Annotated in this window: 48 protein-coding genes and 1 riboswitch (2 of these 49 only partly in view); of the genes, 24 read left to right on the top strand and 24 right to left on the bottom strand. The window is 71.2% G+C overall.

All coding sequences use genetic code 11. From position 1 onward, the window contains the following. Both RWS82_RS01490 and RWS82_RS01485 read left to right on the top strand, forming a co-directional pair. Positions 1-402 carry the end of a PhzF family phenazine biosynthesis protein gene (locus RWS82_RS01490; protein WP_314646147.1) on the top strand. 453 nt of this gene lie to the left of the window's left edge, so only the last 402 of its 855 coding nucleotides appear in the window; its start codon lies beyond the left edge, outside the window; the stop codon is at positions 400-402. A gap of 8 nt (positions 403-410) precedes the next feature. Next, positions 411-806 carry a VOC family protein gene (locus RWS82_RS01485; protein WP_314646144.1) on the top strand — a complete coding sequence of 132 codons (396 nt, stop codon included), beginning with the start codon at positions 411-413 and terminating at the stop codon, positions 804-806. A gap of 15 nt (positions 807-821) precedes the next feature. Here RWS82_RS01485 and RWS82_RS01480 read toward each other — a convergent pair whose 3' ends face one another. The 3 genes from RWS82_RS01480 to RWS82_RS01470 all read right to left on the bottom strand — a co-directional run bounded on the left by RWS82_RS01480 (position 822) and on the right by RWS82_RS01470 (position 4,691). After that, a complete protein-coding gene (locus tag RWS82_RS01480; protein WP_314646143.1) occupies positions 822-1,202 on the bottom strand; it encodes a VOC family protein in 381 nt (126 codons plus the stop codon). Positions 1,203-1,314: 112 nt separating this feature from the next. After that, positions 1,315-3,192, bottom strand: coding sequence for an FAD-dependent monooxygenase (locus RWS82_RS01475; RefSeq protein WP_314646140.1), 1,878 nt, complete (start codon positions 3,190-3,192; stop codon positions 1,315-1,317). Between the two features lie 119 nt (positions 3,193-3,311). Next, positions 3,312-4,691, bottom strand: coding sequence for an MFS transporter (locus tag RWS82_RS01470; RefSeq protein ID WP_314646138.1), 1,380 nt, complete (start codon positions 4,689-4,691; stop codon positions 3,312-3,314). A 148-nt stretch (positions 4,692-4,839) separates the two neighbouring features. Here RWS82_RS01470 and RWS82_RS01465 point away from each other — a divergent pair, with 148 nt between their 5' ends. The 7 genes from RWS82_RS01465 (at position 4,840) to RWS82_RS01435 (ending at position 12,181) form a co-directional block, all read left to right on the top strand. Then, positions 4,840-6,369, top strand: a complete 1,530-nt coding sequence (locus RWS82_RS01465; RefSeq protein WP_314646137.1) for a fumarylacetoacetate hydrolase family protein — start codon at positions 4,840-4,842, stop codon at positions 6,367-6,369. Then, positions 6,366-7,049: a GntR family transcriptional regulator gene (locus RWS82_RS01460; RefSeq protein ID WP_314646135.1), complete on the top strand. Its 684-nt coding sequence runs from the start codon at positions 6,366-6,368 to the stop codon at positions 7,047-7,049. The genes RWS82_RS01465 and RWS82_RS01460 overlap by 4 nt, the downstream gene beginning before the upstream one ends. Continuing rightward, positions 7,046-8,542, top strand: a complete 1,497-nt coding sequence (hpaE, locus tag RWS82_RS01455) for a 5-carboxymethyl-2-hydroxymuconate semialdehyde dehydrogenase (RefSeq protein ID WP_314646133.1) — start codon at positions 7,046-7,048, stop codon at positions 8,540-8,542. The genes RWS82_RS01460 and hpaE overlap by 4 nt, the downstream gene beginning before the upstream one ends. A 114-nt stretch (positions 8,543-8,656) precedes the next feature. After that, positions 8,657-9,823 (top strand): 3,4-dihydroxyphenylacetate 2,3-dioxygenase, encoded by a 1,167-nt coding sequence (gene hpaD / locus RWS82_RS01450; protein WP_314646130.1) that lies wholly within the window; start codon positions 8,657-8,659, stop codon positions 9,821-9,823. Between the two features lie 9 nt (positions 9,824-9,832). Then, positions 9,833-10,618 carry a fumarylacetoacetate hydrolase family protein gene (locus RWS82_RS01445; RefSeq protein ID WP_314646128.1) on the top strand — a complete coding sequence of 262 codons (786 nt, stop codon included), beginning with the start codon at positions 9,833-9,835 and terminating at the stop codon, positions 10,616-10,618. Beyond that, positions 10,603-11,403 (top strand): aldolase/citrate lyase family protein, encoded by an 801-nt coding sequence (locus tag RWS82_RS01440; protein WP_314646126.1) that lies wholly within the window; start codon positions 10,603-10,605, stop codon positions 11,401-11,403. The genes RWS82_RS01445 and RWS82_RS01440 overlap by 16 nt, the downstream gene beginning before the upstream one ends. 61 nt (positions 11,404-11,464) lie before the next feature. After that, positions 11,465-12,181: a DUF6882 domain-containing protein gene (locus RWS82_RS01435; RefSeq protein WP_314646123.1), complete on the top strand. Its 717-nt coding sequence runs from the start codon at positions 11,465-11,467 to the stop codon at positions 12,179-12,181. Between the two features lie 98 nt (positions 12,182-12,279). Here the strand turns inward: RWS82_RS01435 and RWS82_RS01430 are convergent, their stop codons facing one another. Then, complete coding sequence (locus tag RWS82_RS01430) at positions 12,280-13,158, bottom strand: bifunctional methylenetetrahydrofolate dehydrogenase/methenyltetrahydrofolate cyclohydrolase (RefSeq protein WP_314646121.1); 879 nt, start codon at positions 13,156-13,158, stop codon at positions 12,280-12,282. 99 nt (positions 13,159-13,257) lie between these two features. Next, entirely contained in the window at positions 13,258-14,532 is a 1,275-nt protein-coding gene (gene glyA / locus RWS82_RS01425) for a serine hydroxymethyltransferase (protein ID WP_314646118.1), read from the bottom strand. A gap of 39 nt (positions 14,533-14,571) precedes the next feature. After that, a riboswitch (ZMP/ZTP riboswitch) is annotated at positions 14,572-14,656 on the bottom strand. Positions 14,657-14,708: 52 nt separating this feature from the next. Here glyA and RWS82_RS01420 point away from each other — a divergent pair. The 6 genes from RWS82_RS01420 (at position 14,709) to RWS82_RS01395 (ending at position 22,212) form a co-directional block, all read left to right on the top strand. Further along, positions 14,709-16,265, top strand: coding sequence for a family 20 glycosylhydrolase (locus RWS82_RS01420; protein WP_314646116.1), 1,557 nt, complete (start codon positions 14,709-14,711; stop codon positions 16,263-16,265). Continuing rightward, positions 16,262-17,437 carry an N-acetylglucosamine-6-phosphate deacetylase gene (nagA, locus tag RWS82_RS01415; protein ID WP_314646114.1) on the top strand — a complete coding sequence of 392 codons (1,176 nt, stop codon included), beginning with the start codon at positions 16,262-16,264 and terminating at the stop codon, positions 17,435-17,437. The genes RWS82_RS01420 and nagA overlap by 4 nt, the downstream gene beginning before the upstream one ends. 434 nt (positions 17,438-17,871) lie before the next feature. Continuing rightward, the gene (locus RWS82_RS01410) at positions 17,872-20,070 is read left to right on the top strand and encodes a sigma-70 family RNA polymerase sigma factor (RefSeq protein WP_314646112.1); all 2,199 of its coding nucleotides are present in this window, start codon (positions 17,872-17,874) and stop codon (positions 20,068-20,070) included. A gap of 9 nt (positions 20,071-20,079) precedes the next feature. Continuing rightward, positions 20,080-20,451 carry a YrdB family protein gene (locus tag RWS82_RS01405; RefSeq protein WP_314646110.1) on the top strand — a complete coding sequence of 124 codons (372 nt, stop codon included), beginning with the start codon at positions 20,080-20,082 and terminating at the stop codon, positions 20,449-20,451. Further along, complete coding sequence (locus RWS82_RS01400) at positions 20,448-21,812, top strand: FAD-linked oxidase C-terminal domain-containing protein (RefSeq protein WP_314646108.1); 1,365 nt, start codon at positions 20,448-20,450, stop codon at positions 21,810-21,812. The genes RWS82_RS01405 and RWS82_RS01400 overlap by 4 nt, the downstream gene beginning before the upstream one ends. Continuing rightward, on the top strand, positions 21,805-22,212 hold the full coding sequence (locus tag RWS82_RS01395) for an NUDIX domain-containing protein (protein WP_314646106.1): 408 nt from the start codon (positions 21,805-21,807) through the stop codon (positions 22,210-22,212). Before RWS82_RS01400 ends, RWS82_RS01395 begins: the two co-directional genes overlap by 8 nt. A 40-nt stretch (positions 22,213-22,252) precedes the next feature. On the opposite strand, the gene nagB is transcribed toward RWS82_RS01395, so the two are convergent. From nagB to RWS82_RS01375, 4 genes are all read right to left on the bottom strand, one after another. Then, the gene (gene nagB / locus RWS82_RS01390; protein ID WP_314646104.1) at positions 22,253-23,032 is read right to left on the bottom strand and encodes a glucosamine-6-phosphate deaminase; all 780 of its coding nucleotides are present in this window, start codon (positions 23,030-23,032) and stop codon (positions 22,253-22,255) included. After that, positions 23,025-23,951, bottom strand: a complete 927-nt coding sequence (locus tag RWS82_RS01385; protein WP_314648144.1) for an ROK family protein — start codon at positions 23,949-23,951, stop codon at positions 23,025-23,027. Before RWS82_RS01385 ends, nagB begins: the two co-directional genes overlap by 8 nt. An 80-nt stretch (positions 23,952-24,031) precedes the next feature. Then, on the bottom strand, positions 24,032-25,219 hold the full coding sequence (locus RWS82_RS01380; RefSeq protein WP_314646101.1) for an ROK family transcriptional regulator: 1,188 nt from the start codon (positions 25,217-25,219) through the stop codon (positions 24,032-24,034). A gap of 75 nt (positions 25,220-25,294) precedes the next feature. Continuing rightward, positions 25,295-28,627 carry a family 20 glycosylhydrolase gene (locus tag RWS82_RS01375; protein WP_314646098.1) on the bottom strand — a complete coding sequence of 1,111 codons (3,333 nt, stop codon included), beginning with the start codon at positions 28,625-28,627 and terminating at the stop codon, positions 25,295-25,297. A 25-nt stretch (positions 28,628-28,652) separates the two neighbouring features. On the opposite strand from RWS82_RS01375, the gene RWS82_RS01370 reads away from it, so the two are divergent. After that, positions 28,653-29,057 carry a RidA family protein gene (locus tag RWS82_RS01370; protein WP_314646097.1) on the top strand — a complete coding sequence of 135 codons (405 nt, stop codon included), beginning with the start codon at positions 28,653-28,655 and terminating at the stop codon, positions 29,055-29,057. A gap of 90 nt (positions 29,058-29,147) precedes the next feature. Beyond that, complete coding sequence (locus tag RWS82_RS01365) at positions 29,148-30,614, top strand: L,D-transpeptidase family protein (RefSeq protein WP_314646096.1); 1,467 nt, start codon at positions 29,148-29,150, stop codon at positions 30,612-30,614. 79 nt (positions 30,615-30,693) lie between these two features. Here RWS82_RS01365 and RWS82_RS01360 read toward each other — a convergent pair whose 3' ends face one another. Then, on the bottom strand, positions 30,694-32,913 hold the full coding sequence (locus RWS82_RS01360; RefSeq protein ID WP_314646095.1) for an NADP-dependent isocitrate dehydrogenase: 2,220 nt from the start codon (positions 32,911-32,913) through the stop codon (positions 30,694-30,696). A 119-nt stretch (positions 32,914-33,032) separates the two neighbouring features. On the opposite strand from RWS82_RS01360, the gene RWS82_RS01355 reads away from it, so the two are divergent. Together RWS82_RS01355 and RWS82_RS01350 are read left to right on the top strand one after the other, a co-directional pair. After that, positions 33,033-33,491: a GNAT family N-acetyltransferase gene (locus RWS82_RS01355; RefSeq protein WP_314646094.1), complete on the top strand. Its 459-nt coding sequence runs from the start codon at positions 33,033-33,035 to the stop codon at positions 33,489-33,491. Positions 33,492-33,619: 128 nt separating this feature from the next. Continuing rightward, positions 33,620-35,059: a GH1 family beta-glucosidase gene (locus tag RWS82_RS01350; protein ID WP_314646091.1), complete on the top strand. Its 1,440-nt coding sequence runs from the start codon at positions 33,620-33,622 to the stop codon at positions 35,057-35,059. Between the two features lie 3 nt (positions 35,060-35,062). On the opposite strand, the gene RWS82_RS01345 is transcribed toward RWS82_RS01350, so the two are convergent. The 8 genes from RWS82_RS01345 to RWS82_RS01310 form a co-directional block, all read right to left on the bottom strand. Then, positions 35,063-35,887, bottom strand: coding sequence for a hypothetical protein (locus RWS82_RS01345; RefSeq protein WP_314646089.1), 825 nt, complete (start codon positions 35,885-35,887; stop codon positions 35,063-35,065). Positions 35,888-35,926: 39 nt separating this feature from the next. After that, positions 35,927-37,741, bottom strand: coding sequence for an ABC transporter ATP-binding protein (locus RWS82_RS01340; protein WP_314646087.1), 1,815 nt, complete (start codon positions 37,739-37,741; stop codon positions 35,927-35,929). After that, on the bottom strand, positions 37,738-39,702 hold the full coding sequence (locus RWS82_RS01335; RefSeq protein ID WP_314646084.1) for an ABC transporter ATP-binding protein: 1,965 nt from the start codon (positions 39,700-39,702) through the stop codon (positions 37,738-37,740). The genes RWS82_RS01340 and RWS82_RS01335 overlap by 4 nt, the downstream gene beginning before the upstream one ends. A 294-nt stretch (positions 39,703-39,996) precedes the next feature. Next, a complete protein-coding gene (locus RWS82_RS01330) occupies positions 39,997-40,494 on the bottom strand; it encodes a methylated-DNA--[protein]-cysteine S-methyltransferase (RefSeq protein ID WP_314646082.1) in 498 nt (165 codons plus the stop codon). Beyond that, positions 40,491-42,029, bottom strand: a complete 1,539-nt coding sequence (locus RWS82_RS01325; RefSeq protein ID WP_314646080.1) for an AlkA N-terminal domain-containing protein — start codon at positions 42,027-42,029, stop codon at positions 40,491-40,493. Before RWS82_RS01325 ends, RWS82_RS01330 begins: the two co-directional genes overlap by 4 nt. Positions 42,030-42,195: 166 nt before the next feature. Then, on the bottom strand, positions 42,196-43,803 hold the full coding sequence (gene purH / locus RWS82_RS01320) for a bifunctional phosphoribosylaminoimidazolecarboxamide formyltransferase/IMP cyclohydrolase (RefSeq protein ID WP_314646077.1): 1,608 nt from the start codon (positions 43,801-43,803) through the stop codon (positions 42,196-42,198). A gap of 41 nt (positions 43,804-43,844) precedes the next feature. Next, complete coding sequence (gene purN, locus RWS82_RS01315) at positions 43,845-44,432, bottom strand: phosphoribosylglycinamide formyltransferase (RefSeq protein WP_314646074.1); 588 nt, start codon at positions 44,430-44,432, stop codon at positions 43,845-43,847. Between the two features lie 9 nt (positions 44,433-44,441). Further along, positions 44,442-45,887: a DUF6350 family protein gene (locus RWS82_RS01310; protein ID WP_314646071.1), complete on the bottom strand. Its 1,446-nt coding sequence runs from the start codon at positions 45,885-45,887 to the stop codon at positions 44,442-44,444. 94 nt (positions 45,888-45,981) lie between these two features. Here RWS82_RS01310 and RWS82_RS01305 point away from each other — a divergent pair, with 94 nt between their 5' ends. Then, positions 45,982-47,403, top strand: coding sequence for an NCS2 family permease (locus tag RWS82_RS01305; RefSeq protein ID WP_314646069.1), 1,422 nt, complete (start codon positions 45,982-45,984; stop codon positions 47,401-47,403). Positions 47,404-47,602: 199 nt separating this feature from the next. On the opposite strand, the gene sucD is transcribed toward RWS82_RS01305, so the two are convergent. After that, positions 47,603-48,505, bottom strand: a complete 903-nt coding sequence (gene sucD, locus RWS82_RS01300) for a succinate--CoA ligase subunit alpha (RefSeq protein WP_314646066.1) — start codon at positions 48,503-48,505, stop codon at positions 47,603-47,605. Between the two features lie 26 nt (positions 48,506-48,531). Next, positions 48,532-49,698: an ADP-forming succinate--CoA ligase subunit beta gene (gene sucC, locus RWS82_RS01295; protein ID WP_314646065.1), complete on the bottom strand. Its 1,167-nt coding sequence runs from the start codon at positions 49,696-49,698 to the stop codon at positions 48,532-48,534. A gap of 137 nt (positions 49,699-49,835) precedes the next feature. On the opposite strand from sucC, the gene RWS82_RS01290 reads away from it, so the two are divergent. Beyond that, entirely contained in the window at positions 49,836-50,498 is a 663-nt protein-coding gene (locus RWS82_RS01290; protein WP_314646063.1) for a TetR family transcriptional regulator, read from the top strand. Between the two features lie 110 nt (positions 50,499-50,608). Continuing rightward, a complete protein-coding gene (locus tag RWS82_RS01285) occupies positions 50,609-51,844 on the top strand; it encodes an acyl-CoA dehydrogenase family protein (RefSeq protein ID WP_314646060.1) in 1,236 nt (411 codons plus the stop codon). A gap of 18 nt (positions 51,845-51,862) precedes the next feature. Here the strand turns inward: RWS82_RS01285 and RWS82_RS01280 are convergent, their stop codons facing one another. Next, complete coding sequence (locus RWS82_RS01280; protein ID WP_314646058.1) at positions 51,863-52,354, bottom strand: hypothetical protein; 492 nt, start codon at positions 52,352-52,354, stop codon at positions 51,863-51,865. 84 nt (positions 52,355-52,438) lie between these two features. Here RWS82_RS01280 and RWS82_RS01275 point away from each other — a divergent pair, with 84 nt between their 5' ends. Together RWS82_RS01275 and RWS82_RS01270 are read left to right on the top strand one after the other, a co-directional pair. Next, entirely contained in the window at positions 52,439-53,890 is a 1,452-nt protein-coding gene (locus RWS82_RS01275; protein WP_314646055.1) for an NAD(P)/FAD-dependent oxidoreductase, read from the top strand. A 69-nt stretch (positions 53,891-53,959) separates the two neighbouring features. Beyond that, positions 53,960-55,003, top strand: coding sequence for an ATP-dependent DNA ligase (locus tag RWS82_RS01270; protein WP_314646053.1), 1,044 nt, complete (start codon positions 53,960-53,962; stop codon positions 55,001-55,003). 3 nt (positions 55,004-55,006) lie between these two features. Here RWS82_RS01270 and ligD read toward each other — a convergent pair whose 3' ends face one another. The 3 genes in view from ligD to RWS82_RS01255 are tightly spaced (at most 46 nt apart) and all read right to left on the bottom strand, a layout consistent with a single transcriptional unit that may run on beyond the window. Continuing rightward, positions 55,007-56,062: a non-homologous end-joining DNA ligase gene (ligD, locus tag RWS82_RS01265; RefSeq protein ID WP_314646051.1), complete on the bottom strand. Its 1,056-nt coding sequence runs from the start codon at positions 56,060-56,062 to the stop codon at positions 55,007-55,009. Positions 56,063-56,108: 46 nt separating this feature from the next. Beyond that, positions 56,109-57,305, bottom strand: a complete 1,197-nt coding sequence (locus RWS82_RS01260; RefSeq protein ID WP_314646048.1) for an SseB family protein — start codon at positions 57,303-57,305, stop codon at positions 56,109-56,111. Positions 57,306-57,344: 39 nt separating this feature from the next. Next, positions 57,345-57,503, bottom strand: the end of a protein-coding gene (locus RWS82_RS01255; protein WP_314646045.1) for a UvrD-helicase domain-containing protein. Its footprint extends 2,298 nt past the window's final position; 159 of the gene's 2,457 nt are visible here — the last part of the coding sequence; its start codon lies beyond the right edge, outside the window; the stop codon is at positions 57,345-57,347.

Below are 57,503 nucleotides of genomic sequence, written 5' to 3'. Positions count from 1 at the left end.
CTCGATCCGCGATTTCCGGCGAAGGAGTCGTTCGCCGGCAACCGGCATCCGATCCTGGTGATCGCCGACCGTGAGATCTTCCACCAGTTCCGCTTCGCCCCGGCCGAGCTCGCCGCGCTCATGCGCGAGCAGGGGTGGCCCGGCACGGTGACGGTGCTGTTCGCCCACGACGCGGCGCTCTTCGAGGCACGCAACCTCTTCCCGGTCGGACGCATCACCGAGGACCCGGCGACGGGGTCGGCGGCGGCCGCGACGGGCGCGTACCTGCGCGCGATCGACTGGCCGGCGTCGCAGCTCGTGATCCGCCAGGGCGCGCACGTAGGCCGGCCGAGCGAGCTGCACGTGGATATCCCCGAGACGGGCGGCATCGTCGTGTCCGGCGGCGCGACGGCGATCGGCTGACACGACGCATGGCCGGATTGCATCACGTCGAGCTCTGGGTGTCCGACCAGGGCAGCGCACGAGAGGACTGGGCCTGGCTGCTGGCGCGCGTGGGCTTCGAGCGGGCCGACCAGTGGGACCGCGGTGAGTCGTGGCACGCGAACGGCGCGTACCTCACCGTGACCACCTCTCCGACCCTCGCGCACGACGTGCACGACCGCCGCCGCCCGGGCATCAACCATCTCGCCTTCGAGGTGCCCACCGCGGGCGACGTCGATGCGATCATGGCCGAGGCGCCGTCGCACGGCTGGTCGCCCCTCTACCACGACCGGTACCCGAACGCCGGCGGCCCCGACCATTACGCGGGGTGGCTCGAGAACGCAGCCGGCTTCAAAGCCGAGGTCGTCGCGACCCACCGCCCCTGAGACGGGCAGGAACTCTCAGCCCTGCGCGCCGTAGTCCGGCAGCTGCTGCAGCGTCCAGGTGTTACCGTCCGGATCGGAGAATCGCACGAAGCGTCCCCAGTCCTGATCGTCGACCCCGTCGGCCTCGACACCGAGCCCCCGCAGGTGCGCGAGCGCCTCGTCGGCATCGGGCACCACCACCTGGATGGTGTTCTGCTGCCCCGGTTCGAGATCCAGCCCCAGGCCGGTGCCGAAGGCGATCGAGCAGGCCGAACCGGGCGGCGTCATCTGCACGAAGCGCAGTCCCTCGGTCACCGTGTGGTCGTGGTCGGCGTGGAATCCGACCCTCTCGTAGAACTCCTTGGCCCGGTCGACATCCGACACGGGCACGAAGTTGAGTTCGATCTTCCAATCCATGACGTGCTCCTCCTGACGAGTGCGCGACGGGCGTCGTCGCGCGTCCGCGTCCACGGTAGGACCGGCCACCGACATCCGCCAGACCGTGATCGGGCGGAACTCTCCGTCGACCTCAGGATGCCGGCAGGAACGCTCCCGTCAGGAACTCCTCGAGCTCCCCGACCCCGTCCGCATCCAACGGCAGCACCGCAGCCACGTACTGGTCCGGCCGCACCAGCACCACCGCACCGTCGTGCGAGATCTCCTGCGCCGCGAAGATGTCGACGTCCGTCCACTTGCTCGGCCCGGCGGCGTAGACCTTCTCCCAGTCGACCAGTCCCAGCGGTCCGCTCCGCGGCCGGAAGAGGGCGGGGGCCGTCGTCACCTCGAGCTCTTCGAACGGCTGACGGAAGACGACCTTCGCGTCGAACACCGCGTCCTGCGCGGCATCCGCCGGCGTGAATCGCGCGAGCACCGGCATCACCGCATCCGCCCATGCCCGCAGCCGCGAGCCGTCCACGTCGCCGAACGCGTACACCCGCCACCGGCCGTCCGCCCGCGCATGGTGCCCGAGATGCACGACGTTCCCGTCGCTCACCCGCACCACCTCGGCCGACTTGAAGCGCTTGCCCACCGGGAAGCCGGCGGCGAGCGCCTGGTGCTGCTCCGACCCGATGATCATCGAGGGCGTGTAGCGGGTCATGAACCCCGACGGGAACTCGGCGGTAGCGAGGTAGTAGGTCGCGAGGTCGTTCGGGTCGGAGATCTCCTCGGGCTTGCGCGCCATGAGGCTCGACCATTCGCGGTCGAAGTCGATGAGCTGCTGCGCGACCGGCTGCCGTTCGGCGCCGTAGGTGGCGAGCAGGGTCTCGGGCGCACGGCCGGTGAGCACCGACCCCAGCTTCCACCCGAGGTTGAAACCGTCCTGCATCGACACGTTCATGCCCTGTCCGGCCTTGGCGCTGTGGGTGTGGCAGGCGTCGCCGGTGAGGAACACGCGCGGCGAGCGCTGGGCATCGTGCGAGGCATCGTCGAAGCCGTCGGTCACCCGGTGCCCGACTTCGTACACGCTGTGCCAGGCCACCTCGCGCACGTCGAGCGTGTAGGGGTGGAGGATCTCGTTCGCCCGGCGGATGATCTCCTCGATCGGCGTCTGCCGCACGCGATGGTCGTCGTCCTGCGCGACCTCGCCCAGGTCGATGTACATGCGACTCAGATAACCGCCCTCGCGGGGGATGTGCAGGATGTTCCCCGCGCGGGAGTTGATCGCGCACTTGGTGCGCCAGTCCGGGAAGTCGGTGTCGACCAGCACGTCCATCACGCCCCAGGCGTGGGCGGCGCTCGCGCCCACGTGCGTGCGGCCGATGGCCTGCCGAACGCCGCTGCGCGCACCGTCGCACCCGGCGACGTACTTCGCGTGGACGGTGCGCTCCTCCCCCGCCCGCGGCCCGGCGACGTGCCGCAACCGCACCTCGACGGGGTACTCGCCGTCGTCGTGCACGGTGAGCCCCACGAACTCGACGCCGTAGTCCGGCACGATGCGCGCGGGGCCGTCGACCGCCGCTTCGGCGAAGTAGTCGAGCACGCGGGCCTGGTTGACGATCAGGTGCGGGAACTCGCAGATGTCGTACGCGTAGTCGGCGGTGCGGGTCGTGCGCACGATGCCGGCGGGGTCGGCGGGGTCCGGGCCCCAGAAGTTCATCCACCCGATGTTGTAGGCCTCGGCCGTGATGCGCTCGGCGAACCCGAACGCCTGGAAGGTCTCGACGCTGCGCGGCTGGATGCCGTCGGCCTGCCCGAGCGCCAGCCGCCCCTCGCGCTTCTCCACGAGGCGCGTGACGACGTCGGGGTACTGCGACATCTGGGCCGCGAGCAGCATGCCGGCGGGCCCGGACCCGACGATGAGCACATCGATCTCGTCGGGGAGGTCGGCGGGCCGGTCGAGGCCGGTGCCCGCGGCGTCCTGCACCCGCGGGTCGCCCGACACGTAGCCGTGGTGGTGGAACTGCATCGTCGTCGATTCCTTCCGAGACTCTCATTCTGCGCTCCCGTCGCACTTTCTGTCGCCGCGCCGGGGCGGGAGCGACAGAATGTGCGACGGGAGCGGGGCGGCCCGAGGGGCCGGGAGGACTAGGCCTTGGCGAGGCCGTAGATGGGACTCACCGACTGCTCGTCCTCGTGGTCCGGTCCGAGGGGGATGCCGGAGCGGTCGCGCAGCAGCAGCGTCGCGATCAGGCCGAGCACGGTCATGCCCGCGAGATACCAGGTCACGGCGCCGGTGGAGCCGGTCGCCTTCACGATCGCCGTGGCGATGGTGGGGGCGAAAGCCCCGCCCGCGATCGCACCGATCGCGTAGGAGATCGAGACCCCCGAGAAGCGGATGCTCGCCGGGAACAGCTCGGTGTAGAGCGCCGCCTGCGGCCCGTAGGTGAAGCCGAGGCCGATCGTGAGGATCGCGAGGCCCGCGAACACGAGTCCGATCTCTCCGGTGTTGACGAGCGGGAACAGGGCGAACACACCGCCGAGCTGCAGCACCCAGCCGATGAGGTAGGTGGTGCGTCGGCCGATGCGGTCGCACACCCATCCCGCGAGGAGCGTGGTGAGCAGCCAGGTGACCGCCGAGCCGGCCACGGCCCAGAGCACCGGACCGCGCTCGAGGCCGATCGGCCCCTCGGGGTCGGTCGTGTAGTTCTGGATGTACCCGCCGGTCGTCATGTAGCCGACGGCGTTGTTGCCGGCGAACACGAAGGCCGCGATGATCACGAGCAGCAGGTGCTTGCGGAACAGCTGCAGGATGGGCATCTTGGCCCGCTCCTTGCGCTCGGCCAGTTCGGCGAACACGGGGCTCTCCTCGACCTTGCGGCGCACGTAGTAGCCCACGAGGATCAGCACGACGCTGAGCAGGAACGGCACGCGCCACCCCCAGGCGAGGAACTGGTCGCCGGGTGCGAGTGCGGTCATGAGGGCCATCACTCCCGAGGCGAGCAGCAGGCCGAGGGGCACACCGATCTGCGGCGATGCGCCGAAGATCCCGCGCCGGGTGCGGGGGGCGTGCTCGACGGCCATGAGCACCGCGCCGCCCCATTCGCCGCCGGCCGAGATGCCCTGCAGGATGCGCAGCAGCACGAGCAGGATGGGCGCCGCGACGCCGATCGTCTCGTAGGTCGGCAGCACGCCGATGAGGGCGGTGGCGAGCCCCATGAGGATCAGCGTCCACATGAGCACGGTCTTGCGTCCGAACTTGTCGCCGAAGTGGCCGGCGAGGAAGGCGCCCAGGGGGCGGAAGAGGAAGCTGACGCCGACGGTGGCGAAGGCGATGATGGCGCTGTCGGCGCCGAGCGGCGCGAAGAACAGCTGGCCGAACACGAGTCCGACCGCGGTGGCGTAGATGAAGAAGTCGTACCACTCGACGGTGGTGCCGACCACCGTGGCGAAGACGACGCGACGGCGGTCGGCCGCGGTCGCGATGGTTCCCGTGGGTGTGAACCCTGTCTGTGACTGACCGCTCATGCGGTGTCTCCTTTGTTCGTGACTGCGTTGTCACGGCGTGCGTCCGAGCGTCGGGTCGGGCTGCTTGCCGGGGGTAGTCAGGATGATATATGATTTCGGATACGACGCACAAGACGTCGTGACGACGACGAGCGCGAGGAGGCGCCCCGTGACGGACACGATCCCCCGCCCCGGCAAGATCATCGCCATCCACCTCAGCTACGCCTCGCGCGCAGACCAGCGCGGCCGGCGCCCCGCCGCTCCCTCCTACTTCTTCAAGCCCGCGAGTTCCGTCGCGGCATCCGGCGGCACGGTCGAGCGGCCGGCGGGTACGGAGCTGCTCGCGTTCGAGGGCGAGATCGCCCTCGTCATCGGCACCGCTGCGCGACGGGTCGGACTCGCGGATGCCTGGTCGCACGTCGCGGCGGTGACCGCGTCGAACGACCTCGGCCTCTACGACCTCCGCGCGAACGACAAGGGATCGAACGTCCGCTCCAAGGGCGGCGACGGGTTCACTCCCCTCGGACCGCAGCTCATCGACGCGCGCACCGTCAACCCGACCGACCTGCGCGTGCGGGCGTGGGTCAACGGCGAACTCCGCCAGGACGACACGTCGGCCGGCATGATCTTCCCGCTCGCGCAGCTGGTGGCCGACCTGTCGCAGCACTTCACGCTCGAGCCCGGCGACGTCATCCTGACCGGCACCCCGGCAGGGTCGTCGGTGATCGTGCCGGGCGACGTGGTCGAGATCGAAGTCGACGCCCCGAACGCCCCCGGCTCTCCGACCTCCGGACGACTGGTGACGACCGTCACGCAGGGCGAGGTCCCGTTCGACGAGACGCTGGGCTCGCTCCCCGCCGTCGACGACCTCCAGCGCACCGAGGCGTGGGGGTCCCCCGAGGCCGCCGGACTCCCGGCCGCACCGGCGACGGCATCCGCCACCGCACCCGCCACCGCACCCGCCACTCCCCCCGCCTCAGCCGTCCTCTCCCCCGAGCTCCGCGCTCTCCTCGTCGAGGCGCCCACCGCCGGCCTCTCCGCGCAACTGCGCAAGCGCGGCCACCTCGCCTGCTTCATCGACGGCGTCTCGATCAACATCCCCGGAACGAAACTCGTCGGCACCGCGCGCACCCTCCGATTCGTCCCCTTCCGTGAAGACCTGTTCGCGAGCCACGGCGGCGGGTTCAACGCGCAGAAACGCCTGTTCGACGCCGTCGACGAGGGCGAGGTCATCGTGATCGAGGCCCGCGGCGATGCGACCAGCGGCACGCTCGGCGACATCCTCGCACTCCGCGCCCGCACCCGCGGCGCGGCCGGCGTCGTCACCGACGGCGGTGTGCGCGACTTCGCGGCCGTCGCCGAGATCGGACTCCCCGTGTTCTCGCAGGGCGCCCACCCCTCCGTGCTCGGCCGCCGCCACGTGCCGTGGGAGGTCGACACGACCATCGCGTGCGGTGGCGCGACCGTGCAGCCGGGAGACATCATCGTCGGCGACGACGACGGCGTGCTCGTCATCCCGCCCGCTCTCGCGGCCGAGGTGGCCGAGGCGGCCCTCGCCCAGGAGCGCGAAGACGCCTGGATCGCGACGCAGGTCGCGGCCGGGCACCCCGTCGACGGGCTGTTCCCGATGAACGCCGAATGGCGCGCACGCTACGAGGCCGCGACCGGCGACGGCGAGCACCGGAGCGACGGACGATGACCACGACCGCCGCGAGCAAGTCCGAGGTCGCGTACGAGTGGATCCGCTCGCGCATCACGGGGCACATCTTCAGCCCCGGCTACCGCCTCGTGCTCGGCTCGATCGCCGACGACCTGCGCATGAGCGTCGTGCCCGTGCGAGAGGCCATCCGCCGCCTCGAAGCCGAGGGTCTGGTGACGTTCGAGCGCAACGTCGGGGCGCGGGTGACCCTCGTCGACGAGAGCGAGTACGCCCACACCATGCAGACGCTGGGCATCGTCGAAGGCTCGGCGACCGCGCTCTCCGCCCCTCTCCTCGACGACGCGGCTCTCGAGGAGGCCGCGCGCATCAACGACCGCATGGCACGGATGCTCGATCACTTCGACGCCCATGCCTTCACCGAGCTGAACCGACAGTTCCACTCGGTGCTGTTCGAACCGTGCCCGAACCCCCATCTGCTCGACCTCGTGCATCGCGGGTGGTCACGTCTCGCCGGCATCCGCGACTCCACGTTCGCGTCGGTGCCCGGCCGCGCGCAGCACTCCGTCGAGGAGCACGCCGAGATCCTGGCCCTGATCCGCGCGGGCGCCGATCCCCTCGAGATCGAGCTCGCCGCCCGCAACCACCGCTGGCGCACGATGGACGCGTTCCTCGACGCCCTGCACGCCCGTTCCGCACCCACGACCGGAGACCCGTCATGACCGATTCGCGCATCCCCGCAGACCTGCCCGACCACATCCAGCACTACATCGACGGCGCGTTCGTCGATTCCGTCGACGGCGGCACGTTCGACGTGCTCGACCCCGTCACGAACGAGACCTACACCACCGCGGCCGCCGGCACGAAGGCCGACATCGACCGGGCCGTCGCCGCGGCACGGAAGGCGTTCACCGAGGGGCCGTGGCCGCGCATGCTCCCCCGCGAGCGCTCGCGCATCCTGCACCGCATCGCCGACATCGTCGAGTCGCGCGATCAGCGCCTCGCCGAACTCGAGTCGTTCGACTCGGGCCTCCCGATCACGCAGGCGCTCGGCCAGGCCCGCCGGGCGGCCGAGAACTTCCGGTTCTTCGCCGACCTGATCGTGGCGCAGTCCGACGACGCCTTCCAGGTTCCCGGTCGCCAGATGAACTACGTCAACCGCAAGCCCATCGGCGTCGCGGGGCTCATCACACCCTGGAACACGCCCTTCATGCTCGAGTCGTGGAAGCTCGGCCCGGCGCTCGCGACCGGCAACACGGTCGTGCTCAAGCCCGCCGAGTTCACCCCGCTCTCGGCGTCGCTGTGGGCCGGGATCTTCGAGGAGGCCGGCCTCCCGCAGGGCGTGTTCAACCTCGTCAACGGCCTCGGCGAGCAGGCCGGCGACGCGCTGGTGAAGCATCCGGACGTCCCCCTCATTTCGTTCACCGGCGAGAGCCGCACGGGGCAGATCATCTTCGGCAACGCCGCGCCCTTCCTGAAGGGACTCTCGATGGAGCTGGGCGGCAAGTCGCCCGCCGTCGTGTTCGCCGACGCCGACCTCGACACCGCGATCGACGCCACGATCTTCGGCGTCTTCTCGCTCAACGGCGAGCGCTGCACCGCCGGATCGCGCATCCTCGTCGAGCGCTCCGTGTACGACGAGTTCGTCGAGCGGTACGCCGCGCAGGCGAAGCGCGTGAAGGTCGGATACCCGCACGACCCCTCCACCGAGGTGGGGGCGCTCGTGCACCCCGAGCACTACGACAAGGTGATGAGCTACATCGAGATCGGCAAAGAAGAGGCGCGTCTGGTCGCGGGCGGCGGTCGCGCCGAGGGCTTCGACGAGGGCAACTTCGTCGCGCCGACCGTGTTCGCCGACGTGCCGCACGACGCGCGCATCTTCCAGGAGGAGATCTTCGGTCCCGTCGTCGCGATCACCCCGTTCGACACGGAGGAGGAGGCCCTCGCCCTCGCGAACGACACGAAGTACGGGTTGGCCGCCTACATCTGGACCAACGACCTGCGCCGGGCCCATACCTTCGCGCAGTCGGTGGAGGCGGGCATGGTGTGGCTCAACAGCAACAACGTGCGCGACCTGCGCACCCCGTTCGGCGGGGTGAAGGCCTCGGGCCTCGGCCACGAGGGCGGGTACCGGTCGATCGACTTCTACACCGACCAGCAGAGCGTGCACATCACCCTCGGCGCCCCGCACAACCCGACCTTCGGCAAGCACTGACCCCCTCCCCCGACTTCGCTCCCGTCGCATTTTCTGTCGCTTCTGCCGGCTTCAGCCGACAGAAAATGCGACGGGAGCGGCAGAGCAGAGAACACCCACAGCAAGGACGCTGACATGACCGACAAGACCCAGAAGACCCTCACCTCCTCCGGCTACTACGTGTCGCAGGAGGCGCCGATCCACTCCGACAACCCGGTCGCGACGCCGTCGAGCACGCCGCCCGACATCCTGCGCTGCGCGTACATGGAGCTCGTCGTCACCGATCTCGCCGCCTCGCGGCAGTTCTACGTCGACGTGCTGGGCCTCTACGTCACCGAGGAGGACGACGAGGCGATCTACCTGCGCTCGACCGAGGAGTTCATCCACCACAACCTCGTGCTGCGCCGGGGGCCCATCGCCGCCGTCGCCGCGTTCTCGTACCGGGTGCGCTCGGCCGACGACCTCGACAGGGCTGTCGCCTTCTACACCGAGCTGGGCTGCGACGTGCGCCGCGCACCCGAGGGCTTCGTGAAGGGCATCGGCGACTCGGTGCGCGTCGTCGACCCGCTCGGGTTCCCGTACGAGTTCTTCTTCGAGACCACGCACGTCGAGCGGCTGTCGTGGCGCTACGACCTGCACACCCCCGGCGAGCTCGTGCGCCTCGACCACTTCAACCAGGTCACGCCCGACGTGCCGCGCGCGGTACGCCACTATCAGGACCTCGGCTTCCGCGTCACGGAGGACATCCAAGACGACGAGGGCACCGTGTACGCCGCGTGGATGCGCCGCAAGCCCACCGTGCACGACACCGCTGCGACGGGCGGTGACGGTCCGCGCATGCACCACGTCGCCTTCGCAACGCACGAGAAGCACAACATCCTCGCGATCTGCGACAAGCTGGGCGCTCTTCGCCGCTCCGACGCGATCGAGCGCGGCCCCGGTCGGCATGGCGTCTCCAACGCCTTCTACCTGTACCTGCGCGACCCCGACGGCCACCGGGTCGAGATCTACACGCAGGACTACTACACCGGCGACCCCGACAACCCGGTCATCACCTGGGACGTGCACGACAACCAGCGCCGCGACTGGTGGGGCAACCCCGTCGTGCCGTCGTGGTACACGGAGGCGTCGCTCGTGCTCGACCTCGACGGCACCCCGCAGCCGGTCGTCGCCCGCACCGACAGCTCCGAGATGGCGGTGACGATCGGTGCAGACGGATTCTCGTACACGCGTCCCGACGAGGGCGAGGCCTCGATGCCCGAGTACAAGCAGGGCGAGTACAAGCTCGGCCACCAGCTCTAGGAGGAGCGGATGCTCTCGCACGACGTCATCGCGCAGATCGCGGCCGAACTGGCCGAGGCCGACCGCACCCACGGCGTCATCCCCCGCATCACCGCACGGTGGCCGGAGGCCACGGTCGAGGACTCGTACGCCATCCAAGGGGTGTGGCGTGACGCGCAGATCGCGGCCGGTCGACGGCTCGTCGGCCGCAAGATCGGTCTGACGTCGAAGGCCATGCAGCAGGCGACGGGCATCACCGAGCCCGACTACGGGGTGATGTTCGACGACACCGTGTTCGACTCGGGCGCCGAGATCCCGACCGCCCACTTCTCGAACGTGCGTATCGAGGTCGAACTCGCGTTCGTGCTGAAGCATCCGCTCTCAGGCCCCGACTGCACGCTCGACGACGCCCTCGCGGCCATCGAGTACGCCGTCCCCGCGCTCGAGGTGCTGAACTCGCACATCGAGCTCGAGGGGCGGACGATCGTCGACACCATCAGCGACAACGCCGCCTACGGCGCGATGGTGCTGGGCACCGAGCGTCGCCGCCCCGACGAGATCGACCTGCGCTGGGTGCCCGGGGTGCTGTCGCGCAACGGCGAGATCGAGGAGACCGGCGTCGCGGCCGGTGTGCTCGGACACCCCGCGACGGGCGTGGCCTGGTTGGCGAACAAGTTCCATCAGCACGGCGCGCGGCTCGAGGCGGGCGAGATCATCCTGGCAGGATCGTTCACGCGCCCGATGTGGGTGTCGCGCGGCGACGAGGTGCTGTGCGACTACGGACCGATGGGAACCATCTCATGCCGCTTCGTCTAGACCCCTCCTTCCGTGAAGCGCTCTCCGGCGCCGACCGCGGGCTCGTCGGCATGTGGGTGTGCTCGGGCAGCCCGCTCCTCGCCGAGGTCGCCGCGGGCTCCGGGCTCGACTGGCTGCTCATCGACATGGAGCACTCCGCCAACACCCTCGAGAGCGTGCTCGTGCAGCTGCAGGCCGTCGCGGCCTACCCGATCACCCCGCTGGTGCGGGTGCCGTCGAACGATGTCGTCGCGATCAAGCAGGTGCTCGATCTCGGGGCGCAGAACCTGATCGTGCCGATGGTGTCGTCCGCCGACGAGGCGCGCGCCGCCGTCGCGGCCACGCGCTATCCGCCCGCGGGCGTGCGCGGGGTGGGCAGCGCGCTGGCGCGCAGCGCCCGCTGGAACCGCGTCGACGGGTACCTGAACGACGCGGACGCCCACGTCTCGCTGACCGTGCAGATCGAGACGGCCGCCGGAGTCGAGGCCGCCGCCGAGATCGCCGCGGTCGACGGCGTGGATGCCGTGTTCGTCGGGCCGTCCGACCTCGCCGCCTCGATCGGACTGCTCGGACAGCAGACGCATCGGGACGTCGTCGCCGCCGTCGAGCGGGTGTTCGCCGCCGTGCGAGCGGCCGGCACACCGGTGGGCGTCAACGCCTTCGACCCGGCGGCCGCCGACGCCTATCTCGCCGCGGGCGCGGACTTCGTCGCGGTGGGCGCAGACGTCGCCCTGCTCGCACGCGCCTCGGAGGCCCTGGCGGCGCGATTCATCGCCCCCGCGGCATCCGAACGCGACAGCTACTGACGGGCGACGAGATCGCCGCCGCGACTGGCGGATTCATAGCCGGGCGCACCACACTGGATCCATGACCTTCGCTGCCCTCCAGCCCCTCGCCGACCGCGCCGCCCTGTTCACCGCGCTCCGTCAGGACGCCCTCTCCGCCGCCGCCGACGGACTCGGCGAGCACCGGTGGGACGTCGACATGACCGCCGGCACCCTGACCTTCAGCGCGAGCGCCGACCCGTCGCGCCGCCTGGTCACCCGCGCGCACCTCGTCGCCACGATCGCCCCCGGCCCGCGGTCGCTGCTGTGGGCCTGGGCGCACCCCCAGGGCGACCCGCAGGGCGTCGCGACGCAGCTGCGCGCCTATGGGCAGGAGCACGGCCTGACCGACCTCGCGAACGCCGAGGTCCCCTTCCCCGCCGATGCCCCCGGCGACGAGGCGTGGATCGCTCAGGCCGCGCACACCGTCGGCGGTGTCGCGGTCGAGATCACCGGCCGTGCGCCGTACTACTCGGCACCGATCGGCGGCGGCACGCGCGCCGTGTTCCTCCTCGACGCGCCCCTTCCGCCGGTCACCGTGCGCGACGCATCGATCGCGCTGCCCCGTCTCCTCGCCGGGCTCACGCTCTCCGACGCCCGCAGCGCGGTGTGGGATCTCGCCCGCCTCGCCGGCTGGACGCTCACCTGGACCGACCAGGCGTTCTCGGGTGCGAACCTCAGCGACGGCACGGGCGCGATGACCTTCTCGTTCGACGAGCACGCGCGCATCACGAACCTGCAGGCGCACATCGGCGGCTGAGTCCGCAGCATCCGGCAGCCCCGGATACGGGAAACCCCGCCCGATCATCCGATCCGGGCGGGGTTTCGCGTATGCCCCTGAGGCACGAGCGGATGCCGTCAGACGAGCCGCTCGGCCGCCTCGACGACGTTGGTCATGAGCAGGGCGACGGTCATCGGGCCCACGCCGCCCGGGTTGGGCGAGACGAAGCCGGCGACGTCGGCCACGTCGGGATGCACGTCGCCGAAGACGAGGTTCTTTCCCGTCTCGGGGTCGGTCTCGCGCGTCACGCCGACGTCGAGCACCGCGGCGCCGGGCTTCACGTCCTCGGCACGGATGAGGTGCTTCACTCCGGCCGCGGCGACGATGACGTCGGCCTCGCGCAGGTAGCGGGGCATGTCGACCGTGCCGGTGTGCGTGAGGGTCACCGTCGCGTTGAGGTCGCGGCGGGTGAGCAGCAGTCCGATCGAACGGCCGATCGTGACCCCGCGGCCGACCACGACGACGTGCTTGCCGTTCAGGTCGTAGCCGTTGCGCACGAGCAGCTCGATGACCCCGCGCGGGGTGCAGGGCAGCGGCGTGTGGATCGGGCTGTTGACGTTCAGCACGAGACGACCGAGGTTCGTCGGGTGCAGACCGTCGGCGTCCTTAGCCGGGTCGATGCGCTCGAGGATCGCGTCGGTGTCGAGGTGCTTCGGCAGCGGGAGCTGCACGATGTATCCGTGGCACTCGGGATCGGCGTTGAGTTCGTCGATCAGCGCTTCGACGTCTTCCTGCGAGGCGTCGGCGGGCAGCTCGCGCTGGATCGAGTTCATCCCGATCGCCTCCGACTGCCGGTGCTTCATGCCCACGTACAGCTGCGAGGCGGGGTCGGCGCCGACGAGCACGGTCGCGATGCCCGGGGTGATGCCGCGTGCGCGCAGGGCGGCGACGCGCTCGGTGAGCTCGGCCTTGATCGCCGCCGATGCCGCCTTGCCGTCGAGAATGGTCGCCGTCATGTCGTCTCCTATCGAACGGACGCCGAGACACCACCTCGCGGGTGAGACATCACGGATGCCGTGGTGTCTCGTCGCCGATGTGGTGTCTCGGCGATCGAATTACTGCTGCAGGTCGGGGTAGAGCGGGAACGCGGCGGCGAGAGTGTCGACCCGGGCGCGCAGCGTCTCGACGTCGGCACCGGGCTGCAGGGCGAGCGCGATGATGTCGGCGACCTCGGTGAACTCCGCGTCGCCGAAGCCGCGCGTGGCCAGGGCGGGCGTGCCGATGCGCAGGCCCGAGGTCACCATCGGCGGCCGCGGGTCGTTCGGCACCGCGTTGCGGTTCACCGTGATGTGGATGTCGTGCAGCAGGTCTTCGGCCTGCTTGCCGTCGATCTCGGCGTCGCGCAGGTCGACGAGCACGAGGTGCACATCGGTGCCGCCCGAGCGCACGGCGATGCCGGCGTCGGCGACGTCCTGCTGCGAGAGGCGCTCGGCGATGAGCGAGGCGCCGCGCAGCACGCGCTCCTGGCGCTCGGCGAACTCGGGCGTCGCGGCGAGCTTGAACGCGGTCGCCTTGGCGGCGATCACGTGCATGAGCGGGCCGCCCTGCTGGCCGGGGAAGACGGCCGTGTTGATCTTCTTGGCGATGTCGGCGTCGTTGGTGAGGATGAAGCCCGAGCGCGGGCCGCCGATCGTCTTGTGCACGGTCGACGAGACGACGTGGGCGTGGGGCACCGGGTTCGGGTGCAGGCCGGCGGCCACCAGGCCGGCGAAGTGGGCCATGTCGACCCAGAGCAGCGCACCCACCTCGTCGGCGATCGCGCGGAACGCCGCGAAGTCGAGCGTGCGGGGGTACGCCGACCAGCCGGCGATGATCACCTTCGGCTTGTGCTCGAGGGCGAGGCGGCGCACCTCGTCCATGTCGATGGTGGAGGTCTCGGGGTTCACGCCGTAGGCGACGATGTCGTAGAGGCGGCCCGAGAAGTTGATCTTCATGCCGTGCGTGAGGTGTCCGCCCTGGTCGAGCGAGAGGCCGAGCAGCGTGTCGCCGGGGCGGGCGATCGCGTGCAGCACTGCGGCGTTGGCCGAGGCGCCGGAGTGCGGCTGCACGTTGGCGAACTCCGCACCGAACAGGCTCTTCGCGCGCGAGATGGCGAGCTCCTCGGCGACGTCGACCTCTTCGCAGCCGCCGTAGTAGCGACGCCCGGGGTAACCCTCGGCGTACTTGTTGGTGAGGACCGAGCCCTGCGACTGCAGCACCGAGACGGGAACGAAGTTCTCGCTCGCGATCATTTCGAGGAAGGTCTGCTGACGCTTCAGCTCGCGGTCGAGCACTTCGGCGATCTCGGGGTCGACCTCGGCGAGCGGGGCGTTGAAATAACGGTCGGTCATGATGACGGGCTCCTCTGACGACGGATTCGAAGGGGTGTTCTCATCGGCCCAGGCGCGCGGTCGAATTCCGTGGTCGGTCGCTCCCCGGTGGTAACCCACCCAGACGCCAGTCGCGACAGAACGAGCATAGCGGATGCGCCCTGGCCTGTTCGCCACGCGCGCGCTAGGTTTTGTTCATGGTCTTTCCAGATGCGCTCCCCCTGGTTCCGCTGCCCACCGAGACCGTAGTGGGCGACGGCCGGATGCCCGTGACCGCGGCGTCTCGCATCATCGGCGACACCCCGGCCACCGAGATCCTCCGCGCCGCATGGGGCCGCCGCGGTGCATCCGCGCCCGACGTCGCCGACGACGGCACGGCGCCGGTGGCGGGAGACATCGTCCTGCGCCTCGAGCCCGGCACCGCCGCCGATCTCCCCGCGCCCGCGCCCCGCGCGGGAGAGGGCTATCAGCTCCGCATCGACGATCACGTCGAACTCACCGCTCCCACCGAGGCGGGCCTGTTCTACGGCGTGCAGACACTGCTGCAGCTGCTCCGCCCGGACGCGCACGACGGTGGCTGGAGCATCCCCCGCGTCGTCATCCGCGACGCGCCGCGTTTCGCGCATCGCGGCGTCATGCTCGACGTCGTCCGGCACTTCTTCGACGTCGACGAGGTGCGCCGGTTCATCGACGCCACCAGCGCGCTGAAGTTCAACCGCCTGCACCTGCACCTCACCGACGATCAGGGGTGGCGCGTGCACATCGACGCGTGGCCCCTCCTCACCGAGCGGGCCTCGGCGACCGCGGTGGACGGCGACCGCGGCGGCTTCTACACGAAGGACGACTACCGGGCGATCGTCGCGCACGCCGCCTCGCGGCACATGGTCGTCATTCCCGAGATCGATCTGCCCGGCCACACGCACGCCATCGGCGTCGCCTATCCCGACCTCGTCGAAGAGCCGGTACTCAACGACGGCCTCGTGGCGCAGGCCGCCGAGCTCGGACAGGATCTGCCGGTGAAGGGCGAGCCGTACCGCGGGTGGGGCGTCGGCCACTCCAGCGTCCGCATCCGCGACGAACGCACGTACGGCTTCGTGACCGACGTCGTCCGCGAGATCGCGGAGATGACGCCCGGGCCGTACATCCATCTCGGCGGCGACGAATCACTGGGCACCACCCAGGACGACTTCGACCACTTCGCCGAGCGCGCGACGCGCATCGTCGTCGAGGCGGGCAAGATCCCGATGGGCTGGCACGAGATGGGCGCTGCGGAGGGGATCGCCGAGGGCACGGTGGGTCAGTACTGGGGCATGACCGCTCCGTCGGCGTCGCACGCCGCCCACGCCGCGCACTTCGTGGAGCGCGGCGGTGCGCTCGTCATGTCGGCCGCCGACGCGACCTACCTCGATATGAAGTACGACGCGGACTTCCCTCTGGGCCTGTCATGGGCGGGACTCACCGATGTCCGCACGGCGTACGAGTGGGAGCCGACGGCGGTCCTCGACCTGCCGGACGACGCGATCCTCGGGACCGAGGCGCCGCTGTGGTCCGAGACGACGCGCACCCTGTCCGACGTGGAACGACTTGTGTTCCCCCGCGCCGCCGCCGCGGCCGAGGTCGCGTGGTCGCCCCGTCACGCCGATGGCCGCACCTGGGAGTCGTTCCGCACCCGGGTCGGCGGCATGGCACCGCTGTGGAAGGCTGAGCGGATCGACTTCCACCCCGCCGCCGAGATCGCCTGGAGCGACCGATGACCTCGCAGACGTCCCCTCACCCCACTTCGGTCATCCACTCGGTGCGCATCGTCGACCGCGGCGCCGTCGACGACGACGCGTGGGTGCGGTTCGAGCACGGTCGGGTCGCCGCCCGCGGCACCGGTGACACCTGGTCACCCGCCGACGACGTCATCGACGCGTTCGCCGTGGCGGGCCCCGGCGCTCTGCTCACCCCGGGATTCATCGACATCCACGGACACGGCGGCGCGGGCGCCTCGTTCGACGACGGGGTGGATGCCATCCGCACCGCGCGCGCCCTGCATCGCGCCCACGGCACCACCCGGGCCGTCGTGTCGCTCGTGACGGCACCCCTCGACGAGCTGGCGCGCAGCGTCGCGGCGATCGCCGACCTCATGCAGAAGGATGCCGACATCCTCGGCTCGCACCTGGAAGGTCCGTTCCTCGATCCCGGCCATCACGGTGCCCATGAACCGTCACTCCTGCGCGAGCCGCACGCCGACGACGTCGATCGGCTGCTCCGCGCCGGGCGCGGCACCATCCGCCAGGTGACGATCGCCCCGGAGCTGCCGGGCGGCATCGAGGCGATCCGACGGGTCGTCGCCTCCGGTGCCGCGGCAGCGGTGGGGCACACCGATGCCGATGCCGCCATCGCGGCCGAGGCCTTCGCCGCCGGCGCCTCCCTCCTCACGCACGCGTTCAACGCGATGCCCGGCATCCACCATCGCGCTCCGGGTCCGGTGCTCGCGGCCGCGGCGGACCACCGGGTGACCCTCGAGGCGATCGCCGACGACGTGCACCTCGATCCGCGCATCGTGAAGCTGGTGTTCGACGCCGCGCCGGGCCGCGTGGCCCTCATCACCGATGCCATGGCGGCGGCGGGCAGCGCCGACGGCCGCTACGACCTCGGCGCGGTGCGCGTGGTCGTCGAAGACGGCATCGCCCGCACCGTCGACACCGGGGCGATCGCGGGTTCGACCCTCATGCAGGACGAGGCGCTGCGCCGCACGGTGGCCGCCGGAGTGCCGCTCGCCGACGCGGTGCGCGCCCTCACCGAGACCCCGGCGGCCGCGGTCGGCGTCGCCGACGAAGTCGGAGCCCTGCAGCCGGGGATGCTGGCCGACGCGGTGCTGCTCGACGGCGATCTGCGCGTCGCGCGCGTGTGGACGGGTACCGCGCTGCGGCGCGGTTGACGCCCCTCCCCTCAACGAGGCGGGGCCGCCGATCCCCCCGGATCGGCGGCCCCGTTTCCCGCACGAGAGAAGGGGGCCGGGAACTCCTCCCCCGAGGCTCCCGAACCGCCCGACCAATGCGTGATACCCCCGCGCATCGGCGCCGGAACCCCGCCCCCCGGTGGAGTTCGTCATGGCTTTCTCACTGAAGAGACGCACGAGGGGGCGATTCATTACGCGGATGCCGAGAAAATTCTTAAACCTGCCTCGGTGTCCCGCTCGATTGCCCGTCTGATCAGCGTTTCCTCGTCGGCGGGCGAACGTCCCGGAAGTTATCCACACCCCTGGTCAACCTGAGAGATCCGGGAGAGAATGGATGATCCGCGTGATGAAACCAGCCATCGCGCGTCTCACCGTGTGGATGCGTATCCGCGCTCCACGACCGAGGGACGACTGTGCACGAAGACAACACCGCTGCGGGCATCGACGACACGATCGCCGACGCCGACCTCATCCTCCGCACCCGTTCGGGTGACACGGGGGCGTTCGGCGAACTCTGGCGTCGGCACTACCCCGCGGGCGTCACGGTCGCGCGATCGGTCACCAGCTCGATCGACGCCGACGACCTCGTGCAAGAGGCCTACACGCGCATCTACCAGGCCATCGTCAAGGGTGGCGGCCCCAACGGCTCCTTCCGCGCGTACCTCTTCACCAGCATCCGCAACACCGCAGCGGCCTGGGGTCGCTCCCGCCGCGAAGACGCCATGGACGAGCTCGACACCGTGGCCCACCCCGACAGCACCGAGCAGGCCTCGAACGAGGCCCTCGACCGCAGCCTCACCGCGCAGGCGTTCCGTAGCCTTCCGACGCGATGGCAGGAGGTGCTCTGGTACACCGAGATCGAGCAGATGCGCCCGAACGAGGTCGCCCCGCTCCTCGGCATGAAGGCCGGCGCCGTCTCACAGCTCGCCTTCCGAGCGCGCGAAGGTCTGCGCGAGGCCTGGATCCAGGCGCACCTCCGCAGCGCGGCGCCCGGCTCCGAGTGCCAGTGGACCATCGAGCACCTCGGCGCGTACTCGCGTGGCAACCTCGGCACCCGCGACCACCGCCGCATCGAGGCGCACCTCGACGAGTGCGCGCGTTGCATGATCGTCGCGGCCGAGGCCAAAGACGTCTCGAAGCGCCTGGCGCTCGTGCTGCTCCCTCTGGTGCTCGGCGTCACCGGGGCCTCCGGGTACCTCGCCGCCCTGCAGGGCGGTGCCGCCCCGATCGCCGCCCTCGCCGCCATGCCGTCGAGCATCGCGAACGGTGTGGTCGTCGGTGACGGCGGCACGGGTTCCGTGGGGGCGGCCGCGACCGGCAGCGCAGGTTCCGCCGGCGGTGCGGGCGCGACGGGCGCCGGAAACGGAGCAGGTGCTGGCGGTGCCGGTGGCGCCGGTGGCGCGGGCGGCTCCGCCGGGGCGTCCGGGGGCATCCTCTCGGGGATGGGAGCGCTCGTCGGCGCCGGCTCCGCGGCCCTCGTCGTCGCCGGTGTGGTCGCCGCCGCCACGATCCTCCCGGGACTGGGTGCGGGCGACGCGGCCACCTCGCTTCCCAGCGCCGGCGACTCCGATTCGTCGATCTCCTCGAACGTCGAGCCCGATGACGCCATGAACGCCGACGCTGATGCCGACGAGATCGACAAGACCGACGAGACCGAGAAAGATGCCGACGAGGTCGAGGTCGCCCCGGAGCAGACGCCCGACGAGAACGCGGAGCAGAGCGGCCCCGAGTCCACGATCGAGGCACCCGACATCGCGCCGGTCGGAGCGGCTCCCGCGGCGCCCGGTTCTGCCACACCGACCGTCCCGACGACGCCCACGACGCCCGGCGAGGGTGAGGGCGGCCCCGGCACCGACGAGCCCGGTACGGGAGAGCCCGGCACGGGAGAACCCGGCACCGATGAGCCCGGCACCGGAGAGCCCGGTACGGGAGAGCCCGGTACGGGAGAGCCCGGCACCGAAGAGCCCGGCACCGGCGAACCCGGTACGGGAGAGCCCGGTACGGGAGAGCCCGGCGTCCCGCAGGGCACGCCCCGCATCGTCTCGGTCTCCGGATGCACCTACCCCGGCGACGTCCTCGACATCACGCTGACCCGGTACACCGTGCAGATGCAGGGGGTGGCGGGCGCCACCGTCACCGCGTACATCGGCGGATTCCTCGACTTCACGATGGGAGACCTGCTCGACGCACAGGGCTTCGGCACGGTCGAGCTGCTCCCCCAGCACTGGCAGCTCGTGAGCAACCTGCCGATCACCTTCTCGTACACCGTCGACGGTCAGCCGGTGGAGGGCACCTTCTCGGAGCCGGTCGTGCTGAGCGCTCTGCCCGTGCAGATGCTCGGCGAGTGCGACCCGGGCACCGTCGATGCCGCCGGGGAGACCACGACGCCGGCCGAGCAGGCACCCGTCGAGACCCCCGTCGACCCGGCCGCCGACCCGTCGCCCGTGGCACGCCTCGAAGGCGATGACGAGGTGGCCGATGTCGAGGCGCAGCAGGCGCCGCAGACCACGGCACCGGTCACGACGTCCGAGCCGCTCGTTCCGGCCACCGCTCCGGTCGACGAGACCGTGCCCGCCGAGGCTCCGGCCGGAGAGACCGTCCCCGCCGAATAGACTGGGACCATGCCGCAGGATCCCGCTCCCGTCCCCGGCGTCGAACGGCCGGTCATCACCGTGCTCGACGTCATCCGTGCCGTCGTGCTGGTCGTGGCCGTGGCCTCGCTGGCCCTGTGGGGCTTCGCCACCTGGGACCTGCCGTGGAACGTCGTGTTCGGCATCGGTGCCCCGGTGCTGGTCATCCTCGTGTGGGCGCTGTTCCTGTCGCCGCGACCGGTCCTGCGCGTGCACCCGTTCCTCCGCGCCGCGGTCGAACTCCTCATCTACGTCGGCGTGACCATCGCATGGTGGTCGATGGACCAGGCGCTCATCGGATCGGCCTTCGCCCTGGTCGCCGTCGCCGCCGGCGTGATCAGCGGGCGGCGCGCACTCGGATGACCGTCGTCGAGCAGCTGACGGACGTGCTCGGCGATCTCGTCGACACCGATGCCGCATCGCTCGAAGCCGCCCGAGCCGACCGCTCCGGGCACGCGGCGGACGGCCGGCCGCTCGCCATCGTGCACGCCGAGACCGTCGGACACGTGCAGCAGACTCTGCGCATCGCGACCGCCACCCGCACTCCCGTCGTCGTTCGAGGTGCCGGCACGGGCCTCGCCGGTGCGGCGAACGCGGGCGACGGCACCATCGTCCTGTCCACCGCGCGCATGACCGCGATCCTCGAGGTGCGTGCCGACGATCTGCTCGCCGTCGTCGAACCCGGCATCCTGAACGCCGACCTCGACCGCGCGCTCGCCCCGCACGGCGTGTGGTGGGCGCCCGACCCCGCGAGCCGTGAGATCTCGACGGTGGGCGGCAACATCGCGACCGGCGCCGGCGGCCTGCTGTGCGCGAAGTACGGGGTCGTGCGCGACGCGGTCCTCGGCGTCGACATCGTGCTCGCCGACGGGCGCCTGCTGCACCTCGGCCACCGCAGCGTGAAAGGCGTGACGGGTCTCGATCTCACGGCCCTCGTCATCGGCTCCGAGGGCACGCTCGGCGTCATCGTCGGGGCCACGCTCAAGCTGCGGCGGCGGACGCCCGGCACCGTGTGCACCCTCGCCGCCACCTTCCCCGACGTGCGCACCGCCGCCGCCGCATCCGCCGCGGTCACCGCCGCCGGCATCCAGCCCGCCATCATGGAGCTGATGGATGCGGCGAGCCTCCGCGCGGTGCACGCCCTGCTCCACCTTCCGGCACCCTCCGCCCAGGCCGCTCAGCTGACGATCCAGACCGACGGGCCCGCGGCAGCCGCCGATGCCGACGCGATCGCCGTCGTGCTCCGCGCGCACGGCGGGACGACGACCGTCACCCACGACGCAGACGAGGGCGAACGCCTGCTGGCGATCCGCCGTTCCATGCACGCCGCGATGGCGTCGCTCGGCACGACGCTGATCGAAGACGTCTCGGTGCCGCGCAGCGCGATGCCCGCCATGTTCGACGAGATCGCGAGGATCGAACGCCGCTACGGACTGTCGATCCCCACCGTGGCCCACGCCGGCGACGGCAACCTGCACCCGAACTTCATCTTCGAGGGGCCAGACACCCCCGAGGTCGTGTGGCGCGCGGCCGACGAGCTGTTCCGCGCCGCGATCGCCCTCGGCGGCACGCTGACCGGCGAGCACGGCATCGGCACCCTGAAGAGCCGGTGGCTCGCCGACGAGCTGGGCGACGACCAGTGGGAACTGCAACGGCAGATCACCCGGGTCTTCGATCCGCTCGGCCTGATGAATCCGGGGAAGGTGTTCGCCGACCGTGCCTGACATCATCGTGAGCGCCGCGATCCTGACGGATGCCGACGGCCGGGTGCTCGTCGTCCGCAAGCAGGGCACGACCCGGTTCATGCAGCCCGGCGGCAAGCCGGAGAGCGGCGAGACCGCATCCGAGACGCTGCGCCGCGAGCTGCACGAGGAACTGGGCCTGGTGCTGGGGGAGGACGACCTCCGACCGCTGGGCCGCTTCATCTCGGCCGCGGCGAACGAACCGGGCCACCGGGTGGTCGCCGACGGCTTCTCGGCCACCATCGACCCGCGCACCGTGCGCGTGCAGGCCGAACTCGCCGAGCTGCGGTGGATCACGCCGTCGGACGTCGACGCTCTGCCGCTCGCCCCCTTGAGCGTGGAGCACCTGCTGCCCCTCGCCTGGCCCGCAGCATCCGCCTGATCCGACTCCGCTCAGCGGGCGGCCGAACGACGGGGTGTCGTCAGATGCCCTGCCAGGACGGCTTGTTCGCGAACGTGTACCGGTAGTAGTCGGCCTGCGCGAGCCGCGATGCCGCGGCCTCGTCGACGACGACCGTCGCATGGGGGTGCAGCTGGATCGCCGAACCCGGGAGGGATGCCGAGAGCGGCCCCTCGACCGCCGCGGCGACCGCAGCCGCCTTACTCTCGCCGAAGGCGAGCAGCACGAGATGCCGCGCCGCCAGGATCGTCCCCAGCCCCTGCGTGATGCAGTGCATGGGCACGTCGTCGATCGAGTCGAAGAACCGTGCGTTGTCGATGCGGGTCTGCTCGGTGAGCGTCTTGACGCGGGTGCGCGATGCGAACGACGAGCCGGGCTCGTTGAAACCGATGTGACCGTCGGTGCCGATGCCGAGGATCTGCAGGTCGACGCCGCCGGCCGCCGCAATGGCCCGCTCGTAGTCCTCGCCGGCGTGCGGAATGGTCTCCTCCGCGCCGTTGGGCACGTGGATGCGCTGCGGGTCGAGACCCAGGGGCTCCACGACCTCGCGGGTGATCACCGATCGGTAGCTCTCGGGGTGAGCGGGGTCGATGCCCACGTACTCGTCGAGCGCGAAGCCGCGCACCTGCGAGACGTCCCGGTCGGCGAGGAGCGGGCGCAGGGCCTCGTACACCGGGAGCGGGGTCGATCCCGTGGCGAGTCCGAGCACGGCGTCGCGCCGCTCGTCGAGCAGCGCGACGATCTCGGCGGCCACCAGGGCGCCGGCGGCTTCCTTGTTCTCGACGATGATGACCTCAGCCATGGAACACGATCTCCTTCTCGGGAACGGCGGCGCCGACGAGTGCGGCACCGAATGCGGCGGCGGGCGAACCCGTCGCCAAGATCTCGATGCGCTCGTCGAGGTGCAGCGACCGCATGAACGGGGATGCCTCCGCCTCGGTGCGCAGTGCGGCGCGGATGCCATCGTCGAGTCGTGCGCCGAGCGCGGTCAGCCCGCCGCCGATGACGACGGTCTCGACATCGGCCGAGAGCACCAGCACGCGCACGGCGGCGGCGGCTCCGTGATGGAGGTCGGCGCGCAGGGCGATCGCCGTCTCGTCGCCGGCATCGGCGGCGTCGAGGATGTCGGCCACCGGCAGCGCCCCGGGGCGGCCCCACGCCTTGGCGAGCGCTCCCCCGCCGCACAGCGTCTCGATGCATCCGCGCTGCCCGCAGCCGCACAGGCGTCCGTTCGGGTCGACCGAGATGTGCCCCACTTCGCCGGCCGTTCCCCGGGCTCCGCGGCGGATGCGGCCGTCGAGCACGATGCCCGCGGCGACGCCGGTTCCGAGGTTGAGGTAGGCCATCGACCCCGTGGCGCCGCGCAGCACGGCGGCGCCGAGAGCGGCGGCCTTGACGTCGTTCTCGATGCGGAAGGGGATGCCGAGGGCGGCGGAGGCGCGGCCCGCGAGGTCGAGCGATGCGACGCCCAGGTTGACGGCGTGCAGCACGCGACCGGTCTCGACGTCGACGACCCCGGGGATGCCGACGCCCACCGAGCCGATGGAGGCGAGGGAGAGACCGTTCTCGTCGGCGAGCGCGGCGACCGCCTGGGCGATGCTGTCGACGACGGCGTCATCCCCCCACCCGGTCGGGCGGCGGTGGCGGCCCACGATCTCGCCGGCGCGGTCGACGGCGACCGCGTCGATCTTGGTTCCCCCGACGTCGAGGCCGACGCGGATCGCGCGACCGGCGGGCTCGTCGACAGCGATCGTCTGCTGCGAGCGGAGCTCCGCGCCGTCAGGGCTCGGGGCGGTGAAGGTCACGAGACTCCCAGCTGGGCGGAGAGCACCATCACCGCGGCACCGCGGAGGACGATGTCCTCCTGCCGGGTGAGTCGGATCAGCGCGTCTTCGAACACACCCTCCAGCGTGCGGGCGTGCAGTGTCTCGACGGCGGCGTCGATGAGCACGCCGTCGAGCAGGTCGGCCGGGCCGGAGAGCACGACCTCGGACAGGTCGAGGGCGGCGACGATCGGCGCGATCGCGATGGCCATACGGGTGCCCGCGTCGCGTAGGAGCGTCTCCCGCCGGTCGGGCTGGGCGGCCAGGGCCTCGGTGAGCCGAGTCTCGCTGAGCCAGGCTTCGAGGCATCCGTCCTTGCCGCAGGCGCAGCGCGGGCCGCCGTCGGTCCCGACGGTCACGTGGCCGATCTCGCCCGCCGCGAACCGGCTGCCGAGAAGGGGCTGGCTGCCGGTGATCACACCGGCTCCGACGCCTCGGCCGATCTTCACGAGCATGAAGTCGGCACGTGCGTCGCCGAAGGTGTATTCCGCCAGGACGGCGGCGTTGGCGTCGTTGCGCACCAGCACCGGGAGGTCGAGGTCGGCGCCGAGCTTCGCCTCGAGGGCGAAGTCGCTCCAGCCGAGGTTCGGCGAGCTCAGCACGACACCGTCGGGGCGGACCACACCGGGGGTGCCGATACCCACACCGAGGAGGGGACGCGTCGAGGCCTCGACGAGCGCGCGGGCGAGCTCGAGCGTGGCGGCGTAGGCCGCGTCGCCATCGGGGGTCTGCGGGCGGGCGACCTCGCGGCGCTCGATCACATCTCCGTCGAGGGTGAGAACCGCTCCCCCGAACGAGGTCGGCGCCGAGAGGTCGAGGCCGATGATCTGGTGCCCGGCGCGGTCGATGTCGATGAGGATCGGGGGCTTGCCGGGGCCGGCGGTCTCGCGGATGCCCATCTCGACGACGATGCCGTCGGCGATGAACTCCGCCACCAGGTCGGAGATGGTCACGCGGGTGAGGCCCGTCTCACGCGAGAGATCGGCGCGGGACATCGCGCCGGCGTGGTACAGCGTCTGCAGCACGAGAGCGCGGTTGTGGCCCCGCGCGTGCTCGGGGAGGACCTTAGAGCGCGAGCGCAGATTCCTGCCCGGGCCGAATGCGTGCGCGTTCGCGTCGACCAACGAGGATGTCGACGCGGGGCGCGATTCATCGGACACAGGCATGTTTGTTAGTGAACCTTACGAACATGATTTACGCAACCCCGCACGCGGAGCCGCCGGAGGCCGGTTACCGAAATGTTACCTGCGTGCATCCGCCTCGCCCACCCCCTCCGATCGCTCTCGCAGACGGGCCACCAGCCCGTGCACGATCTGCTCCCGCGTCTCGCGCGTCATGGGCTTTCCCGGCACCCCCGGACGCCGCTGATCGGGAGTCGGGCCGTCCGGGGAACGGTAGCGCACACCCGCAGCCTGCAGGCGGCGCAGATGCGTCGGCAGGCGCCGGGCGAAGTCCGCGAACGACCCAGGGTCTCCCCCGTCCCACAGGCGCTCGGCCACCGCCGCGAGGCGCGGGAACAGCGCGAAGTCGACGCGGTCGCGCGTCGGCAGATGCTCGGTCCACACGTTGGCCTGCCCACCCACCGCTCCCTCTTCGACGCGCAGCTCGTAGACGCGCTGCAGGTCGAGCGGCGGCCCCACGCGGATCGGCTCCTCCGCCGACTCGGACTGCGGGTAGTCGAGGTACACGTGCAGGTCGGGGCACGCCACCACGGGGATGCCCCGCCGCACGGCCTCCCGCATCGCCACCGGTCCTCGCCACGCGAGGATCCGCACCCCGTCGGGGACGTCGCCCTCGAGCACCTCGTCCCAGGCCAGAGCCGTGCGCCCGCGGGAGCGCACATGCGCGACGAAGTGCCGCGTGAACCAGGGCTGCACGTCATGCGGGGTCGCCAGTCCGAGCTCGCGCATCCGCTCCGCCGCGGCAGGGCTCTCCGCCCATTCCGTGACCGGCACCTCGTCGCCGCCGATGCCGATCCACGGCGAGTCGAACACGTCGCACAACGCGTCGATCGCGGCGCGCCCGAAGGCGAGCGAGGCCTCGGTCGGGGCGAGCGTGCGGGGGTTCACGCCGAAGCGCTCCCACGGGCCCGTGACGGGTTCACCGACATCGACGTTGCCGAGCTCGGGGTAGGCGGCGAGCGCGGCCTGAATGTGCCCCGGCAGCTCCACCTCGGGCACCAGCGTGACGAATCGCTCCGACGCGTAGGCCACGAGGTCGCGCAGCTCATCGGTGGTGTAGAAGCCCTCGTGCACGCCGGATTCGACGGTCGCCTCGGGGCCGTGACCGCGCTGCGTCGCCGAGCGGCGAGCGCCGACCTCGGTCAGACGGGGGTACCCGGGCACCTCGAACCGCCACCCCTGGTCGTCGGTGAGATGCAGGTGCGCGACGTTCAGGTGATGGTCGGCGGCCAGGTCGATCAGCCGGCGCACGTCCGCGGCGGGGCGGAAGTGACGGGCCACGTCGAGCATCACGCCGCGCCAGGCATGGGCGGGCGACCCGCTCCAGGTGCCGGCGGGGACGAGGGCGTCGGTGGCCCCCGGCTCACGGAGCTGACGCAGCACGGTCGCGCCGCGGAAGACACCCGCGGCCCCGCCGCCGCGGATCTCCACCCCCCGCGCGTCGACGGTGAGGCGGAAGGACTCCTCGCCGATGCGCCCGCGCGCGTCGGCGTCGGCCGCGAGGTCGCCGTCGACCACGAGGCGGATCGCCGGGACCTCGGCGCCGAAGGCATCCGTCGACGAGATGCCGTTCGCATCGAGACGCTGCGCGGACGCGGCGAGCGCCTCGTCTCCCACGACGGGCGTCGCGGGCGCCCAGCGGAACCCCGGCGCGTCGACGTCGACGGCGACCCGCGTGCCGGGAAGCGTCGCCCGATGCGGGGGCGGCGGCATGCGCAGGGCTCCCCCGGGCGTCGCACCGGTCACGACACCGTCGTGCACGACGACGGCACCCGAGACCAGCACCTCGCGGATGCCGGTGGGCGGCGTGCGGGGCGCGTCGAACGTGGCCCCGGCGGCGACCGTGCGGGGGTCGAAGAGCACGAGGTCGGCCACGGCGCCCGTGCGCAGCACGCCGCGCGGCGCATCGCCGCGGTCGAGACCCAGCCGTGCGGCCGGTGTGCCGGCGAGGTGCTGCACCGCCTGTTCGAGGGTGAGCACCCCCTCGTCGCGGACGTAGTGGCCGAGGTAGCGGGCGAAGGTGCCGTGACCGCGCGGATGCGGGCGCGCACCGATGAGGATGCCGTCGCTGCCTCCCGTATGGCGCGGGTGCCGCATGATCTCGCGCACGTTCGCCTCGTCGCCGATATGCATGAGGATGCCCGTGGCCCCGCCGTCGGCGACGATGGTGTCGACGACGACATCGACCGGCCGCCGCGCCTCGGTGGCGGCGATCTCGGCGATCGTGCGGCCCACGAGGTGCGCCAGCCCGGGGTTCGCCGTGCCGGAGATCTGGATCTGGCCCCAGTCGGCGCGCTCCCCGTGGAAGCCGTCGCAGCCGATGTCCTCGAGCTCCGCCCGCAGCGCCTCTCGACCCGCGGCGTCGAGCCCGGCGAGGGTGGCGACGAGGTCTCCCCCCTCGGCCAGCCGACTGGGCAGGAGCGCCGCGAGCGTCGTGGCGCCGGGGAGGTAGGGGTAGGTGTCGAGCGTCACGTCGACGCCGTCGGCAACGGCCTCGTCGACGAGCGCGAGGAGCTCGGAGGCGCGCCCCCGGTTGGGCGCGAAGTTCATGGTGGCGTGCGTGAGGTGGATGGGGCATCCCGTTCGGCGGCCGATGTCGAGAGCCTCCCGATACGCGTCGAGCGCCGCCGCTCCGTAGCTGCGCGTGTGCGGAGCCCAATACCCGCCCCGCTCGGCCACCACCCGGCAGAGCGCCTCGAGTTCGGCGGTGTCGGCGTACATGCCCGGCGTGTACGTGAGCCCGCTCGACATGCCGAAGGCACCGTCGTCGAGCGCATCCGCCAGGAGTTCCCGCATGCGGGCGATCTCGGCCGTCGAGGCCGGCCGATTCTCGTGCCCGACGACCATCATCCGCAGGTTCCCCTGCGGCACGAGCACAGCGGCGTGGGCGACGGCGATCGCGTCGATCGCCGTCAGCATGTCGCCCACGCTCCGCCAGGGCGCGCTCGTCGGACCGTTCCACCCGGCGATCTGCGCGGCGACGACCGGGGCCGTCGCATCGTCGAGCGGGGCGTAGCCGAGACCGTCCTGTCCGAGCACCTCGGTCGTGACCCCCTGCAGGATCTTGGCGTCGTGGCCCGCCCCGGCGAGCACGGCGAGGTCGCTGTGGGCGTGCATGTCGATGAACCCGGGCGCGAGCACGAAGCCGCGGGCGTCGACCTCGACCCCGCCCTCGGGGAGCACGATGTCCGGCTTCGGCCGCCCGTCGGGCAGCACCGCGACGATGCGGGATCCCTCGATCACCACATCGGCGACATAGCGGTCCGCGCCCGTGCCGTCGACCACGGTGGCGCCGCGATACACGCGTACGCGCCCCCCGGCGGCCCAATCGGCACTGAGGACGAGGGGCTCCCGCACACTTCCGTCGACGGCATCCGGAATTTGTTGAGGCATCTAACAAGGCTACTAGTCTGGGTGCATGACCGCGAAGACCCGTATCTCCACCGACCTCGCCCCCGCTCCCGCCCACACCTTCTCGCAGGGTGTGCGCAAGGGCCCGTTCGTCCAGGTGTCAGGCCAGGGCCCCGTCGACCCCGACACGAACGAGTATCTCTTCCCCGGCGACGTCGCCGCGCAGACCACCCGCACGCTCGAGAACGTGAAGGCGATCGTCGAGGCGTCCGGCGCCACGTTCGACGACGTGGTCATGCTGCGCGTCTACCTCACCAAGCGCGAGGACTTCCCGATCATGAACGACGCGTACGGCGCATTCGTCGAGGCGCACACCACGAGCGGCGTCCTGCCGTCGCGCACCACGGTCTTCACCGGCCTGCCGCGCGAGGAGATGCTCGTCGAGATCGACGGCATCGCCATCGTCGAGTGATTCACCGGGGAGGCGGCGGGCGACCGTTGCCTCCCCGTTACATGCTTTCCCGTACGATTGTCAAAAGCCGACACGTTTGATGACCGGGGGGTGAAGTTCGTGACGGATGTGATCTCGACTCACGATGCTGCAACAGATGAGCGCGACAACGCGCCCGACAGCGGCATCGACGTGCCACCCACCGGCGATCAGCCGCTGGCCTGGGCACCCCGCGACCCCGAGCCCAAGAAGCGCCGTCTCGGCCTCTGGATCGGGCTCTCGCTCGGCGTCGTCGCCCTCGGCGCCGGAGCCGCCTCGATGGTGCTCATCGCCCCGGGTACGAGCGTCGCCGGGATCAACGTCGGCTGGATGACTCCCGGGGCCGCGGCCTCGACGATCGAGTCGCACCTCGCCGAGACGACCGTGACCCTGACCGGAGCGGGCGGCGACACCGAGCTCACCGGCTCCGACCTCGGCATGAACATGGACGCCGAGGCCCTCGCAGACGAGGCCTTCGCCTCGCGCCCCCTGTGGAACGTCGGGTCGTGGATGGGCGAGCCGCTCGCGGGCGAGATCTCGGTCGACACCGCCACCGCCACCGCGGTCCTCCGCGGCGCCGTGCCCACCAGCTTCAGCGACCCGGTCGACGCGGGCGTCGCGTTCGACGCGGCCAGCAACGCGTTCATCATCACCCCGTCCACACCCGGCACCGCGATCGACGTGGACGCCCTCACCGCTGCCGTCTCCGACGCCGTCGCCGAGGGCCGCAACAGCGTCGAGTTCTCCGGCGACCCCGTGGCCGCGGCACCCGCCGTCTCCGACGACGACGCCACCGCCACGGCGACCACGCTCAACACCATGCTCGGCACCATCGGCTTCTACGTCGGCGAGGAGCGAACGGTTCCCGTCGAGCCCGCCGTCGCCGCGACCTGGCTGAGCGTCGTGAACGACGACGGGGCTCTGCGCATCCAGACCGACCAGGCCGCGATCCAGGCCACCGTCGACACCCTCCCCGGGCTCGTCGACCGGGCACCCGAGAACGCCACGAACATCGTCGACTCCGCCGGCAAGGTGCTGCGCGAGGAGACGGTGGGCGTCAACGGGCGCACCGTGGGCGACACCTCGGGCGTCGCCGCCGGGTTCGCCGAGCAGCTCGCCGAGGGCAACGGCGTGTACGCCCTGCCCGTCACCGAGGTACCGTTCGAGTCGGTCAACCTGTTCCGTCGCATCGACATCAACCTCAGCTCCCAGCGTGCGACCCTGTACGAGAACGGCGCGGTCGTCAACAGCTGGGCCGTCTCTACCGGGCTCCCCGGTACACCGACCCCCACCGGCAACTTCAAGGTCTTCGCGCACACCGCGAAGCAGGACATGGGCTGCTACCCCGGCGCACCGTACTGCACCGAAGACGTGCCGTGGATCACCTGGTTCACGACCAACATCGGGTTCCACGGCACCTACTGGCACAACAACTACGGACAGCGCATGAGCCACGGCTGCGTGAACCTGCCGATCAACCTCGCGAAGTACGTCTACGACTGGTCGCCGGTCGGCCTCGAGGTCTCGGTCCACAACTGACCCAGCGACCTTCCGGCACGACCGGCGGGTACGAAGAAGGGCGGATGCCGAAGCATCCGCCCTTCGTCGTACCCGGGACTCAGCGCAGCGCGTCGACGATCCCGTTGAAGGTGGCCGACGGGCGCATGACGGCCGTGACCAGCGCGTCGTCCGGACGGTAGTAGCCGGCGATGTCGACGGGCGACCCCTGCACGGCGTTCAGCTCCTCGACGATCTTCTGCTCGTTCGCCGACAGCGCCTCGGCGACCGGGGCGAACGCCGCCGCGAGCTCGGCGTCCTTGGTCTGCTTCGCCAGCTCCTGCGCCCAGTACAGGCCGAGGTAGAAGTGGCTTCCGCGGTTGTCGATCGTGCCCAGCGCGCGGCCCGGGGAACGGTCCTCCTCAAGGAAGGTTCCGGTCGCGGCGTCGAGCGTCTCGGCGAGCACGCGTGCCTTCTCATTGCCGGTGCGGTCGGCGAAGTGCTCGAGCGACGCCGCCAGCGCGAAGAACTCGCCCAGCGAATCCCATCGCAGGTAGTTCTCCTCGACGAGCTGCTGCACGTGCTTGGGCGCCGATCCGCCGGCGCCGGTCTCGAAGAGCCCACCGCCCGCGAGCAGCGGAACGATCGAGAGCATCTTGGCGCTCGTGCCCACCTCGAGGATGGGGAACAGGTCGGTGAGGTAGTCGCGCAGCACGTTTCCGGTGACCGAGATCGTGTCGAGGCCGTGGCGCATGCGCGCGAGCGTGTAGCGGGTGGCCTCCTCCGGCGCCAGAATCGTGAGGGTCAGGCCGTGGGTGTCGAGCAGGGCGAGACCCTGGTGCACCTTCGCGATGATCTGCGCGTCGTGCGAACGGTTGGCGTCGAGCCAGAACACCGCGGGGGCGCCGGTGGCACGGGCGCGCGAGACCGCGAGCTTGACCCAGTCCATGACGGCGATGTGCTTGGTCTGCGTGGCACGCCAGATGTCTCCGGCGCCGACCTCGTGCTCGATGAGCGCGTTGCCCTCGCTGTCGACGATCTGCACGACACCCGCGGTGGCAATCTCGAACGTCTTGTCGTGGCTGCCGTACTCCTCGGCCGCCTGCGCCATCAGGCCGACGTTCGGAACGGTGCCGATGGTGGCGGGGTCGAGCGGGCCGTTGGCGATCACGTCGTCGATCACGGCCTGGTAGACGCCCGCGTACGACGAGTCGGGGATGACCGCGATCGTGTCGTCCTCGCCGCCGTCCTGGCCCCAGAGCTTCCCCCCGTTGCGCACGAGCGCGGGCATCGAGGCGTCGACGATCACGTCGCTCGGCACGTGCAGGTTGGTGATGCCCTTGTCGGAGTTGACGTACGACAGGCGCGGCCCCTCGGACACGGCCTTGTCGAACGCGGCGGCGATGGCGTTGCCGTCGGCGAGCTGCGACAGACCGGCGAGGATCGAACCCAGACCGTCGTTGGGGCGCAGGCCCGCGGCGGCGAGCTGCTCGCCGTAGGTCGCGAACACGTCGGCGAAGAACGCCTTCACGACGTGACCGAAGATGATCGGGTCGCTGACCTTCATCATCGTCGCCTTGAGGTGCACCGAGTACAGCACGTCGTCGGCCTTCGCCTGCTCCAGCGTCTCGGCGAGGAAGGCGTCGAGCGCTGCGGCCGAGAGGAAGGTCGCGTCGATGATCTCGCGCGGCAGGACCTTGAGGCCCTCCTTCAGCACGGTGACGGTGCCGTCGGTGGCGGTGAGGCGGATGCTCAGCACGTCGTCGGATGCGGCGACCCAGGACTTCTCGTTGGACTTGAAGTCGTCGTGACCCATGGTGGCGACGCGCGTCTTCGACCCCTCGGCGAAGGGCTTGTTGCGGTGCGGGTGCTTCTTCGCGTAGTTCTTCACCGCGAGCGGGGCGCGCCGGTCGCTGTTGCCCTCGCGCAGCACGGGGTTCACGGCCGAGCCCTTGATGCGGTCGTAGCGGGCACGCACGTCCTTCTCCTCGAGCGAGGAGGGGTCGTCGGGGAAGTCCGGGATGTCGTAGCCGGCCTTCTGCAGCTCGGCGATGGCCGCCTTCAGCTGGGGGATGGATGCCGAGATGTTCGGCAGCTTGATGATGTTCGCCTCGGGCAGCGTCGCGAGACCGCCCAGCTCGGCGAGGGCGTCCCCCACCTGCTGTTCGGGAGCGAGCTTCTGCGGGAACGCGGCGAGGATGCGTCCACCGAGCGAGATGTCGCGGGTTTCGATGTCGATCCCTGCCTGGCCGGTGAAGGCCTGCACGATCGGCAGCAGGGAAGCGGTCGCGAGAGCGGGTGCCTCGTCGGTGTAGGTGTAGATGATGGCGTCGTCAGTCACCGGATGATCTCCGTTCACGAGGGCGATTTGTCTCGATACCAAGATACCTGAGCGCTTCTCCGCGAGAAATCTGGCGACGAGCGCGTGTGCCCCCGCAGACGAAGGGCTAGCCTGGGGTCATGTCCGAACTGCGCATGGTCGAACTCTCCGCCGCGACGATCGTCGCCGTGAACAACCTGTCGCTCAAGCCCGGGCAGGAACAGTTCCTCGCCCCGGTCTCGTACGGGATCGCGGCGACCGTGATCAACCCGGCGACGTCGTGGCAGCGCGTCGTGCTCGATGGCGATGCCGTGGTGGGCTTCGTCAGCGCCAACTTCGACGCCGAGGCCCCCGAGGAGCACTTCCGCTCGGTGCTCTGGCGCATCAACGTCGACGCCGACGACCAGGGCCGCGGCGTGGGCCGGTTCGCCGTCGAGCAGCTGATCGACGAGGCCCGCGAGCGCGGCTTCGACCATGTGAACGTCATCTACGAGGCCGGAGACGACGGCCCCGAGGCGTTCTTCCTACGCGTCGGCTTCACCCCCGTCGGCGAGACCGAGTACGGCGAGGTCATCGCCTCCATCCGCGTCGCCGCCTGAGACCGGCGGCGGGGTCTCGAATCCCCTCCCCCATCGAGACCCCGTCGCCCTCGGCGTGCCACCGCGACAGTGACCGCCCCCGACGGGCGCGCCGAGACCTGCACCGTCGACCTCGAGGAGATCACCGCATGACCGCGCCGTCCACGCCGCACGACGACTACCGGGGCTCGGGCCTCGTCTTCCCCGAGGGGTTCACGTTCGGGTCGGCCACCGCGGCCTTCCAGATCGAGGGCGCCGCGGCCGAAGACGGCCGCACGCCATCGATCTGGGACACCTTCAGCCGCACGCCGGGGAAGGTCTGGAACGGCGACACGGGCGACGTGGCCTGCGACCATTACCATCGCGTCGAGCAGGACCTCGACCTCATGTCCGATCTCGGGCTGCAGGCGTACCGCTTCTCGATCGCCTGGCCGCGCATCGTGCCGACCGCCTCCGGCGAGGTGAACTCCGCGGGCGTCGACTTCTACTCGCGCCTGGTCGACGGGCTGCTCGACCGCGGGATCCGCCCGGTGGCCACGCTCTACCACTGGGACCTGCCGCAGTACCTCGAAGACGCAGGCGGCTGGACCGCGCGTGCGACCACCGACGCGTTCGAGCGCTACGCCGAGATCATGGGTGCGGCCCTGGGCGACCGGGTGCACACGTGGACCACCCTCAACGAGCCGTGGTGCTCGGCCTACCTCGGATACGGCCAGGGCGGCCACGCGCCGGGCCGCCACGAGCCCGCCTCGGCCCTCGCGGCGGTGCATCATCTGAACCTCGCGCACGGACGCGCGGTGCAGGCGCTGCGCTCCACGTCGACGGGTGACCCGGACTACTCGGTGACGCTGAACTTCCACGTGCTGCGCGGCCAGGGCGACGGCGCGGACGAGGCGATGCGCCGCATCGACGGGCTCGCGAACCGGGTCTTCACCCAGCCGATGCTGCGCGGCGAGTACCCCGCCGACGTGATCGCCGACACGGCAGCGGTGAGCGACTGGGCCTTCGTGCAGGACGGCGATCTCGACGCCATCCGTCAGCCCATCGACGTGCTCGGGGTCAACTACTACTCCACCGCGACCGTGCGGATGTGGGACGGCGTCTCGCCGAAGCAGCAGAACGACGGACACAAGGGCGTCGAGGGCGGCACGGCCTGGCCGGGCAGCGATGAGGTGGTCGAGTTCGTCGCGCAGCCCGGCCCGTACACCGCGATGGGGTGGAACATCGCGCCCGAGGGCCTGGAAGAGCTGCTCGTGTCGCTGTCGGAGCAGTTCCCCGAGCAGCCGCTGATGGTCACCGAGAACGGCGCGGCATTCGATGACGTCGTCGCCGACGACGGCAGCGTGCCCGACCCCGAGCGCACCGACTACCTGCGCCGGCACTTCACCGCCGCGCACCGCGCCCTGGAGCGGGGGGTCGATCTGCGCGGCTACTTCGTGTGGTCGCTGCTCGACAACTTCGAGTGGGGATACGGCTACGCCAAGCGGTTCGGGATCGTGCGCGTCGACTTCGAGACCCTGGAGCGCACCGTCAAGGACTCGGGCCTCTGGTACCGCGAGCTCGTGCGCACGCGCACCGTCACCGGCTGACCGCTACCGGCGCGGCGGACGGGGGCCGTCGGGGTCGCGCGGGCGACGCCGGGCGTTCCACGCCGCGAGGGCCGACGCCGCCGCCCGCGCGGTGCGATCGATCGCCTCACTCGATCGCGTGAACGCCTCCTGGGCCGCGTCCTGCCATCCCGCCGCGGCGCCGGACGCGCCGTCGGGGTGGCGCGCGGCGTACTCCGCGACGTCGAGCGCCCTGGCCAACCGTGCGACGGCGTCGCGATACGCGGAGTACTCCGCCGGCGTCGGCGCGTCTCCGGCGTACCGGCGGGCCTCCGCCGCCTCCCCCGCGGCGCGCAGATACGCGGCGGTCGCGGGTTGCCGCGCATCCGACATCGCCGGGTACGCGATCTGCAGTGCGGCGTCGGTCTCGTACTGCATCCACCGCGCCACCACGGCATCGTGCTGCGCCCGCAGACGGTCGAGCGGCCGGGGAGCGGATGCCGGGGGCACCGACGCTCTGGCGGCGCTGAGCAGTGCGCTGCGGGCCCGCACGTCGGCGACGGCGGCCTTGGCCGCGCGCTCGGCGTCGCGGAGCATCCGCTTCGCACTCGCCACCTGCTCCGGCGATGCCCGTCGCGCCCCGCGCTCCGCGGCGATGTGCGCGTGCTCCGCCCGGGCGACCCGCACGGCCGACCGTCGCTCGATCACCGTGGCGCGCGCCGTGCACAGGTCATGGCGCGCCGCGTCGACGGCGATGCGGCGTCCGCTGCGCGTGCTGCGCCGCCGCACCGCGAGCGCACCGGCGGTGAAACCGCCCGCGCCGACGGCGGCGGTCCACCACCATTCGCCGAGGAGCAGCAACGGGTCCATGATCCGATGCTATCGACCCCGGCGAGCGGTGCGCGTCGGTCAGACGAGCGTCTCCTGCCAGGCGGCGTGCAGCTGCGCGAACTTGCCCGTGCCGCCGATCAGCGCGTCGGGGGTGTCGTCCTCGATGATGCGCCCGTGCTCCATCACGAGCACCCGGTCGGCGATCGCCACGGTCGAGAGACGGTGGGCGATGATGATCGCCGTCCGATCGGCGAGCAGCGTCTGCAGAGCCTCCTGGATGAGGCGCTCCGACGGGATGTCGAGCGACGCCGTCGCCTCGTCGAGGATCAGCACCGACGGGTCGGCGAGGAACGCGCGGGCGAACGAGATCAGCTGGCGCTGTCCCGCCGAGACCCGGCCACCGCGCTTGTTCACGTCGGTGTCGTAGCCGTCGGGCAGCGCCTCGATGAAGGCATCCGCTCCCACCGCCCTCGCCGCCGCGCGGATCTCGTCGAGCGTCGCGTCGGGCTTGCCGAGCGCGATGTTGTCGGCGACCGTGCCGCTGAACAGGTAGGCCTCCTGGGTGACCATGACGATCGCGCGCCGCAGGTCCTTCGGGTGCAGTGCCCGCAGGTCGACGCCGTCGAGCGTGACGGTGCCGGCGGTCGGGTCGTAGAACCGCGAGATGAGCTTCGCGAGCGTCGACTTGCCCGCACCGGTGGTGCCGACCAGCGCAATCGTCTGCCCGGCCGGGATGTCGAGCGAGAAGTCCGGCAGGATCGTCGTCTCGTCGTTGTAGCCGAACGTCACGCCGTCGAAGCGCACGTGCCCGCGCGACTCCCAGAGGTCGACCGGCTTCTCGGGGTCGGGAACCGTCGGCACCTCTTCGAGCACGCCGGAGACCTTCTCGAGGGCGGCGGTGGCCGACTGGTACGAGTTCAGGAACATCGCGATCTCCTGCATGGGAGCGAAGAAGTTCCGCACGTACAGCACGGCCGACAGCAGCACGCCGACGGTGAGCGCGCCCTCGGCCACCCGCACACCGCCCCACAGCACGACGATGCCCAGGGTGAGCGCGGCGACGCCCATGAGGCCGGGCTCGAATGTGCCGAACAGCATGAGCGAGCGACGGTTGACGTCGCGGTACTCACCGGCGACCTTCTGGAAGGCGACGTCGTTGCGGGGCTCCTTGCGGAAGGCCTTGACGGCGCGGATGCCGGTCATCGTCTCGACAAACTGCACGATCACCTGCGCGCTGATCACGCGGGACTCGCGGAACACGAGCTGGGAACGGGAGTAGAACCAGCGCATCAGGAAGAAGAGCGGCACGCCGGCGATCGCGAGGATGAGCCCCGACTGCCAGTCCCAGATGCAGAGCGCGATGAAGGTGAACAGCCCGAACAGCACGCCGGAGACGAGCTCGTTCAGCCCACCGTCGAGCAACTCCTTGATCGAGTCGAGGTCGCTCGTCTGCCGCGAGATGATGCGGCCCGACGTGTACGACTCGTGGAACTCCAGGCTGAGGCGCTGGGTGTGCAGGAAGATGCGCTTGCGCAGGTCGAGCAGCACCGCCTGCGTGAGCTTCGCGGCGATGATGACGTACCAGGCGATGAGCACGGCGGCCAGCACTCCCGCGAGCAGGTAGATGCCGCCGATCAGGAACGTCGGCATCCAGTCGGCTCGCTCGAGCACGGCGGGCAGCGCCCGGTCGAGTCCGACGCTGATGAGGATGGGGCCCGCGACCTGCAGCGCCGTCGATACGACGAGCACGGCCGCGGCCAGCACGATGCGCGCCTTGAGCGGTCGCACGAGCGACCCCAGCAGGCGCAGCGAACGGCGGCGGATGGCCCGGCTCTCCTCCTTCGTGTACCGGGAACGGTCCTCGTCCTGGGTTCCGGTGAGAGCGGTGCTCATGGGCGCACCTCCTTCTCGGTGATCAGTTCTTCGCCGGCGTGATCGCCCTCGGCGCGGTGGATGCCCTCGTCGATCACGACACCCGGGTCTTCGGTCACGGCGTCGTCGTCCGCGGCGGCGGGCGGCGCCCCGACGATCGGGATGGCGCCCGTGCGGGCGGCCTCCTCGGCCTCGAGGCTCGAGATGACGTGCCGGTAGTGGCGGCTCGATCGCAGCAGCTCGCTGTGCGTACCGACGGCGGTCACGCGACCGTCCTGCAGCAGGGCCACACGATCCGCAAGCGCCACGGTCGAGGGGCGATGCGCGACGATCAACGCGGTGGTGTTGGCGAGCACGTGACGCAGCGCCTCCTCGACGAGCGCCTCGGTGTCGACGTCGAGGGCCGACAGCGGATCGTCGAGTACAAGCACCCGCGGCTTCGCCGCGACCGCACGCGCCAGGGCGAGGCGCTGACGCTGGCCGCCGGAGAGACTCAAGCCCTCCTCGCCGATCACCGTCTCGGTGCCGTCGGGCAACGCGTCGACGAACGACGCCTGTGCCACGTCGAGGGCCTCGCGCATCACGCGCTCCCCCTCCTCGCTGTGCGGGTCGAGCTCGGCGCGGCCGAGCAGCACGTTCTCGCGGACCGATGCCGAGAACAGCGTCGCATCCTCGAAGGCCATCGCGACGTGCCGACGCAGCTCGGCCAGCGGGAGATCGCGCACGTCGACCCCGTCGAGCGTCACCCGGCCGCCCGTCACGTCGTACAGGCGCGTCGGCAGCGTCGTGAGCGTGGTCTTGCCGTTGCCGGTGAGACCCACGAGCGCCATCGTCTCACCGGGACGCAGCACCAGGTCGATGCCGTCGAGCAGGTCGCGCTCGCGCGCGGGAGCATCCTGATAGCGGAATCGCGCGCCCTCGAACGCCAGCTCGCCGCGCGGCTCGGCGAGGTGCACCGGATGCTCGGGATCGGCGATCGTGTTCGTCTCGGAGAAGATCTCGAACACGCGGTCGGTCGCGGTGCGCGCGTCGAGCATGAACGAGAACAGGAACCCGATCGATTCGATCGGCCACCGCAGCACCGTCGCCATGGCGAAGAACGCGAACAGCTCCGGAAGCTCGATCGCGCCCTGCGAGATGAGCCAGATGCCCGACATGAGGCTCAGCCCGAAGGCGATCTGCGGCATGAGGTCGAGCCAGAACCAGATCGATGCGATCGCCGAGGCCTTGCTCATCTCGGTCTCGCGCAGCGTCTCGGCCTGTCGGCTGAAGCGCCGGAGAGCGTGCGTGCCCCGACCGAACGCCTTCAGCACCCGGATGCCGTGGACGCTCTCCTCGACGCTCGTCGCGAGGTCGCCCGCCTGATCCTGCGAGCGACGGGTGAGCGCGCCGTACCGCTTCTCGAACAGGTACCCGCGGATCCACAGCGGAATTGCCGTGACGATGAAGATCGTGCCCAGCAGCCAGTGCCACCGGAACAGCAGGGCGGCGCCGATGATGATGGTGAGGACGTTGACGACGAGGAGCACGAGGCCGAACGCCAGCCACCGGCGGATGAGGCTGATGTCCTGCATCATGCGGCTGAGCAGCTGACCCGACTGCCACCGGTCGTGGAAGGCCACCGGCAGCGTCTGCAGCCGCGCGTACAGCTCGGTGCGCATGCGGTACTCGACCTCGGTCGAGGGCTTCAGCACGAACTGGCGGCGCAGGAACACCATGAGCGCCTCGCCCAGAGCGAGGCCGAGCACGGCCACGGCCCCCCAGACGATCGCGCCGAGCTCGCCGGACTGCACCGGTCCGCGGATGATCTGCTCGAGCACGATCGGGATCATCAGAGCGATCACGGCGGCGGCGAGCGCGCTGGCCGCTCCCCCGGCGAGACGCCAGATGACCGGGCGCACGAAGGGCTTCAGCCGCCACAGCGCGGCGACGGTGGAGAGCGAGGAGGACGGCGGGGGATTCTGCGGAGACGAGGAGGACATGACTCTCAGATGCGTGGGGCGGGGCGGGAGACGATCACACGGCCGGGACGGTCGTGATCGCGGAGGAGAAGCGGGAGCGGTGGCAGAGGACCGCTGCGAACGACGGGGGCGCGGCGCGACGCTAGTGCCGCGTCGTCGCGGGAGCGGGCACCCGGGCCGTGCCGAGAGCGGCGGGCCGTGCGACGGAGATCGTGATCATGGTGTCCTCCTCAGGCTCGGCCGTGCCGCCCGGTCGGTGCGACAGCCCTCCAGCCTATTGCTGTGAACACGCTGAATGCAACAGGAATTCCCGGTTCAGGCGCGCGCGGCCTCGCGGTCGAGCAGGCTCCGCTTCACCTCGAGTCCCCACGCGAATCCGCCGAGCGTGCCGTCGCTGCGCAGCACCCGGTGGCAGGGCACGAACAGCGCCGGCGCGTTGCGGGCGCAGATCGACGCGGCGGCGCGCACGGCACGGGGCGAGCCGAGCGCCGTCGCGAACGAGGTGTAGGTGAGCGGTGCGCCCGGGTCGATGCCGCGCAGGGCCGCCCATCCCGCGTGCTGCAGCGCGGTGCCGTGTTGGGCGACCGGCACGGTGTCGATCGCGGCGAGGTCGCCGGCGTAATAGGCGGCGACGGCATCCGCGGCCTCGGTGCGTCCTGCGCGGACCTGGGCGGGTCGGCCGACCGCGGCGATCCGCGCCACGACGACGTCGCGGTCGCCGGTCCACCCGGAGGCGAGCACCCGCTGCTGCTCGTCGACGAGGATCGTGAAGGGGCCGTCCGGGGTGGCGACGGTCTGGACGATGGCGTTCACGGGGTCTTCTCCTGAGGGTCGTGGACAGTGTTCGACGTGGTGGGGCGGGCCGCGCGAGTGGGGCGATCGGCGCGGGTCACGCGCCGTGCGGGCCGTACAGGTGCGGCCCGCCAGAGGTGAGCGGTGAGGTAGCTCCGCCACGGCGCCGCTCGTTCGGCCCAGGCGGTGAGGGCGCGCGGCTCGCCCGGCAGCCCCGAGGAGACCGCACCCGCTCGCATCGCGACGTCGCCGGGGAGCAGCACATCCGGGTCGCCGAGCACGCGCATCCGCACGTAGTCGGCCGTCCACGGGCCGATCCCCGGCATGGCGAGCAGGGCAGCGCGCTGCTCTGCCCCGTCGTCGCCGACCGTCAGATGCAGCGACCCCTCGGCGAGTGCTGCGGCGGCACCCGTGATGGCCCGGATGCGGGCGGCGGGGCCGCGCAGCACCTCGGCTCCCCGCTCGGCGATCGCCGTCATGGTCGGGAACAGCAGGCCCGCGTCGGTGCGCTCGCCCAGAGCCTCGGCGAGCGCGCTGAGAGCCGTGCGGGCCGCCACGACCGTGATCTGCTGGCCCACCATCGCCCGGATGAGCATCTCGTGGGGGTCGGCGGCGCCGGGCACGCGCATGCCGGGGGTGCGCGCGACGAGCGGTGCGATCTCGGGGTGGGCGCTCAGCGCGCCGTCGATCGCATCGGGGTCGGCGTCGAGGTCGAACAGGCGGCGGGCCGTCGCCACCAGCGGTGAGAGATCGCCGAGCTGCGTCACTCGGGCACGCAGATGCAGCCGGTCGGCTCGCTCCTGCCGCACCTCGAACCACGCCGGCCCGCCGGCCAGGCGCAGGTGCCGCGCAAACGATGTCGTCGTGGCCTCCTCCACGCCCGGCAGCGCCCGCGCCGCCATCCAGTCGAAGAGGCCGGCCGTATCGAGAGGCCCGCGGTACGGGAGCACGAGGTCGATCGCCCCGGGAACGGCGGCCGACGGCATCCGTCGTCGTGCGCGCAGCTCCGTCGGCGTGAGGCCGAACACCTCGCGGATCGTGTCATTGCACTGGCGGATGCTCGCGAAGCCGGCCGAGAACGCCACGTCGGCGACCGGAAGGTCGGTGCCCACGAGCAGCATGCGGGCGGTGTGGGCACGGTGCGCGCGCGCCAGGGCGAGCGGACCCGCGCCGAGTTCGGCGACCAGGAGCCGCGTGAGATGCCGGCTCGAATACCCGAGGCGGTTTGCGAGCCCGGACACGCCCTCGCGTTCGACGACGCCGGTCCCGATCAGGCGCATCGCCCTCGCCACGACGTCACCGCGTACATCCCAGGCGGGAGAGCCGGGGGCCGCTTCCGGAAGGCATCGCTTGCACGCGCGGTACCCGGCCTCGTGGGCCGCCGCGCTCGTGGCGTAGAACGTCACGTTCTCGCGCTTCGGGGTGCGGGCCGGGCAGCTGGGCCGGCAGTAGATGCCCGTCGAGCGCACCGCCGTGACGAACTGCCCGTCGAAGCGCGTGTCGCGGGCGTCGATCGCCCGGTAGCGCTCGTCGAAGTCGGTCAGCGGAAGGCTCATGCCCCCATGCTGCCACGCCGCCTCCCCCACCACTGGCGGTTTTCGGACACCGCAGTCCCCTCCCCCGGAACCACATCGCTCCCGTCGCATTTTCTGTCGCCCGCCGCGCGGCGGGCCGACAGAAAATGCGACGGGAGCGGATGAAGGGGAGGGCAGGCCTCCGGGGTCAGTGGAAGAAGTGGCGCTCTCCGGTGAAGAACATCGTCACGCCGGCCTTGCGAGCGGCGTCGACGACCTCTTCATCGCGCACCGAGCCGCCGGGCTGGACGATCGCCGTGACCCCCGCGTCGATGAGCACCTGGGCTCCGTCAGCGAACGGGAAGAACGCGTCGGATGCCGCCACCGAACCGGCCGCGCGCTCCCCCGCACGCTCGACCGCGAGGCGGCACGAGTCGACGCGGTTGACCTGGCCCATGCCCACACCGACCGTGGCGTTGCCCTTCGCCAGCACGATGGCGTTGGACTTCACGGCACGGCAGGCCTTCCAGGCGAAGATGAGGTTCTCCATCTCCTCGTCGCTGGGGCGCTCGCCCGACACGAGTTCCCAGTTCTTCGCAACCGAGACGATGTCGTCCGGGAACCGGTCGGCGTCCTGCAGCAGCAGACCGCCCGACACCAGACGCACGTCCATGCGCTCCTGCTGCCAGTCCTCGGGGAGCTGCAGCAGGCGCAGGTTCTTCTTGCTCTTGAAGACCTCCAGCGCGGCCGGCTCGAACGCGGGCGCGACGATGACCTCGGTGAAGATGTCCTTCAGGTTCTCGGCCATCTTCAACGTGACCGTGCCGTTGGCCGCGATCACGCCGCCGTACGCCGACACGGGGTCGCACTCGTGAGCGCGCAGGTGAGCGCTCGCGATCGGGTCGAGCGCGTTGGGTGCGGTGGTGGCGATACCGCAGGGGTTCGCGTGCTTGATGATCGCGACGGCCGGCTTGATCATGTCGTACGCGGCGCGGAGGGCGGCGTCGGCGTCGACGTAGTTGTTGTACGACATCTCCTTGCCCTGCAGCTGCGTGGCCTGCGCGATGCCGTGCCCGCCGGCGCGGGTGTAGATGGCTCCGCGCTGGTGCGAGTTCTCGCCGTAGCGCAGGGTGGCGAGACGCTCGGCCTGGATGGTCAGGTGCGCCGGCAGGTCGCCCTCGTCCTGCAGCGTGCCCTCGGCGAACCACGAGGCGACGGCCGTGTCGTACGCCGCGGTGTGGGCGAAGGCCCGGGCGGCGAGCTCGCGGCGCTGCGACAACGTGGTCCCGCCGTCGGCGATCGCCGAGATGATGCCGGGGTACGACTGCGGCGACACGACGATCGCCACGTTCGCGTGGTTCTTCGCGGCGGCGCGCACCATCGCCGGACCGCCGATGTCGATCTGCTCGACGACGTCGTCGCCCTCGGCACCCGAGGCCACCGTCTCGACGAACGGGTACAGGTTCACCACCACGAGCTCGAACGGCGCGATGTCGAGGTCGGCGAGCTGGCGCTCGTGGTCTTCCAGGCGCAGGTCGGCGAGCAGGCCGCCGTGGATCTTCGGGTGCAGCGTCTTGACGCGCCCGTCGAGCATCTCGGCGACGCCGGTGACGGCGGCGACGTCGGTGACATCGAGACCGGCCTCGCGGATGGTGCTCGCGGTCGACCCGGTCGACACGATCTGCACGCCGGCGGCGGCGAGCGCCTGGGCGAGCTCGAGCAGCCCGGTCTTGTCGCTCACCGACACCAGGGCGCGGCGGATGGGAACCGTGTCGCGATCGCGGTACAGCGAGGGGTCGTGGCGGGGGCCGGCCATGGTGATGCTCCTTCGTGCGTCGGGCGTGGAGGGTGGGAAGGTCAGGAGGCGGGCTCGAGGCTGAGCTCGCCGGTCGCGATGCGCCGCACCACGTCGATCAGCAGCCGCCGCTCGACGGGCTTGATCCGCTCGTGCAGCGCGTGCTCCGTGTCGCCCGCGAGGATCGGCACGCGTTCCTGCGCGAGGATCGGTCCGGTGTCGACGCCGTCGTCGACGACGATCACGCTGGCGCCGGTCTGCGAGACCCCGGCGGCGAGGGCGTCGCGCACGCCGTGAGCGCCCGGGAACTCCGGCAGATACGCCGGGTGCGTGTTGATGAGCCGCGGCGAGAACTGCGCGACGAGCGAGGGAGGCAGCAGACGCATCAGGCCGCTGAGCACCACGAGGTCGGGTTCCCAGACGGCGAGCTGGCGGCCGAGCTCTTCGCCCCACGCCTCGCGGCTGTCGTGCTCGTGCCAGGGAACCGTGAACGAGGGGATGCCGAACTCCTCGGCGTGGGCGAGACCCTCGGCTTCGCGGTCGGCGCCGACCACGACCACCCGCGCCGGGAAATCGGGGTGACGAGCAGCCTCGAGGAGGGCACGAAGGTTCGAGCCGGTGCCCGAGATGAGAACGGCGACCGTGAGCACGCGGTCAGTCTACCGGGGGTCGCTCGACCCGCCGTGCCCGGTGACGTCGTCGAGCGGGGCGGTGTCGGCGTACGAGGGGAGCACGTCGGCGCGCGGACCGGCTGCGCCGTCGTCGTCCACCGGTCCGGATGCCTCGTCTCGCCCGGTGTCCGCGCTCCACGGCGTGGCGACGGCCGGGTCGAGGGACGACGCCGGGGCGATCCCGGATGCCGTCATCTCGGCCACCCAGCGGTCGGTGCGCTCCTCGGCCAACTCGTCCCGGTTGCGCGGCGAGAGCAAGAGGATGGCGGCACCGATCAGCACCTCTCCTCCGAGCGCGAGCGCGAACGGACCGGCGGACGGCCCGACGTCGGCGAGACGCCCCGGCCCGATCGATCCGCTCGTCAGCACCGCGGCGAGCGCGGCCATTCCCGCACTCACGGCGGCGATGCCGACGGCGATCGCGGCGCGCGGCAGCATCCCGAGCGGGGTGCCCTCCCAGACCAGGCGCGACCGCACGGCCCACCCGGCGAAGGCACCCGCCCCGATGGGCAGCAGCACGACGATGAGCATCCAGAACGAGCTGTTCTCCGGCAGCAGCCCGAACACCGGAAGCCCGGGCACGACGCCGAGCGAGGTGCCGGCGGGCGACACCGCCGTGCCGGCGCCCACGGCGAACCCCGGTCCGGCGATCCACGCCGCCGCCCAGACGACGAGCGTGGGAAGGTACACGAGCTGGGCGAGGGCGAGCATGCTCGCCCCGAGTCCGTCGACCCGCGCCGCCTGGAAGAGGGCGACGACCTCTCCCCCGCGCAGCAGGGACGCCACGGCGACTCCGAGCGCCCCGACGCCCATGACCGCGACGAGCGCGAACGCCGCTCCTCGCACGATCGCCGCGGGAACGGGGGCCCAGTCGCCCCACGAATCCAGGACGTCGTGGATCATGTCGAGCAGCCCGCCGTCGCCGTCCTCCCACGCGGCCCGAACCGCTCCGGCGACGGCCCCACACAGATACACGACGGGCGGCAGCAGCAGGGCGAGCGGCAGCGGGGTCTCCGCTCCGCCGAGACGCGACGAGACGGCGACGACCGCCGCGATCGCCGCGAAGGCGACCGTGCCGGACAGCACCCCGGTGATCCAGGCCCCCGCGCGTGCCGCGCGGCCGCCCGATCGCGCCGCGAAGAGGGCGGTGAACACGAGCAGGGCCAGCGGGGTCACCGAGACGGTGAATCGCGCGGCCTCCGCCGGCACGCCGACGGCGACCAGCACGACATCGGCGATCGTCACGTCGAGCGGCGCGCCGTGCCCGAAGGCCCAGAGGGTGCCGGTCAGCGGCCACAGGGCGCCCCAGTCGGCCGTGGCGCCGAAGGCCAGGGTCCAGAGCAGTGTGAGGGGCGCGAGGAGCACGGCGAGTCCGACGGCGGCCGCGATGGCGGCATCGAACGCGGCGAGGAGCGCGACGAGGAGGCGTTGCATAGCGCTTCGAGACTACGACGAGAACAGGGGTGCACCCGGGCGGGCGCGCGCGGCTCGGGCGACACGATATCGTCTCATCCGGAGGTTCACCCGAATGACAACTGCCCCGTCCCCCGCCCCTGCGACCGCGAGCGCCGAGCCGAAGAACGGCCTCGACCGCTTCTTCGAGATCACGAAGCGCGGTTCCACCTTCGGCACCGAGATCCGAGGGGGCCTGGTGACGTTCGTCACGATGGCGTACATCGTGATCCTCAACCCGATCATCCTCTCGACCCCCGACGTCGACGGCAACACCCTCGCCGGTCCGGCCGTCGCCGCCGCGACCGCCCTCACCGCCGGCGTCATGACCATCCTGTTCGGCCTGATCACGCGCCTGCCCTTCGCCTTCGCCGCCGGGCTCGGCATCAACGCGTTCATCGCGTTCTCCGTGGTCGGCTCGGTGACCTGGCCCGAGGCCATGGCCCTCGTCATGATCAACGGCCTCATCATCGTGCTGCTCGCCGCCACCGGCCTGCGCAAGATGATCTTCGACGCCGTGCCCGTGCAGCTCAAGCTCGCCATCACGGTCGGCATCGGCCTCTTCATCGCCTTCATCGGCTTCGTCAACGCCGGCTTCGTGACCGCGACGAACAACGCCTCTCCCCCGGTCGATCTCGGCATCGGCGGTTCGGTCGCCTCGATCCCCACGCTGCTGTTCGTCATCACGCTGCTCATCGGCGGGGTGCTCACGGCCCTGCGCGTCAAGGGCGCGATCCTGATCGCCCTCGTGGGCGGCACCGTGCTCGGCGGCATCGTCAACCTGATCTGGCCGTTCGGCCTCGACTTCGGCTTCACGGGTTCGATCGTCGGCCTGCCCGACCTCAGCCTCGTCGGCCAGGTCGACTTCGGCTTCGACCTGGGCAAGGTCAGCATCGTCGCCCTGGTGATGTTCGTCTTCACCCTTCTCTTCTCGAACTTCTTCGACGCGATGGGCACCATGACCGGCCTCGCGAAGGAGGCCGACCTCGCCGACGAGAAGGGCGACTTCCCGCGCATCAAGTCGGCGCTCGTCGTCGAGGGCATCGGCGCGATCGCGGGCGGCGGCACCTCGTCGTCGTCGGCGACCGTGTTCGTCGAGTCGGGTGCCGGCATCGGCGAGGGCGCGCGCACGGGCTTCGCGACCCTCATCACGGGCGCGATGTTCCTCGTCGCGATGTTCTTCACGCCGCTCACCTCGCTCGTCCCGGGCGCCGTCGCGGCGGCCGCTCTCGTGCTGGTGGGTGCGCTGATGCTCGCGCAGATCAAGAACATCGACCTCAGCGACTTCCGCGTGCTGCTCCCGGTGTTCCTCACGGCGACCGTCATGCCGATGACCTACTCGATCGCCAACGGCATCGGCGCGGGCTTCGTCAGCTGGATCGTCGTGAACGCGTTCTCCGGTCGCGCCAAGACCATCCACCCGCTGCTCTGGGCGGTGGGAGTCGGGTTCGTGATCTTCTTCGCCCGCGGCCCCATCGAGGCGCTCTTCGGCGTCTGACACGCAACCACGAAGGGGACGGATGCCTCGGCATCCGTCCCCTTCGTCGTCCCCACCGCGCATCCGCCGCCGTTCCGGTCGCACGAACGGCTGCTCTCCGCTCTCAGAGCGACCACTCGCGCGACGGGAGCGAACGATGCCCCGGGGTATGAGAAAGGCCCCGGGGTGGAGCCCGGGGCCTTCTCGGAGAGTCTAGCGCTTAGAGCGACTCGACGATCTCGCGCATCAGGGCGGCGGTCTCGGACGGCGTCTTGCCGACCTTGACGCCGGCGGCCTCGAGGGCCTCCTTCTTCGCCTGCGCGGTACCAGCCGAGCCCGAGACGATGGCGCCGGCGTGGCCCATGGTCTTGCCCTCCGGCGCCGTGAAGCCCGCGACGTAGCCGACGACCGGCTTGGTGACGTGCGCCTTGATGTACTCGGCCGCACGCTCCTCGGCGTCGCCGCCGATCTCGCCGATCATGACGATCGCCTTCGTCTCGGGGTCGGCCTCGAACGCGGCGAGCGCGTCGATGTGCGTCGTGCCGATGACCGGGTCCCCGCCGATGCCGATGGCGGTCGAGAAGCCCAGGTCGCGCAGCTCGAACATCATCTGGTACGTCAGGGTTCCCGACTTCGACACGAGGCCGATCGGGCCCTTGCCGGTGATGTTCGCCGGGGTGATGCCGACGAGCGCCTCGCCGGGGGTGATGATGCCGGGGCAGTTCGGTCCGATGATGCGGGTCTTGTTGCCCTTGCTCTGCGCGTAGGCCCAGGCCTCGGCCGAGTCGCCGACGGGCACGCCCTCGGTGATCACGACGAGCAGGGGGATCTCGGCGTCGATGGCCTCGACCATCGCGTCCTTCGTGAAGGCGCCGGGGACGAAGGCGATCGACACGTCGGCGCCGGTCTCCTTCATGGCCTCGGCGACAGAGCCGAAGACGGGCAGCTCGACGGCGTTGCCGTCCTTGTCGGTGTGCGACACCGTGGTGCCGGCCTTGCGGGCGTTGACGCCGCCCACGACCTGCGTGCCGGCCTTGAGCATGAGCGCCGTGTGCTTGGTGCCCTCGCCGCCGGTGATTCCCTGGACGATGACCTTGGAGTCCTTGTTGAGGTAGATCGACATTTCTCTAGTCCTTGTGTCTCTGGCGATCAGGCGTTGGCGAGTTCGGCGGCCTTGTCGGCGCCCTCGTCCATGGTGCTGGCGAGCGTGACGAGCGGGTGCGCGTACTCGGCGAGGATCGCGCGACCCTCGTCGACCCGGTTGCCGTCGAGGCGCACGACGAGCGGCTTCGAGGCCGTGGCGCCGAGCGTCTCGAGGGCGCCCTTGATGCCGTTGGCGACCGCGTCGCACGCCGTGATGCCGCCGAAGACGTTGACGAACACGCTCTTGACCTGCGGGTCGCCGAGGATCACGTCGAGACCGTTGGCCATGACCTCGGCCGAGGCGCCACCGCCGATGTCGAGGAAGTTGGCGGGCTTCACGCCGCCGTGCTTCTCACCCGCGTAGGCGACGACGTCGAGCGTCGACATGACCAGGCCGGCGCCGTTGCCGATGATGCCGACCTCGCCGTCGAGCTTGACGTAGTTGAGGCCCGACTTCTTCGCCTTCGCCTCGAGCGGGTCGGCGGCGTCCTTGTCTTCGAGCTCCTCGTGCTCCGGGTGGCGGATCTCGGAGGCGTTGTCGTCGAGCGTGACCTTGCCGTCGAGGGCGATGATGTCGCCGTCTTCGGTGCGCACGAGCGGGTTGACCTCGACGAGCGTGGCGTCTTCGCCCTTGTAGACCTCGAAGAGCTTCACGAAGACGTCGGAGACCTTCTCGACGAGGTCCTCGGGGAAGTTCGCGGCGCGCGCGATCTCGACGGCCTTCTCCTTGTCGATGCCCGTGAGCGGGTTGACCTCGACACGGGCGAGCGCCTCGGGCTTCTCGACGGCGAGCTGCTCGATCTCCATGCCGCCCTCGACCGAGCACAGCGACAGGTACGAGCGGTTGGCGCGGTCGAGCAGCACGGAGAAGTAGAACTCCTCGGCGATGCGGGCGCCCTGGGCGACCATGACGCGCTTGACGACGTGGCCCTTGATGTCGAGGCCGAGGATGGCCTTCGCGGCCTCGTAGGCCTCGTCGGGGGTCTTGGCGACCTTGACGCCGCCGGCCTTGCCGCGGCCTCCGGTCTTCACCTGCGCCTTGACGACGACCACACCGCCGATCTTCTCGGCGGCCGCCTTCACCTCCTCGGGGGTGTCGGCGACGATGCCGGCGAGGACCGGCACTCCGTACTTCTCGAAAACGTCTCGTGCCTGGTACTCGTACAGATCCACTGTGGTTCCTTCACTGGGCTGCTGGTCTGGTAATTCTCTCGATGTCGAGACATCGACCAGTCCCACAGCCTACTACCTCGACCTGGGCGCCCCCACGGCCCGTGCAGCCCCCGGAGCGCGAGGTCTAGGCTCATGCCATGCACGAATCCGCAGAACTGCGCACCGGCGTCGTGGCCGCTGCGCTGGAGCTCTTCGCGTCGCAGGGGTTCGACCAGACGTCGGTGGAGCAGATCGCCAAGGCAGCCGGCGTCTCGCGCTCGACCTTCTTCCGGCAGTTCGGGGGCAAGGAAGACGTCGTGTTCGCCGATCACGAGGCTCTCCTCGAGCGGCTGCGGGCCTTCCTCGGCGAGGGGCACGACGATCCGTGGGGCGCCGTGTGCGCGGCATCCGAGTCGGTCTTCACGCACTTCGCCCGCGACCCGGAGATGGCGCGTCGCCGGTACCAGATCGTGCGTCAGGTGCCGGTGCTGCGCGAGCGCGAGATCATCACGGTGTTCCGATACGAGCGGCTGTTCGACGACTACCTGCGCAGCGCACTGCCGGGGGTCGACCCGCTCGACGCCGTCGGCTTCGCCGCGCTCGTCACCGCGGTGCACAACCACGTGCTCCGCCAGCTGCTCCGCGGCACCCGGAAGGTGCCGGTCGCGACGCTGCAGGCGGCGCTCGCCGACGTGCGCCGGCGGTACGGCGTGCCCGCGGATGCCTCGGAGCAGGCGCCGGACGACCTCGTCGTTGCCGTGTTCCCACGCTCCATGCCGGTGGCCGAGGTGACCCGCCGACTGCGGTCGCAGCTCGACTGACCCTCGCCGGTCCCCGGGCGACGTGCGCCCCGCCCGCAGCGTTCGCCGTACCCGCGGTCGTGGAACCGAGTTTCTCGGCGTACGATACCAAGTGCCACGAAGGGACCCCCATGAGCACCGACGCCACCCCTCTCCCCGGCGAGCGCACCTCGTCGTACGACATCACCGGCCGCCAGGGCACCGACTACTACGCCGTCTTCTCCGACATCCCCGCCGACGACCGCGCCGCGTGGGAGCGCGCGCAGGCGTACGTCGACGAGGTCGCCCCGCAGATGGCGGATGCCTGGGACCGGGCCGAGTACCCCCTCGCCGCCGCCCGACGGATGGGCGAGATGGACCTGGTCGTCGACGGCGTCGAGCATCCGGCACTGACCCGCCTCTCCCCGCTCGCCGCGGGGCTGGTGAACATGGAGATCTCGCGGGGCGACGGCTCGCTCGGCACGATCCTCGCCGTGCAGGGCGGCCTGGCCCTGCGCACCCTCGCACTCTTCGGCTCCCCCGCCCAGCAGGACCGCTGGCTCACCGCCCTCGCCGACGCCTCCGTGCTCGGCTCCTTCGCGCTGACCGAGCCCGACCACGGCTCCGACTCCGTCTCGCTCGAGACCGTCGCCCGACGCGACGGCGACGCGTGGGTCATCCGCGGCACCAAGAAGTGGATCGGCAATGGCGCGTCGGGCGGCATCACCTTCGTCTGGGCGCGCGTCGACGACGCGGACGCCCCCGAGCACGGAGCGGTGCGCTGCTTCCTCGTCGAGCAGAGCACCCCCGGGTACACCGGCACCGTCATCCCCGGCAAGGCCTCGCTGCGGGCCATCCATCAGGCGCACATCCGCCTCGACGATGTGCGGGTTCCCCTCGACGCCGTGCTGCCGGGAACCCGCAGCTTCAAAGACGCGTCGATCGTGCTGTACGCCACGCGCTCCGGTGTCGCCTGGTCGGCGCTCGGTCACGCCACCGCCTGCTACGAGGCGGCACTCGCCTACGCCACGCAGCGGCAGCAGTTCGGCAAGCCGCTCGCGAAGTTCCAGATGGTGCAGGAGCGGCTCGCCCACATGCTCGAAGACCTCACCGCCATGCAGCTCTACTGCCGTCGACTCGCCGACCTCGAGACCGCCGGCGGTCTGCGCCCCACGCAGGCGTCGCTCGCGAAGTTCCACAACACCCGCGCGGCGCGGCGCATCGCATCCGTCGCCCGCGATCTGCTCGGCGGCAACGGCATCCTGCTCGAGAACGGCGTCATGCAGCATCTCGCCGACATCGAGGCGATCCACACCTACGAGGGCACGGAGAGCGTGCAGGCGCTCCTGCTCGGGCGCGACATCACGGGGATGAGCGCCTTCGTGTGACCGGGGTGCGGCGCGGGGTCAGTCGCAGCCGCAGCCGCCGGACGGCGTCTTCACCATGAAGCACACGTCGCACACGCCGTACTCGCGCTCGGTGACCGGCGTCGCGGCGGGGGTGCGAGGCGCTGCGGGCGTGCGGGGCGTCGCGGCGCGGCGCGCGGCGGCCTTTGCGGGGGTGCTGGGCGCGAACTCGCTCGGGTGATCGACGTAGTAGTACGGCGGGCGCCCCTCGCTCGGCTGCAGTCGCAGGCGGGTCGACCCGAGGATGATGACATCGTCTTCGGCGAAGCCGTTGGTGTACGTGCGCCCGATGTGCAGCGCCGCACGGTCGCCGCGACGGATGGCCTCGATGTACCGGCCGCGGTCGATGAGCGACGTCACGTCGGACCCGTCGACGATCGCCCGGATGAACGCGTGGTTGACGGGGTCGATGCGGTGGTGGCGCAGCGCCTCGTCGAGCGTGCGGTACGGACGGGAGGTGCCTGCGGGAGTGGGACCCTGTGCTTCTTTCATCCCTTCCAGGATCGCATGCCCGGACGGCGGCGCAGACCGCATCGGTCGGCCTCCCGCCCCGCGCGGCGTGACAGACTGGGCGGCATGGCACGGGCGACGATCATCGGCAGCGGGCCCAATGGACTCACGGCGGCGGTCTCCCTCGCGCGCGCCGGCTACGAGGTTCGGGTGCTCGAAGCGGCCGACACCATCGGCGGCGGCGTGCGGACCGTCGAGAACACGCTCCCCGGTTTCCGTCACGACGTGTGCTCCGCCGTGCATCCTGCGGCGTTCTCCTCTCCGTTCTTCCGGGCGTTCGGGCTGGCCGAGCGCATCGAGTGGATCCGCCCCGACATCTCCTACGCCCACCCGCTCGACGGCGGTCGCGCCGCGATCGCCTGGCGCGACATCGACCGCACCGCGGCGGCGCTCGGCGAGGATCGCGATGCGTGGCTCGCACGCCTCCGGCCGCTCGCACGGCACATCGACGGCGTGGTCGACTTCACCGGGCACCAGATCCCCCGCATCCCCCGCGACCCGGTCACCGCAGCGCGCTATGCCGTGCGGATGCTCGACCAGGGCACGCCCCTGTCGTCCCGCGCCTTCCGCACCGAGGAGGCCGCCGCACTGCTCACGGGAGTGCTCGCTCACGCGAGCACCCCGCTCCCCTCGTTGGCCGGCGCGGCCGCCGGATTGCTGCTCGCCGCGCTCGGTCACGCCGAGGGGTGGATGTACCCCCGCGGGGGCGCCCAGCGCATCGCCGACGCCCTCATCGCCGACCTCGAGGCGCACGGCGGCACGGTCGAGGCCGGAGCGCACGTGCGCGACCTCGGTGCCCTCGACTGGGGCGACCCCCGGCGCGGCGACCTGCTGCTGCTGAACGCCTCTCCGCGCCTCGCGCTCACGCACCCCGACATCCCGGCGCGCTACGCCAGGGCGCTCCGCCGCTACCGCTACGGACCCGGCGCCGCCAAGGTCGACTTCGCCCTCGACGGGCCGGTGCCGTGGGCGAACGCCGACGTCGCCCAGTCGCCGACCGTGCACGTCGGCGGCACCCGCGACGAGGTGCGCGCGAGCGAGAACGCGGTGGCACGTGGCCGGGTGAGCGAACGCCCCTACGTGCTCACGGTGCAGCCGTCGGTGTTCGACCCCACGCGCGCGCCCGAGGGGAAGGCGGTGCTGTGGGCGTACATCCACGTGCCCGCCGACTCTGATCTCGACGCGACCGAGCTCATCACGCGCCAGATCGAACGGTTCGCCCCCGGGTTCCGCGACCGCATCCTCGCTCACGACTCGGTACCGGCGTCGGCGCGCGAAGCCCTGAACCCGGCCGAGATCGGCGGCGATGTGTACGGCGGGGCGTTCACGATGCGGCAGGCGATCCAGCGTCCGACGCTGTCGATCGCCCCCTGGCGCACACCGATGCGCGGCGTCTACCTCGCATCGGCGGCCACACCTCCCGGTCCGGGCGTCAACGGCATGTCGGGGTGGCTCGCCGCCCGCACCGCCCTGGCCGACGCCGGGATGCCGCACGAGCTCGACGACCTGTTCGGCTGAGCCCCGATCCACCGACAGTGGCGACGCAAGGGGGTGGCTGCCCGCCTCGGTCGCCGTCAGGATGGGGGCATGCGCTACGACATCCCCGCCCCGATGCTCGCCAAGGCCGCCGCCGCCGTGCCCGACCCCGCGAAGACACCCGGCGGGCTGCTGTTCGAGCCGAAGTGGGACGGCTTCCGCGGGCTGGTCGCCTGGGACGGCGAGACCGTCGAGATCGGCTCCCGCGGGGCGAAACCCCTCACCCGGTACTTCCCCGAGCTGGTCGAGGCGATCCCCGACCTGCTGCCGCACCCCTGCCTGCTCGACGGCGAGATCGTCGTCGCGACCGGTCCGGAGGGGGCACAGCGACTGGACTGGGAGGCGCTGAGCCAGCGCATCCATCCCGCCGCCTCGCGCGTCGCGAAGCTCGCCGCCGAGACGCCCGCGATGTTCATTGCCTTCGACCTGCTCGCCGAGGGTGACGACGACCTGCGCAACCGGCCGTTCGCGGAACGCCGGGCACGGCTCGAGAAGCTCCTCGACGGCGTCGGGCATCCGCTGCACATCACTCGCACGACGCGAGACCGTGACGCCGCCGTGCGCTGGCTGGCGGAGTTCGAGGGCGCCGGCCTCGACGGGGTCGTCGCGAAACCGCTGGAGCAGCCCTACGCGCCCGGCAAACGAACGCTCACCAAGATCAAGCACGCCCGCACGGCCGACGTGGTCGCGCTCGGATACCGCGTGCACAAGTCGGGCACCGGCGTCGGCTCGCTGCTCGTCGGTCTGTACGACGCCGAGGGAGGCCTGCACCAGGTCGGCGGGGTGGCGGCCTGGAGCGACCGTCGCCGGCGCGAGCTGGTCGACGAGCTCGCCCCGCTCGTCGAGCGCGACGAGAGCGGGGCGGCCGTGACGGGCGAGGGCGACAGGTCGCGCTTCTCAGGCGCGAAGGACACCACGTTCGTGCGACTGCGGCCGGAACGGGTGTTGGAGGTGCGCTACGACCAGCTCGAGGGCGCGCGATTCCGACACACCGTGCAGTTCGAGCGTTGGCGTCCCGATCGCGAGGCGCGGTCGTGCACCTACGACCAGCTCGACACCGTGGCGGGGTACGACCTCGCCGACGTCATCGGTTGAGCGTCAGGACTTCTCGACCGGCTCGCCGTCGGCATCCCAGTGCGCGGCGACCTTCTTGCTCGGCTGCACGCGCGGCGGCTCGCCGGGCATCTTCGGGAACTCGGGCGGGAACGACAGCTCGCCGAGCCCGTCGGCCACGTCCCGCTCCCACCACTGCAGCAGCGTGTCGATGCGCCCGGGTGCGGCCTGCTTCTCGGCCCACGGGTCTCCGATTTCCTGCAGCCGCCCGGGGATGCTGCGCACCGTGAACCGCGTCGGGTCGAGCCCGTCGAGCTCGTCCCAGTGCACGGGGGTCGAGACCGTCGCCGCGGGGAGCGCGCGGGCACTGTAGGCGCCCGCCATCGTGCGGTCGCGGTTGGCCTGGTTGAAGTCGATGAAGATACGCTCGCCGCGCTCCTCCTTCCACCAGTTCATCGTCACCTGCTCGGGCATCCGTCGCTCGAGTTCGCGCCCGGCAGCGATCACGGCATGGCGCACATCGAGGAACTCGTGCTCGGCCACGATCGGCGCGAACACGTGCAGTCCGCGGTTTCCGCTGGTCTTCGCGAACGCCTCCAGCCCCGCCTCGCGAAGCACCTCGCGCAGGGTGTGGGCGGCGACGACCGCATCCGCGAAATCGGTGCCCGGCTGCGGGTCGAGATCGATGCGCAGCTCGACGGGGTTGTCGGAATCCGTCGCCAGCGAGGCCCACGGGTGGAACACCACGGTGTTCATCTGCACGGCCCAGACGAGGGCCGACGGACGGTTCAGCACGATCTGCGGATGCCGCCGACCGCTGTTGTACGTGACGGTGACGGCGTCGACGTAGTCGGGCGTGCCCTTCGGTGGATTCTTCGAGAAGAAACCCTCTCCGTCGATGCCGTCGCGGTAGCGCTCGAGCGAGACCGGCCGGTTGCCGTTCGCCGCGAGGAACGGCCCGGCCACGACCTGCGCGTACTCGGCGAACTCGGCCTTCGTGATGCCGAGCTCGGGCCAGACCACGCGATTCGGGCTGGAGAGCACGACCTCGCGCTCCCCCTCGGGGTCGGCGACGGTCAGGGTCACGCGTTCGGAAGCCATGCTCCGACCCTAGGGCGCGACGCCGATGCGGGGAAGGGCGGTGCGCTCAGCCCTCGTCGGCCGGCACGATCTCGAGCACGGGCGCGAGCGCGGCGCGGTCGAGGAGGAGCGACGGACCGGCGGGATCGATGACGACACCCGCCATCTCGGCGTGACCGGTGAGCACCTTGGCGAGCTGGGCGGGCTCGAACGGCAGCGGCCGGTCGCCGCGCCCCAGCGCGATCACCTCGAGCGGGTGGGTGAAGAGCTGCAGGAAGCGCCGGCCATCGGTCGACTGCGCCTCGGCGATGCCGACCTGGCCGTCGGCCCCGCCCTCGTTCACGGCCACCCACATGCGGGTGCGCGTCAGCGCCTCGCCGGCCTTCGCCGTGGTGTCCTGCTCGCGGGGCGCCGACACGATCGACTTCACCGTCATGGCCGGGTCGGCCTGGTCGAGGGTCTTCTGCAGGAGCTCGGTCGGGAACACCACGCGGTGCGGGGCGGAGGCGTTGTCGATGATGAGTCCGGCGAAGTCACCCGACACGACGTGTTGGATGACGGCCGTCGTTGGCTGCGCGACGGCCGACGTCGACGCGGGGTCGGGCTCGGCCTGCACGGAGTCGCGCACCGCCGCCGCCGAGCTGAAGGCCAGCATGAACTGCCGCTCCTCATCGCGCACCACCGCGACCGTGAGGGGCTTGCCCTCGGCGATCTGCGCGCGCGCGTCGCCGTTGACCCGGATGAAGAGGTGGCTCTGGAGGGCCTGTCGCAGCACCCCGAGCAGCTGCTCGTTGGTGGCGCCCTGTTCGACCTGCTGCAGTGCTTCGCGCAGGAGGACGTTGTCCTTCATGCCCGGAACGCTCTCGGTCTGCTCGGGCGGGAGGGCTGGGGCTAGCGGAAGGCGCGGTTCGGAGGAGACGAGGGGCGTCGCGCCCGCGGGCAGTGTCGCCGCCGTGGGAGCCGGCGCGGCGGGGCCGGACGCGCGGGGCGCGGCGGATGCCGGGGCCGGGGCATCCGGGTCGGGAAGCTCCACCTGGGGGCCCGCCTGGGCACCGACCCCGCGGAACGCCTGCACCGAGATGCCGACGCTCGGCGCCGTCTCGGTCGCCGGCGCCGTCTCGGTCGCCGGCTCCGTCGTGGCCGCCGCCGTCGAGGACGGCTCCTCGGCAGACGTCGTCATGTCGTCGGCGCGGGCGTCGGAGGTCTCGGCGGCCGAGGTGACGGCGTCGTCAGCGGACTTCTTGCGGCGGGAGAAGAGGGCCATATGAGCCAGCCTAACCCTCGCCGCCGCGACGTCCGCGCGTCAGATCTTCTCGATCGGCGCGACCTTGATGAGGAGCTTCTTCTGCCCGGCGGTGTCGAACCGCACGTGCGCGATGCGCTTCGCCCCTTCGCCCGTGACCGCGTCGACGCGTCCCTCACCGAAGTCGACATGGCGTATGCGGTCACCGGCGTTCAGTTC

It is taken from the genome of uncultured Microbacterium sp. (assembly GCF_963528945.1).
Taxonomy (GTDB): Bacteria; Actinomycetota; Actinomycetes; order Actinomycetales; family Microbacteriaceae; genus Microbacterium.
This window is presented reverse-complemented; position numbering and strand designations above follow the sequence as displayed.

Excerpts from the sequence above, each read along its gene's own strand:
- RWS82_RS01440 (WP_314646126.1), top strand. The coding sequence starts at position 10,603 with ATGCCGCTTCGTCTAGACCCCTCCTTCCGTGAAGCGCTCTCCGGCGCC.
- hpaE (WP_314646133.1), top strand. The coding sequence starts at position 7,046 with ATGACCGATTCGCGCATCCCCGCAGACCTGCCCGACCACATCCAGCAC.
- nagB (WP_314646104.1), bottom strand. The coding sequence starts at position 23,032 with ATGGCTGAGGTCATCATCGTCGAGAACAAGGAAGCCGCCGGCGCCCTG.
- RWS82_RS01280 (WP_314646058.1), bottom strand. The coding sequence starts at position 52,354 with ATGAAAGAAGCACAGGGTCCCACTCCCGCAGGCACCTCCCGTCCGTAC.
- RWS82_RS01475 (WP_314646140.1), bottom strand. The coding sequence starts at position 3,192 with ATGCAGTTCCACCACCACGGCTACGTGTCGGGCGACCCGCGGGTGCAG.
- RWS82_RS01310 (WP_314646071.1), bottom strand. The coding sequence starts at position 45,887 with ATGCAACGCCTCCTCGTCGCGCTCCTCGCCGCGTTCGATGCCGCCATC.
- RWS82_RS01335 (WP_314646084.1), bottom strand. The coding sequence starts at position 39,702 with ATGTCCTCCTCGTCTCCGCAGAATCCCCCGCCGTCCTCCTCGCTCTCC.
- RWS82_RS01345 (WP_314646089.1), bottom strand. The coding sequence starts at position 35,887 with ATGGACCCGTTGCTGCTCCTCGGCGAATGGTGGTGGACCGCCGCCGTC.
- RWS82_RS01435 (WP_314646123.1), top strand. The coding sequence starts at position 11,465 with ATGACCTTCGCTGCCCTCCAGCCCCTCGCCGACCGCGCCGCCCTGTTC.
- RWS82_RS01355 (WP_314646094.1), top strand. The coding sequence starts at position 33,033 with ATGTCCGAACTGCGCATGGTCGAACTCTCCGCCGCGACGATCGTCGCC.
- RWS82_RS01275 (WP_314646055.1), top strand. The coding sequence starts at position 52,439 with ATGGCACGGGCGACGATCATCGGCAGCGGGCCCAATGGACTCACGGCG.
- nagA (WP_314646114.1), top strand. The coding sequence starts at position 16,262 with ATGACCTCGCAGACGTCCCCTCACCCCACTTCGGTCATCCACTCGGTG.
- RWS82_RS01260 (WP_314646048.1), bottom strand. The coding sequence starts at position 57,305 with ATGGCCCTCTTCTCCCGCCGCAAGAAGTCCGCTGACGACGCCGTCACC.
- RWS82_RS01305 (WP_314646069.1), top strand. The coding sequence starts at position 45,982 with ATGACAACTGCCCCGTCCCCCGCCCCTGCGACCGCGAGCGCCGAGCCG.
- purH (WP_314646077.1), bottom strand. The coding sequence starts at position 43,803 with ATGGCCGGCCCCCGCCACGACCCCTCGCTGTACCGCGATCGCGACACG.
- RWS82_RS01445 (WP_314646128.1), top strand. The coding sequence starts at position 9,833 with ATGCTCTCGCACGACGTCATCGCGCAGATCGCGGCCGAACTGGCCGAG.
- glyA (WP_314646118.1), bottom strand. The coding sequence starts at position 14,532 with ATGACCGACCGTTATTTCAACGCCCCGCTCGCCGAGGTCGACCCCGAG.
- hpaD (WP_314646130.1), top strand. The coding sequence starts at position 8,657 with ATGACCGACAAGACCCAGAAGACCCTCACCTCCTCCGGCTACTACGTG.
- RWS82_RS01325 (WP_314646080.1), bottom strand. The coding sequence starts at position 42,029 with ATGAGCCTTCCGCTGACCGACTTCGACGAGCGCTACCGGGCGATCGAC.
- RWS82_RS01375 (WP_314646098.1), bottom strand. The coding sequence starts at position 28,627 with ATGCCTCAACAAATTCCGGATGCCGTCGACGGAAGTGTGCGGGAGCCC.
- RWS82_RS01470 (WP_314646138.1), bottom strand. The coding sequence starts at position 4,691 with ATGAGCGGTCAGTCACAGACAGGGTTCACACCCACGGGAACCATCGCG.
- RWS82_RS01430 (WP_314646121.1), bottom strand. The coding sequence starts at position 13,158 with ATGACGGCGACCATTCTCGACGGCAAGGCGGCATCGGCGGCGATCAAG.
- RWS82_RS01370 (WP_314646097.1), top strand. The coding sequence starts at position 28,653 with ATGACCGCGAAGACCCGTATCTCCACCGACCTCGCCCCCGCTCCCGCC.
- RWS82_RS01405 (WP_314646110.1), top strand. The coding sequence starts at position 20,080 with ATGCCGCAGGATCCCGCTCCCGTCCCCGGCGTCGAACGGCCGGTCATC.
- RWS82_RS01480 (WP_314646143.1), bottom strand. The coding sequence starts at position 1,202 with ATGGATTGGAAGATCGAACTCAACTTCGTGCCCGTGTCGGATGTCGAC.
- RWS82_RS01485 (WP_314646144.1), top strand. The coding sequence starts at position 411 with ATGGCCGGATTGCATCACGTCGAGCTCTGGGTGTCCGACCAGGGCAGC.
- RWS82_RS01285 (WP_314646060.1), top strand. The coding sequence starts at position 50,609 with ATGAGCACCGACGCCACCCCTCTCCCCGGCGAGCGCACCTCGTCGTAC.
- RWS82_RS01350 (WP_314646091.1), top strand. The coding sequence starts at position 33,620 with ATGACCGCGCCGTCCACGCCGCACGACGACTACCGGGGCTCGGGCCTC.
- RWS82_RS01460 (WP_314646135.1), top strand. The coding sequence starts at position 6,366 with ATGACCACGACCGCCGCGAGCAAGTCCGAGGTCGCGTACGAGTGGATC.
- RWS82_RS01380 (WP_314646101.1), bottom strand. The coding sequence starts at position 25,219 with ATGCCTGTGTCCGATGAATCGCGCCCCGCGTCGACATCCTCGTTGGTC.
- RWS82_RS01270 (WP_314646053.1), top strand. The coding sequence starts at position 53,960 with ATGCGCTACGACATCCCCGCCCCGATGCTCGCCAAGGCCGCCGCCGCC.
- RWS82_RS01420 (WP_314646116.1), top strand. The coding sequence starts at position 14,709 with ATGGTCTTTCCAGATGCGCTCCCCCTGGTTCCGCTGCCCACCGAGACC.
- RWS82_RS01340 (WP_314646087.1), bottom strand. The coding sequence starts at position 37,741 with ATGAGCACCGCTCTCACCGGAACCCAGGACGAGGACCGTTCCCGGTAC.
- ligD (WP_314646051.1), bottom strand. The coding sequence starts at position 56,062 with ATGGCTTCCGAACGCGTGACCCTGACCGTCGCCGACCCCGAGGGGGAG.
- sucD (WP_314646066.1), bottom strand. The coding sequence starts at position 48,505 with ATGTCGATCTACCTCAACAAGGACTCCAAGGTCATCGTCCAGGGAATC.
- RWS82_RS01290 (WP_314646063.1), top strand. The coding sequence starts at position 49,836 with ATGCACGAATCCGCAGAACTGCGCACCGGCGTCGTGGCCGCTGCGCTG.
- RWS82_RS01400 (WP_314646108.1), top strand. The coding sequence starts at position 20,448 with ATGACCGTCGTCGAGCAGCTGACGGACGTGCTCGGCGATCTCGTCGAC.